46 protein-coding genes and 2 pseudogenes (1 of these 48 running past the window's edge) are annotated in these 57,671 nt (G+C 53.6%); 12 read left to right on the top strand and 36 right to left on the bottom strand.

Annotated features, from left to right (window positions below):
- The 5 genes from NTX59_04905 to NTX59_04885 all read right to left on the bottom strand — a co-directional run.
- Nucleotides 1-313: the 5' portion of a hypothetical protein gene (locus tag NTX59_04905; protein MCX5785005.1), read on the bottom strand. The gene continues 257 nt to the left of window position 1, outside the view; 313 of the gene's 570 nt are visible here — the first part of the coding sequence; its start codon is at nt 311-313; the stop codon falls past the left edge of the window.
- A 10-nt stretch (nt 314-323) separates the two neighbouring features.
- On the bottom strand, nt 324-2,210 hold the full coding sequence (locus NTX59_04900) for a hypothetical protein (protein ID MCX5785004.1): 1,887 nt from the start codon (nt 2,208-2,210) through the stop codon (nt 324-326).
- Nucleotides 2,211-2,218: 8 nt separating this feature from the next.
- On the bottom strand, nt 2,219-3,607 hold the full coding sequence (locus NTX59_04895; GenBank protein ID MCX5785003.1) for a clostripain-related cysteine peptidase: 1,389 nt from the start codon (nt 3,605-3,607) through the stop codon (nt 2,219-2,221).
- A gap of 280 nt (nt 3,608-3,887) precedes the next feature.
- Complete coding sequence (locus NTX59_04890; GenBank protein ID MCX5785002.1) at nt 3,888-4,646, bottom strand: tRNA threonylcarbamoyladenosine dehydratase; 759 nt, start codon at nt 4,644-4,646, stop codon at nt 3,888-3,890.
- Nucleotides 4,647-4,681: 35 nt separating this feature from the next.
- On the bottom strand, nt 4,682-5,533 hold the full coding sequence (locus tag NTX59_04885; GenBank protein MCX5785001.1) for a TatD family hydrolase: 852 nt from the start codon (nt 5,531-5,533) through the stop codon (nt 4,682-4,684).
- Nucleotides 5,534-5,750: 217 nt separating this feature from the next.
- Here NTX59_04885 and NTX59_04880 point away from each other — a divergent pair, with 217 nt between their 5' ends.
- Nucleotides 5,751-6,893: a hypothetical protein gene (locus NTX59_04880; protein MCX5785000.1), complete on the top strand. Its 1,143-nt coding sequence runs from the start codon at nt 5,751-5,753 to the stop codon at nt 6,891-6,893.
- Nucleotides 6,894-7,031: 138 nt separating this feature from the next.
- Nucleotides 7,032-7,691 carry a hypothetical protein gene (locus tag NTX59_04875; protein ID MCX5784999.1) on the top strand — a complete coding sequence of 220 codons (660 nt, stop codon included), beginning with the start codon at nt 7,032-7,034 and terminating at the stop codon, nt 7,689-7,691.
- Nucleotides 7,692-7,778: 87 nt separating this feature from the next.
- Here the strand turns inward: NTX59_04875 and NTX59_04870 are convergent, their stop codons facing one another.
- Nucleotides 7,779-8,513 (bottom strand): hypothetical protein, encoded by a 735-nt coding sequence (locus tag NTX59_04870; GenBank protein ID MCX5784998.1) that lies wholly within the window; start codon nt 8,511-8,513, stop codon nt 7,779-7,781.
- 525 nt (nt 8,514-9,038) lie between these two features.
- Here NTX59_04870 and NTX59_04865 point away from each other — a divergent pair.
- Together NTX59_04865 and NTX59_04860 are read left to right on the top strand one after the other, a co-directional pair.
- Complete coding sequence (locus NTX59_04865) at nt 9,039-10,391, top strand: hypothetical protein (protein MCX5784997.1); 1,353 nt, start codon at nt 9,039-9,041, stop codon at nt 10,389-10,391.
- Nucleotides 10,388-10,633, top strand: a complete 246-nt coding sequence (locus NTX59_04860) for a hypothetical protein (GenBank protein ID MCX5784996.1) — start codon at nt 10,388-10,390, stop codon at nt 10,631-10,633. Before NTX59_04865 ends, NTX59_04860 begins: the two co-directional genes overlap by 4 nt.
- A 239-nt stretch (nt 10,634-10,872) precedes the next feature.
- Here NTX59_04860 and NTX59_04855 read toward each other — a convergent pair whose 3' ends face one another.
- The 3 genes from NTX59_04855 to NTX59_04845 form a co-directional block, all read right to left on the bottom strand.
- Nucleotides 10,873-12,129 carry a DUF1015 domain-containing protein gene (locus tag NTX59_04855; GenBank protein ID MCX5784995.1) on the bottom strand — a complete coding sequence of 419 codons (1,257 nt, stop codon included), beginning with the start codon at nt 12,127-12,129 and terminating at the stop codon, nt 10,873-10,875.
- Between the two features lie 91 nt (nt 12,130-12,220).
- On the bottom strand, nt 12,221-13,171 hold the full coding sequence (locus NTX59_04850; protein MCX5784994.1) for a hydroxyacid dehydrogenase: 951 nt from the start codon (nt 13,169-13,171) through the stop codon (nt 12,221-12,223).
- A complete protein-coding gene (locus NTX59_04845; protein MCX5784993.1) occupies nt 13,168-14,346 on the bottom strand; it encodes a phosphoserine transaminase in 1,179 nt (392 codons plus the stop codon). The genes NTX59_04850 and NTX59_04845 overlap by 4 nt, the downstream gene beginning before the upstream one ends.
- A gap of 341 nt (nt 14,347-14,687) precedes the next feature.
- Between NTX59_04845 and NTX59_04840 the strand changes: the two genes are divergently transcribed.
- From NTX59_04840 to NTX59_04830, 3 genes are all read left to right on the top strand, one after another.
- On the top strand, nt 14,688-15,986 hold the full coding sequence (locus NTX59_04840) for an inosine/guanosine kinase (GenBank protein MCX5784992.1): 1,299 nt from the start codon (nt 14,688-14,690) through the stop codon (nt 15,984-15,986).
- A gap of 138 nt (nt 15,987-16,124) precedes the next feature.
- On the top strand, nt 16,125-16,802 hold the full coding sequence (locus NTX59_04835) for a hypothetical protein (GenBank protein ID MCX5784991.1): 678 nt from the start codon (nt 16,125-16,127) through the stop codon (nt 16,800-16,802).
- Nucleotides 16,803-17,634: 832 nt separating this feature from the next.
- A complete protein-coding gene (locus tag NTX59_04830) occupies nt 17,635-18,411 on the top strand; it encodes a hypothetical protein (GenBank protein MCX5784990.1) in 777 nt (258 codons plus the stop codon).
- Nucleotides 18,412-18,615: 204 nt separating this feature from the next.
- Here NTX59_04830 and NTX59_04825 read toward each other — a convergent pair whose 3' ends face one another.
- The 3 genes from NTX59_04825 to NTX59_04815 form a co-directional block, all read right to left on the bottom strand.
- Entirely contained in the window at nt 18,616-19,074 is a 459-nt protein-coding gene (locus NTX59_04825) for a hypothetical protein (GenBank protein ID MCX5784989.1), read from the bottom strand.
- A 166-nt stretch (nt 19,075-19,240) separates the two neighbouring features.
- Nucleotides 19,241-19,858: a hypothetical protein gene (locus NTX59_04820; protein MCX5784988.1), complete on the bottom strand. Its 618-nt coding sequence runs from the start codon at nt 19,856-19,858 to the stop codon at nt 19,241-19,243.
- Nucleotides 19,859-19,944: 86 nt separating this feature from the next.
- Nucleotides 19,945-20,730, bottom strand: a complete 786-nt coding sequence (locus NTX59_04815; GenBank protein MCX5784987.1) for a DUF481 domain-containing protein — start codon at nt 20,728-20,730, stop codon at nt 19,945-19,947.
- Between the two features lie 163 nt (nt 20,731-20,893).
- On the opposite strand from NTX59_04815, the gene NTX59_04810 reads away from it, so the two are divergent.
- Both NTX59_04810 and NTX59_04805 read left to right on the top strand, forming a co-directional pair.
- On the top strand, nt 20,894-22,084 hold the full coding sequence (locus tag NTX59_04810; protein ID MCX5784986.1) for a type 1 glutamine amidotransferase domain-containing protein: 1,191 nt from the start codon (nt 20,894-20,896) through the stop codon (nt 22,082-22,084).
- A 368-nt stretch (nt 22,085-22,452) separates the two neighbouring features.
- Nucleotides 22,453-23,070: a pyroglutamyl-peptidase I gene (locus tag NTX59_04805; GenBank protein ID MCX5784985.1), complete on the top strand. Its 618-nt coding sequence runs from the start codon at nt 22,453-22,455 to the stop codon at nt 23,068-23,070.
- 10 nt (nt 23,071-23,080) lie between these two features.
- Here the strand turns inward: NTX59_04805 and NTX59_04800 are convergent, their stop codons facing one another.
- The 20 genes from NTX59_04800 to NTX59_04705 all read right to left on the bottom strand — a co-directional run bounded on the left by NTX59_04800 (nt 23,081) and on the right by NTX59_04705 (nt 48,743).
- A complete protein-coding gene (locus NTX59_04800; protein MCX5784984.1) occupies nt 23,081-23,548 on the bottom strand; it encodes a hypothetical protein in 468 nt (155 codons plus the stop codon).
- Between the two features lie 102 nt (nt 23,549-23,650).
- A complete protein-coding gene (locus NTX59_04795; GenBank protein ID MCX5784983.1) occupies nt 23,651-26,515 on the bottom strand; it encodes a PD-(D/E)XK nuclease family protein in 2,865 nt (954 codons plus the stop codon).
- Nucleotides 26,516-26,705: 190 nt separating this feature from the next.
- Nucleotides 26,706-27,989: a hypothetical protein gene (locus NTX59_04790; GenBank protein ID MCX5784982.1), complete on the bottom strand. Its 1,284-nt coding sequence runs from the start codon at nt 27,987-27,989 to the stop codon at nt 26,706-26,708.
- Between the two features lie 66 nt (nt 27,990-28,055).
- Nucleotides 28,056-28,820: an outer membrane lipoprotein-sorting protein gene (locus tag NTX59_04785; protein MCX5784981.1), complete on the bottom strand. Its 765-nt coding sequence runs from the start codon at nt 28,818-28,820 to the stop codon at nt 28,056-28,058.
- Nucleotides 28,821-28,829: 9 nt separating this feature from the next.
- Complete coding sequence (locus NTX59_04780) at nt 28,830-30,677, bottom strand: FtsX-like permease family protein (GenBank protein ID MCX5784980.1); 1,848 nt, start codon at nt 30,675-30,677, stop codon at nt 28,830-28,832.
- A gap of 135 nt (nt 30,678-30,812) precedes the next feature.
- A complete protein-coding gene (locus NTX59_04775; protein ID MCX5784979.1) occupies nt 30,813-32,327 on the bottom strand; it encodes an FtsX-like permease family protein in 1,515 nt (504 codons plus the stop codon).
- Nucleotides 32,324-33,010, bottom strand: coding sequence for an ABC transporter ATP-binding protein (locus NTX59_04770; protein MCX5784978.1), 687 nt, complete (start codon nt 33,008-33,010; stop codon nt 32,324-32,326). The genes NTX59_04775 and NTX59_04770 overlap by 4 nt, the downstream gene beginning before the upstream one ends.
- Nucleotides 33,011-33,204: 194 nt before the next feature.
- Entirely contained in the window at nt 33,205-33,714 is a 510-nt protein-coding gene (locus NTX59_04765; protein ID MCX5784977.1) for an O-acetyl-ADP-ribose deacetylase, read from the bottom strand.
- Between the two features lie 52 nt (nt 33,715-33,766).
- Nucleotides 33,767-34,330: a uracil-DNA glycosylase family protein gene (locus tag NTX59_04760; protein ID MCX5784976.1), complete on the bottom strand. Its 564-nt coding sequence runs from the start codon at nt 34,328-34,330 to the stop codon at nt 33,767-33,769.
- Between the two features lie 144 nt (nt 34,331-34,474).
- Nucleotides 34,475-35,071 carry a DNA-3-methyladenine glycosylase I gene (locus NTX59_04755; protein MCX5784975.1) on the bottom strand — a complete coding sequence of 199 codons (597 nt, stop codon included), beginning with the start codon at nt 35,069-35,071 and terminating at the stop codon, nt 34,475-34,477.
- Between the two features lie 38 nt (nt 35,072-35,109).
- On the bottom strand, nt 35,110-35,832 hold the full coding sequence (gene rnhA / locus NTX59_04750; GenBank protein ID MCX5784974.1) for a ribonuclease HI: 723 nt from the start codon (nt 35,830-35,832) through the stop codon (nt 35,110-35,112).
- A gap of 19 nt (nt 35,833-35,851) precedes the next feature.
- Nucleotides 35,852-36,079, bottom strand: a complete 228-nt coding sequence (locus tag NTX59_04745; GenBank protein MCX5784973.1) for a hypothetical protein — start codon at nt 36,077-36,079, stop codon at nt 35,852-35,854.
- A gap of 224 nt (nt 36,080-36,303) precedes the next feature.
- Nucleotides 36,304-36,618 carry a hypothetical protein gene (locus NTX59_04740; GenBank protein MCX5784972.1) on the bottom strand — a complete coding sequence of 105 codons (315 nt, stop codon included), beginning with the start codon at nt 36,616-36,618 and terminating at the stop codon, nt 36,304-36,306.
- Between the two features lie 86 nt (nt 36,619-36,704).
- A complete protein-coding gene (locus NTX59_04735; GenBank protein MCX5784971.1) occupies nt 36,705-38,033 on the bottom strand; it encodes an MFS transporter in 1,329 nt (442 codons plus the stop codon).
- 268 nt (nt 38,034-38,301) lie between these two features.
- Complete coding sequence (locus NTX59_04730; GenBank protein MCX5784970.1) at nt 38,302-39,219, bottom strand: pseudouridine-5'-phosphate glycosidase; 918 nt, start codon at nt 39,217-39,219, stop codon at nt 38,302-38,304.
- Nucleotides 39,220-39,273: 54 nt separating this feature from the next.
- Complete coding sequence (locus NTX59_04725; GenBank protein ID MCX5784969.1) at nt 39,274-40,167, bottom strand: PfkB family carbohydrate kinase; 894 nt, start codon at nt 40,165-40,167, stop codon at nt 39,274-39,276.
- Between the two features lies 1 nt (nt 40,168).
- On the bottom strand, nt 40,169-40,969 hold the full coding sequence (locus NTX59_04720) for a BtpA/SgcQ family protein (protein MCX5784968.1): 801 nt from the start codon (nt 40,967-40,969) through the stop codon (nt 40,169-40,171).
- A 1,083-nt stretch (nt 40,970-42,052) separates the two neighbouring features.
- Nucleotides 42,053-43,168, bottom strand: coding sequence for an endonuclease/exonuclease/phosphatase family protein (locus tag NTX59_04715; GenBank protein ID MCX5784967.1), 1,116 nt, complete (start codon nt 43,166-43,168; stop codon nt 42,053-42,055).
- Nucleotides 43,169-43,364: 196 nt separating this feature from the next.
- On the bottom strand, nt 43,365-45,353 hold the full coding sequence (locus tag NTX59_04710) for a RecQ family ATP-dependent DNA helicase (GenBank protein MCX5784966.1): 1,989 nt from the start codon (nt 45,351-45,353) through the stop codon (nt 43,365-43,367).
- Between the two features lie 108 nt (nt 45,354-45,461).
- On the bottom strand, nt 45,462-48,743 hold the full coding sequence (locus NTX59_04705; protein ID MCX5784965.1) for a UvrD-helicase domain-containing protein: 3,282 nt from the start codon (nt 48,741-48,743) through the stop codon (nt 45,462-45,464).
- Nucleotides 48,744-48,819: 76 nt separating this feature from the next.
- On the opposite strand from NTX59_04705, the gene NTX59_04700 reads away from it, so the two are divergent.
- Nucleotides 48,820-49,047, top strand: coding sequence for a hypothetical protein (locus NTX59_04700; GenBank protein MCX5784964.1), 228 nt, complete (start codon nt 48,820-48,822; stop codon nt 49,045-49,047).
- 204 nt (nt 49,048-49,251) lie between these two features.
- Here NTX59_04700 and NTX59_04695 read toward each other — a convergent pair whose 3' ends face one another.
- The 4 genes from NTX59_04695 to NTX59_04680 all read right to left on the bottom strand — a co-directional run bounded on the left by NTX59_04695 (nt 49,252) and on the right by NTX59_04680 (nt 56,251).
- On the bottom strand, nt 49,252-49,701 hold the full coding sequence (locus tag NTX59_04695; protein ID MCX5784963.1) for a hypothetical protein: 450 nt from the start codon (nt 49,699-49,701) through the stop codon (nt 49,252-49,254).
- A gap of 21 nt (nt 49,702-49,722) precedes the next feature.
- Nucleotides 49,723-51,147, bottom strand: coding sequence for a redoxin domain-containing protein (locus tag NTX59_04690; protein ID MCX5784962.1), 1,425 nt, complete (start codon nt 51,145-51,147; stop codon nt 49,723-49,725).
- Nucleotides 51,111-52,703, bottom strand: coding sequence for a PorV/PorQ family protein (locus NTX59_04685; protein ID MCX5784961.1), 1,593 nt, complete (start codon nt 52,701-52,703; stop codon nt 51,111-51,113). The genes NTX59_04690 and NTX59_04685 overlap by 37 nt, the downstream gene beginning before the upstream one ends.
- Nucleotides 52,704-52,834: 131 nt before the next feature.
- The gene (locus NTX59_04680) at nt 52,835-56,251 is read right to left on the bottom strand and encodes an IPT/TIG domain-containing protein (protein ID MCX5784960.1); all 3,417 of its coding nucleotides are present in this window, start codon (nt 56,249-56,251) and stop codon (nt 52,835-52,837) included.
- 814 nt (nt 56,252-57,065) lie between these two features.
- On the opposite strand from NTX59_04680, the pseudogene NTX59_04675 reads away from it, so the two are divergent.
- Nucleotides 57,066-57,266 (top strand): annotated as a pseudogene (locus NTX59_04675) (succinate dehydrogenase/fumarate reductase iron-sulfur subunit).
- 145 nt (nt 57,267-57,411) lie between these two features.
- A pseudogene (locus NTX59_04670) lies at nt 57,412-57,671 on the top strand (acetylgalactosaminidase).

Here is a 57,671-nt window from a genome sequence, read left to right as displayed (position 1 = left end):
CGGCCATCTCATCCTGTGAATTGCTGTCCACATAGTCCTTGTAATCCTTGAAGTATTTATTGCCTTTGGAAAAGTACGAAACATATAAGGTCACAGGGACCTTTTGCGCGTCGGGGGCGATAAGCTCTATCTTAAAAACCCCCATCTTCTCCTGATCGGCTTTTTTCTCCAGCTGCCATTTCTGAGGAACCTCGCATGAAAAATAGCCGTCCATGGAGAAAGCCTTAAACTCTTTCCCCTGGACGCCGGCGGCCGGTTTTGCGGCCCAAAGCGGGGCTCCGGTCATAAGCAGAATAAGGATAATTCTTAACATATAGCGATCCTCACAGAGCGGGCACTTTGCTCTTAGGCGCGGCCGCGGTGGTTTTAACCACCTGCCGCATGGAACCGGTCCACTCACTGCCGTTTTGATAATGGTCCTCGTATAAACTCTTATGCAGAAGATCGTCCTGGATCTTTTTAAGAACGGCGGTCTTTATCCCGCCCACCGAACCGGCCAGCTCCTGGGTGGTCATAGCCTTGGCTTCATCAAGGCTTTTGCCGGAGTTCTCTATTCCAGCCAGCTCCGCCGGCGCCAGAGCATTCCTTCGTTCCAGTTCGCCCGATATTGCTGAGAGTATTTGCGAGGAAGCCGCGCTGAACGAGGGCAGACCGGGATAATAGTCCTGATTCACCTTGTCGCCGAACTCATCGGTGTTCTTTCTGAAGGTCCTTTCAAGCTCCAGCCGTTTGTCCGCGTAGCTGCTGGAAGAAGCGCGCATTTTCAGCATCATGCTTTTGAATTTGGGGTCGTTCTTAAGTTTCCCCATGGTGTAAAGCGCTTCCATGGAACCAGCCTCCTCCTCATCTTCCGCCACATAGGGCTTGTAAACGCGGGCCTTTTCGGCCCAGGCGTGCTGCATCTGGTGCGTGCCCTCATGCACCAGCATGGGTGAAAGGTATTTGCTCAGGCCCGCAAGCTGTTCCTTGCTGCTTACCATGGAATCGGCGGTAATATTATTGACCCGCATATACTGTTGTATGAGCTCGGAGTCAAATATCATCTTGCGCGAGGACGGGTCATACTTGGCGTAGCAGCCCTGGCAGGACTCTATCGAAATATCGAGCCTTGCGCCCGAAGCGTAGAACTTGGCCACCTTGTCTCCGGCGACGTTTCCTTTTATCTCCGCAAGCATTGAGGGCCCGAGCATTTTGGCCAGCAGCTCGTTATTTTGAGGGGATATGGTTTCGCCGGGCTTTGACTGCCTTAAGCTGTCGATTTTTCTTTCCGCCGCAACGGGGCCCTTTATCTCGCTCTTGTCAAAAGCGTTGCCCAGCAGATAGATCTGCTGCTCTATGGGCTGGTCCTGAAGTTTCGCCAACTGGGCCGGTTTCAGCCTGGATTTAGTAAGTTCAACCGCGTTCATCTGGGCGATATACTTTTGCAGGCGGCCATTGCCCGGGCCGTCCAGGTAACCCAGGATCTCGCTGTTGCCTATGGAGGAAACAAAGGCGGGGTCGCTGCGGGTGGAACTGCCGACAAAACGGTCAAGCGCCTGGCCCGCTTTGAGAGTCATATAGTTATTCCTCTCTTTCAGCGTCATCGTCTCCCAGAGCGCCTTCATATCGGCTTCGCTTCCCTTAAAAATGGCGTCGCTCTTCACGATGTTCATTAAAAAGTTGCCGGTGGAATTTTTTACCTCCCAGGCCGCCAAAGAACCATGGCGATATAGAGGGGAAAAAGTATATCCATTGAACAGCGCATCCCAGTTTCTGAGCGATTTTTTCAGCAGAGCGGTCTTGCCGGCGTCATATTTCTCGTATTTGGCCGCCCAGTCCAGCGTTTTCTCGGGCTCCGGGGCAAGGCCGACTTTGGCAAGCGGCGACTGGTCCAGCAGGCGGGAGGCTATGGCTTCGCTCAGGTTCCGCTCCTGGGCAGCCGTCCAGTTCTTACCCAGCAGTTTTTCATACTCCGTAACCGCCCCGGCTTTTGATTGTAAGTCGGCGGCTTTGCGGGGGTCTGAAATAATGAGTTTATCCAGCAGCTCGGAGTCCGCGAGAAATTTGGCCGCGCCCTCCGGGTTGGCGGAGCTTATCTGCGCCTCATAGATCTTAAGCCGGGAAGATTCTTCTTTGGTCAGTTCCTGGGCGCTCAGGCCGCAAATACCCGTTCCCGCGGCCAAAGCGGCCAGCGCGAGGAACCGGGTTATTTTCAGCGTTTTCCGTCTCATAAAAAACCTTACTTTTGCTGCCTCGTGAGCATTAACTTTATAAAGTCGTCCCAAAGGCTGTCGGCGGCAAATCTGGTTTCATCATAACTGGAGTCGTATATCATCTGCGGGAAATAAACGGCCAGCCCCATCGCGCGGGTGTAATCACCATTCGGCCCTGTGTTAGCGTTGGCGATAAGCAGGCTGCCCGAGATGAACCTCTGCACGGCCTGGCCTTTGGCTTTGAGCGCCGGGGAAACTTTGGGGTTAGCGTTTATCTGTTTGATAAAATCGTAAAGATCTTTTGAGCGGGCGCTGTAGCCGTCATCAGGGCCCTTGTTGTTATACTCAAAAGAGAGAGTACCTGAAATAGCCGGCTTAAAGACGGCGGCGTTCTCCGGTTTTTTAGCCTCGTTCACCCAGGCGTTTAAAAGCTGCACAAAACCGTCCAACTGCGAGGTTCTTATGGCGGAAATGGTGGTGCCTTCGTTTGCGTTCAGGGTGCTGGCCTGATTGGCGTCGTAAAAATCGTGGAACTTCTCGACGATAATGCGGCCGAGGCCTTCCGCGTCCGCGCCGGGATTTGAGTTAAGCGCCTGAAGGATGGTGTCGTAGGGGAAGCCGTTGCCGGGCACTATTTCTTCGGCGCCCACCACCACATCGGTTTTATCCTTAAGCTCATAGGCCACGCTCGCCATCTGCATCAGGCAGGCGTCGGAAGCGTAGAGGTCCACTTTCTTGCCGGTGGAACGCGCTATTTCGGCCAGCGCCATGGCTATCTGCTTGTTGCGGATAAAATTTCTGGTGGTATCGTCATAGGCTATGCCCAGCTCCGCGCCGCTGTTGTCGGCGCCGCCGATGTCTTTGCGGCCCGAACCGTGGTTCCAAAGCACGGCCATCACCCTTTTGGCCGGGTATTTTTTTATGGACCACTTTGCGAAATCGGCAAAATGCTTCCAGCTGCCCATGTCGGCGTTCGGCACTTTGATCCCGTTCGAGATGATATGGGTAAGGTCGTCGTCGCCATCCACCATATTGGCGATAGGGAACCTTGTGTCTTTCTCAATAAGGAACCTGGCGGAAGTTCCCCTGTCGTTAACCACTCCGAGTTCGGCGGTCACGGCCACTTTATCCGTGGAACCCACCGTTTCCATTTCGTTCACATCCATTATGGCCGCCGGCGCCAGATTGTTGCGGCCGTTTATGAAAACCAGCACCAGCCATTCGCGCTCGGCGGGGGCTGTTGCCGGCGCCGGAGCCTCAGCCGCGGCCGCCGCAACAGGAACCGGCATGGATACAGGAGCCGCGCTTAAACCGGTCCCGCCGCTGTAAAGCTTATCAAAAGAAATATCCTGCGCCCCAAGGCCCAGAGCCAGAGCCGCCACGACCGCCAATGCTAAAAGGATATTCTTTTTCATAACTTCCTCTAGGATATTCTTGCACATAGCTTGACTTTTATCAAAGGTCTTAAGCCCCATGGGACAATAGGCCTTTAGACCTATACCCGCAAAAATTGTTTCTTGTTCATCGACGGCGTCCAATAAATAGTATAGCAGTATATCTTGACTTGTCAAGGGGGAAGAGCGGCAAAGCCGCCCGTCACAAGTCACAAGAGCACAGGTTACAAGCAGCTTAAGGTAAGATCCTTAAACGATGTGTTTCACCGTAACCTGTTGCCTGCGACCAGCAATTGAAGGTTTATCTCGGTTTTGTTCCGGAAAGCAGCGTTTGTATGACGGTATTGGCTATAGTAAGGCCGAAAATACCCGTAACGGTGGGCAGACTGCCCAAAGCGGCCCGCTGGCGGCCGCGGTCGTAGTAATCTTTTTCAGCCCCGGCGGCCTGACGGGCGTCCAGACGCAGCCGGCCCAAAGGCTCAGTGGAGTAAACACAGGTGAACTGCGCGGGAGAGTTCTTTTTCCTGAGCCAGTACCGGAGCCGGGTCGCAAGCGGGCAGCCGCGAGCTTCGGAGAAAGGACCTACGCGGATGGCGGAAGGGTCGGTGCGCAGGGCCGCGCCCATACAGGAGATAAGCCGCAGCCCTCTTTTTTGTGTTTCCGCTATAAGCTCGGTTTTAGGGCCCATGGCGTCTATGGCGTCTATCACCATGTCAGGGGCGTCCGCAAGTATGGCGCCAAAACTCTCGGCTGCGGCGAAAATTTTGAGCGGCTCCACGCGGCAATCAGGATTAATGTCAAGCACCCGGGCGGCGGCTATATCGGCCTTATGCTTGCCGATGGTCGAGCCCAGAGCGTAAAGCTGGCGGTTAATATTGCTGGCTTTTATGATATCAAAGTCCACCAGCCGCAGGCGGCCAACGCCCACCCTGGCCAGACCCTCCACGGCATAACTGCCCACCGCGCCAAGCCCGGCCACCACGACAAAAGAGGCTTTCAGGCGTTCAACGCCTGCTCCTCCCACCATTAATCGTATGCGCGCCAGCCTGTCTTCGGGCATAGTAAAAGAAGCGAATAGCGAATGGCAAATAGCGATCAGGGGCGGCGGAATTTTTTTATTTTCGTACCGGGGCGATATTCCCTGAAAATTTCCGGGGTGATATTCCCTAAAAATTTAATTCCGTTGGCCCAGGAAAGTTCTGCGAGACTTTCCCCGGACCGGTCCAATATCACCGCGGCGGCGGAAACGACCTGGGGCAGGCCCCAGAGGTCTAAGCGCAGGCCCGTAATGTCTGACTTTGGCGCGTCGGTCTCAAACAACAGGCGTTCGGGAGGCACGGCCCGAAGCGCCTCCCGCAACTTTTCCCTTCTCGGATTCATTATGGAGGCACTGAAGGAAAAATAAGCGCCCAATGCGGCGAACTCTTCCACCATTTCGGCCGGACCGCCGTAGGAATGGAACATGAAAGCGCCGGGCCGCTCCGTTCTTATTATTTTCATCATCCTGCCCCAGGCCTTCACACAATGCACACAGGCCGGCCGCTGCAGCATTTTGGCCAATCTCAGTTGGGCCGCAAAAACCCCCTCCTGCAAGGTGATATTGGGCTCTTCGGCCTCTTCGACCTCTTCATCCTCTTCGACCCTTTTCGCGGCGTCCAAACCTATTTCCCCCACGCAGGAAGACGCGTGGTGCAGCAAAAAACTCTCAAGGTTATGGAGCCAGCCAGGCTCGTCTTCCCTGATAAACCAGGGGTGCAGGCCGAAACAGGGCACAATGCTTTTATACGCGACGGCAAGCCCCATAACTTTTTGCCAGTCCAAAGGTGAAGTGCTGTTGCAGAGCATAAGTTCCACGCCCGCGGCGTCGGCTTTGAGCAGGGCTGCCGCATCTTCTACCGGACCGGCATAGTTCTGTATGTGATTATGCGCGTCAAAGAATCTGGCCATTGGTAAAGTTTACATGATAATCCCCGCGGCTGGCAAACTCAGACCCGCTGATTCCGGGCGACTGAAGTGCCCAAACGCATATAGGTCCATAAACTTTGAAAGATTAGGCCTATCGCCTCTATCTCAAAACCGAAAATTTGACTAAACTTGAAGTGTAGCGGGACAGAAAGTTTTTCGAACGCACGACAGGACGGTATATTCAGGAGGAAACGGCAAAATGACAAAATACGTAACTCTGGTTTTAGCGGCGGCCGTCTCATTTTCCGCCAAAGCCTACGCAACTGATGCGACCTTTGATACAGGCAGCGGCAGTGATACTACGCTTGAAGCATTGAAAGCCTTCGCCGGCCCCGGCGGCCAGCACCATGACGGTATCCCCCAGCCCGGCCAGCCAGGGCATGTTGACCCTGGGCACAATGGCCAGCTACCCGATAATCACGGGCATGACAACCTCCCGGGCAACCATGGCCAGCCCCAGCCCGGACATATTGACCCGGGGCACAACGGCCAGTTCCCAGATAACCATGGGCACGACAACGGCCCCGGCGGTCCCGGTCATCATAATGGCCCCGGCCCTCAGCCCGGCCCATGGCATCCGCAACCCGGCTATCCTGATAATAATCATCACGACCAGCCCTATTCCCCGGTCTACCCGGACATGAACTGCGTCACCTGGGAATTCACCGCGCAAACTCCCAACACGCGCACCGATACCGTCGGCGGCGAGGAGATGAGCTTTGACTGCTACACGGACAACACCGGCACACAGTACTGCAGGCCCACCGGCAATTATTTCAGCCGCAAGGTAACCGTGAACATCGGCACCCGCCAGCTGGAATCCTGGGAAAAAGAATCCCTCAAGGTTTGCGCAGATTCAGGCTCTTCCGCCCGCGTGGACACGGACGGCATGCTCTACCAGTACACCGTATCGTCGCAGGACCATAACGGCTTCCTGGGCTTCGGTTCGTATACGGAATTCACGCTGACCCCGGGCGCGAAGAAGCCGGCCCAGCCGGATTCAAAGGAACTTTCCGTGGCATCCGTTGTAAGCGCCCAGGACGGCGTGCGTCTTACGCTTAATGACGCGCGCGCCCAGTATTTCCAGGGCGAGCAGATAACCATTACAGCGGACGGCATGCGCATACCGGAAATAACCCCCGACATGCCAGTTCAGGATGTGCTGGACTCGTTTACTCAGTTTAAGGTCACGGGAACTTTCTCAGTGGCCGGATCCTACCAGCTCAAACTGATGGATAAGCCCAAGCCGGGCAAATACATGGTTACAATAACATTCTCGCGCCAGGGCCCGCTTTCCTCAGGCGCGTCCGCGGATGTGATAGAGACATTTGAAATTAAGTAACCGGGCGTAATACAAAAAACACCCCGCGTCCTTTAAAAGGCGCGGGGTGTTTTCTTTGAATTCAGTTTTGTGAAGGCTTAGGCGATCCGTATTATGAATATGGTTCTAAAACGGCCAAAATAGTATTATTATTATGCAATGGAAACACCTAAATTTGAGCTTTACGCGCCTGTGCGCAATACCATAAACAACGCTCTCGGCGTGGTTGTAAAAACCGCCGGAGAGAACATCACCATACAGCCCTTGTCAGGCGAGCGCATAACATTCCGCGCCCAGTATCTGGCCCCCGCATCGGAAACTGAAACTGCCGAGTTGGCCCCGCTTACAGCCCTCATTAAACAGGAAGGAGAAGACCGAGGCAAACTAAAAGCCCCGCCCGACCCCGCCTTTATCCGCGCCGAATTTGACAAATTTCTGCATCACATCGCCGTGCGCTATCCGGCTTCGGGCGAAGCTTTTAAAGCTTTTTGGCAGGATGTGCTGGCCGCTGCCGGCGACCTGCCCGGCCAAACCTGGGAAATGAAATCCAACACGGCGAAAAATCCCGGCCCCGTGCTTAAGGTTTACAATGCCGCCACCGGAAAATGGGTGTACTGCCTTACTTTCCTGGCCGGCTGGGGCCTGCGCATGGAGATCAAAAAAGAATTCCTGCCGCCCGAAAGCGTTCATCTGTTCCCCATAGACCACGCAATGTTCGGCGCCGGCCGCGCGGTAGAACTGACTTACGCCAAATTCACTCCTGAAAAGCAAAAATCATATCTGGACTGCATAAAAACCATATACAGGAAAACCGAATAGACGGAGGCTGTAGGCTTACTGCGAAATTCGTCCAAAAAACAAGCGCCCCGCGAATTGCGGGGCGCTTGTTTTTACATAAACTGCCGTTTAATGCTGGACCACCGAGAAGAAACAGTGATCAGCCTGGGACGGAATATTGTAGAAGTCGAACACGGGGGTTCCGTCACCGCCGCGATAGACGCCGTTCACCGGGTTGCTGACGGCGACCATATTCTCAAAGGCGTCATAATAATAGAAGCTCGCCGTGCCGTTGAACGGCATGGTTTGATCTATTATAAAGCCTTTGGCCGAAGAGCCGGGGATTACTGTGCAGACGGTATGGAACTGTGAGTAAGGATGATTGTAATTCGCCCACCACGCGTTGTAATTGTTCCACCAGTCATTGTAGGCGGGATCCGGGTGCTGCCAGCCATTGTGGTTCCAGTCATTATGGTCCCAGTCGGGATGACCATTGTGATGCGGATGCCATTGGCCGGGCTGGGGGCCGGGATGCCACGGACCAGGCTGGGGACCGGGTTGCGGATGCCATGGACCGGGCTGAGGGCCGGGATGCCATGGGTCGGGCTGAGGACCGGGATGCCATGGGCCGGGCTGAGGACCAGGATGCCACGGGCCGGGCTGGGGACCGGGATGCCACGGATCAGGATGCGGGCCGGGCTGCGGATTCCATGGGCCAGGCTGAGGACCGGGCTGCGGATGCCACGGACCGGGCTGCGGGCCAGGGCCATTGTGATCGCCATGACCGCCAGGGCCGGGCTGGGGACCGGGGCCATTGTGATCGCCGGGGCCGCCGTGACCGCCGGGGCCACCGCCAAATTTCATGTTATCCACTAATGCTTTGAGATCACCGGCATTGCCGCCGGCGGTATCAAAGGAAACTACTTGCGCTGAAACGAAACCCGCATAAGACACCAGCGTTACCGCCAGCACAAATGCGCTTTTGCCAAACTTTTTCATTCATACCCTCCGTTATTATTTCTCACTACTACCTTAAATCGTACCATTGATTAAGTGTCCGCCTGAAGAGACTAAAGGCCAATATTTTTCAGGCAAAAGACCTATGCTAAATACCCTAAAGGCCCAGGTGAAGACTGAGAGCTGAAGGATAAAAGAAGAGGTGCCCGTGACAATAGTGTGAAACTGCGCGGCGCAATAAAACAAAATGCGGGAATCCCCCGCTTGAGACTTGTGTCGTGTGCACTTGTGATTGGCGGCTTTGCCGGCCCGCCCTTGACAAGCCGGTATAATGGCATATACTATACTGGCGGGGTCGTTGCGGAAAGTTTTACGGGTGGACACTATAGTTTTATGAACTTGTATAAAGTATTCAGCGCTTTGCTCTTACTTATGCTAACGGCTCTCCCTGCCGCCGCGCAGGAAAACGTGCCCTGGGGAGCCCCTGACTACACGCTTGAATTCAAATACTTTCAGGAAACAAGCCGCCAGACCGAAGAGAACTGGGCCGCCCTCCCGCAGAAAGACCGGGAGTACGAACTGCTGGCCGTAAAGGAAGACTCCCGCATCCGGAACGGGCAGATACGAAGCTTTTACGCCAAGGCCATGGAAAAATGGGACATGGAGCGGCTACGCCTCCATATTTACGGCGTTAAGGAAGACAAAATAAGATTAGTGACCATCTGGCTTGGCGAAGAAAAAGCCGCCGCCCTTAAGCGCAAACTGACCGTCACGCGCGCGCTTACTGATAAAGCCTCACGCGCCGGCCTTGACGAGAACGACACCCGCGCTTTGACGCCTTACCTGCTGGACGAAACAATAGCCGCCCTTAAAGCCTTCAAAATTTCATCCGGCGCGGACAGCGCCGCACAAAACCAACCGGGCGCGGGCGGCCACGGCGAAACGCTTAATAATTTGACTTCGGCCGGCGCTTCGGCGCTTAGCAATGAGAATCTGACCAAATTATACGACGGGGGCAGCATAACCGGAGGCGAGCCCGTGGTTTCCGGAGCCGCCCGCGCCAGCGCGTCGGAAAGGCCGGCTGCGCCGACGGTTAAAGCGGGCAAGGCCGCTTTCGCCATGCCGAAAATAGCGGCCCCGGACGGAACAAAGTCAGCCGCTAAAGAAAACAAGTCTTCCGGCCTTACCTCCGACGCCTATGGCGTTACGGTATATATTAACGGAAACTCAACGCCCCAAACCTTCCGCCAGGGCGGCGAAGCCTCCGCCGCCATACGCAAGTTGCCGGACGGTTCAATAAACAAGGTTATCTTCTACGGCCATGGCGCGCCGGGCTTGCAGACAGTGGGCAGTTTTGAACTGGACTCCGACAACACTCCGGAAATTCTCAAAGGTAAAATGTCCGCCGGGGGCCTAGTGCAGTTTGAAGGCTGCAATACCGCTTCCATAGGAGAGAAGCCAAGCATAAATCCTCTTTTCGGCCTCTCTATCGGCATGCGGCGCCTGCTATATTTCAGCTTGCCTTACTTTCAGGAGCGCCTGCACGGCCAAAGCGCCGATGAGGCGCGCAAAACGTGGGAAAAGGTGTGGAACCAGGACCTGGCCCGCGACACCAGCGTGAAACTGCGCGGCTCCGTGGTATGCGGCAACCGCACTTTCGGCCTGGTGCCTGGCCGCCTGCCGGTAATTACCACCATCCTGGGCAACCAGGAAGCAACAACTCCGGGCTATGTGCTTTCCAAAAAAGCCTGCTATCTTAACGGCGCAGAGGTGAAAGTACCATGACCGACGCTTATTATCTTATAGAGACGGCCCTGTTGTGCGCCAGCCCTTTCGCGTTAATCGTGATCGGCATTCTGCTGCGCCGCAAGTTTAAACCCGTCATCCCGCCTGAAGGAGCCGAAGCGCCGCAGCGCTCCTCCGGACATAAAGCCGCGCGGCTTCTCGGCAACTTCCTTTTGGCGGCCGGCGTCTGTGCCGTGATCCTATGCGGCGTCTTCCTGCTGAACTACCTCGGCAAAATCTGAACAAGACGGCCGGGTTTGTATTAATGGAAGAATTCAATACATGCGTAGGAGGGGAAACCGCCATGCGGTGTCCCTTAAGCAGTTGGGAAGGGGTCGTCTACCAAGGGGCCTATGGCCTTCAGACGGCCAACTGAGTTTTTCAGGCTAATGGCAGGATCCGGATCAAAAAACAGGCGCCCCGCGGATTGCGGAGCGCTTGTTTTTTAATTTCCGAAGCACCAGCGACTGCGGCTTTCGGATCAGAGCAGCGGATTTGATATCAGGCCGTCGGCGAGTTTGGGTTCGAACCAGGTGGATTTGGGCGGCATGACCTGATTGTCGTCGGCCACGGCTATCAGTTCTTCCAGCGAGGTGGGGAAAAGCGCGAAAGCCGCTTTCATTTCGCCTGAATCTACCCTTTTTTCAAGTTCTTTCAGGCCCCGGATACCACCCACAAAATCCACGCGGTTGGATTTGCGCAGGTCTTTAATGCCGAGCACCCTGTCCAGCACAAGGTCCGAGAGCACGCTTACATCCAGCGCCAGCACAGGGTCGGCCGTTTTTGAAGGAGTGGGCGCCGTGGGCTTGAGCAGATACCATTTGCCTTCCAGATACATACCGAACTCACGGCGGGCGGCGGGCTTGGCCTGGCCTCTTACTTCCTTAACCTCAAAACTTTCCTTAAGTTTCGCAAGGAAATCCTCCGGCGTCAGGCCGTTCAAATCCTTAACGACACGGTTATAATCCCATATCTTCATTTCGTTAACGGGGTAGGCCACGGCCAGATAGCAGTTATAAGGCTCGTTGCCGGCATGAGCCGCGCCGCGCTGCTCCATCATGTATTTTTTTATCCGGGAGGCGGCGGCCGAGCGGTGATGCCCATCGGCAATATAAACGGCCTTTTGTTTTTCAAAAGCGCCCTCAATTACGCGGATGTCGGCCTCCGCATCCAGGATCCAGATGGTATGAATAACCCCGCCGATGCCTTCCACGGAGAATTCCGGCTTTTCCGCCGATTTTCTTTTTATAATGTCGTCCACTTCGGGTATCTGCTTGTAGGCTATAAGCCCGGGGCCCGTCTGGGCTTTAACAAATTTTATCTGGTTTACCCTGTCGTCCTCTTTTACCGGGCGGGTGAACTCATGCTTCTTAATACGGTTGGCATCGTAGTCTTCAATACACGCGCCAACCACCAGGCCGGTTTGTATGTGCGCGCCCATCTGCAGGCGGTAAACGTAAAAGCAGGGTTTCTTTTCCCGCACCAATACGCCTTCTTCCAGCATTTTCTTGAAATTATCCGCCGCTTTCCGGTAAACCGCTTCGGAATAAACATCCGTCCCTTCCGGCAGATCTATCTCCGCCTTGGAAACGTGCAGAAAACTCAAAGGCTTGCCCTTGGCGAGTTCCCGCGCCTCTTTGGAGTTCAGCACATCGTATGGCGGAGCCACCACATCCTGCGCTTTGCCTTTTGCCGGCCTGATGCCGTAAATGGGATTGAATAAAGGAAGTTTGGACATATAATTGTCAGCGAATAGCGATTAGCAAATAGCGAATAGGGTGTAAGGAACTTCCTTATTTACTATTCGCTATTCGCTTCTTTGCTATTCGCTATACTTTATCTCCGTTTATCGCGTGGGTCTTAGTGCCGTTAAGCAGGTAGTCCGCTATCTGCTCGGCCGCCTGGCGCGCCACCGTAACCTGCGCGTCCTTCGTGGAAGCGGCTATGTGCGGCGTGGCTATCACATTTTCCATGCCGAAAAAGATATGCTCGGTCGCCGGCTCTTTGACGTAAACATCGCAGGCAAGCCCGGCTATTTGTTTGCTCTCAAGGGCCGCTTTTATGTCGGCTTCGACCATAATGCCGCCGCGGGCGCAGTTTATCAGTCGCACGCCTTTCTTCATCTTGGCTATGGCATCCTTGTTTATCATCCCCTTGGTGGCGGGATTTATCACGACATGATAGGTGATGAAGTCCGACTTCTGGTAAAGTTCGTCAAGGCTGACCATGTGAACGCCCAGTTCCCTGGCCCTTTCCGCCGTCATTACGGGATCGTAAACCAGCACTTTCATCTTCAGGCCCATGGCCCTGTCAGCCACCACGGCGCCCACGTTGCCGCAGCCGACCACTCCCAGAGTTTTGCCGGTGAGCTCCACTCCCTCAAATTTCTTTTTCTCCCACTTGCCGGCGTGGGTGGAAGCGTTGGCCTGGGGTATATGGCGGGCCAGCGCCATCATCATGGCTATGGCGTGTTCGGCGGTGGAAACGGTGTTGCCGAAAGGCGTGTTCATTACCAGCACCTTTTTGGAAACACAGGACGGAACATCTATATTGTCCACGCCGGAACCCGCGCGGGCCACGGCTTTAAGTTTTGTGGCGGCCTCTATAAGGTCACAGGTAAGGGTGGTGGCGGAACGCACTATTATAGCGTCAAACTCGGCTATGCAGGCTTTAAGTTCTTCAGGCTTCATGCCGGGTTTTACCACCGGCTCCAGCCCTCTTTCCCTAAGCGTTTTTTCACAGATAGCATCCGCCTTGTCGGCAATTAAAACTTTTTTCATTTTACGGTCTCCTTTGAATATTCTTTGGCCACTTCTTCGTAAGCCCAGTCCAGCCAATGGGTAAGGGCTTCCACATCGGAAGACTCCACGGTGGCGCCGCACCATATGCGGATGCCGGCCGGGGCCTTGCCGTAAGAATTGATGTCGTAAGCCACGCCTTCTTTATCAAGCATTGAGGTTATCTTCTTGGCGGCCTTGGTCCTGTCTTCGTCGCCCAGCTTCTGGAACCAGTCCGCTATAATTTTGAAACAGACGGAAGTGTTGGAGCGGGTCTCCCTGGTTTCGGCCAGGAAATCTATCCAGTCGGATTGTTCCACCCATTTTTCAAGAGCTTTCAGGTTGGCGTTTGAGCGTGCGATCAGGGCTTTCATTCCCCCTATTGATTCCGCCCATTTAAGCGCGTCTATGGCGTCTTCCACGCAAAGCATTGAAGGGGTGTTTACCGTGTTATACTCAAGTTCTCCCGGTTTCAGCTTGCCCTCGGCGGCCAGCCTGAACAGTTTGGGTAAAGGCCATGAGACTTTCGGCTCGTTCTCTTCCATCCGTTTGACGGCTCTCGGCGAAAGGATGACAACTCCGTGCGCGGCTTCGCCGCCTATCACTTTCTGCCAGGAGAAAGTTATCACATCCAGCTTCGAGTAATCCATTTCCATGGCGAATATGCCGGAAGTGGCGTCACAGATGGTGAGGCCTTCCCTGTCTGAGGATATCCAGTTGAGGTTCGGCACTTTAACTCCTGAAGTGGTACCGTTCCAGGTGAATATTATGTCGTTGGCGGGATTAGCTTTGGAAAGGTCCGGCAGTTTGCCGTAATCGGCCTTGTACTCGTTAATTTTCGGCAGTTTAAGCTGCTTTACCGCGTCGGTTATCCAGCCTTTTCCGAAAGACTCCCAGCCGAATATGTCCACGGGGCGGGGCCCGAGCAGGGTCCACATCGCAAGTTCAACGGCGCCGGTATCGGACCCGGCCACCACGCCTATGCGGTAATCCGCCGGCAGGCCGAGCACTCTTTTCATGCGCTCTGAAACTTCGTTCAGCCGGGCCTTACCCTCTTTAGAGCGGTGAGAACGGCCGACAAGCGCGTTCTTTAAGGCATCCACGGTCCAGCCCGGCCTTTTGGCGCAGGGGCCCGAAGAAAAATTAGGGCACTTGGTTTTTACTGTAGGTTTTTCCATTTTTATTCTTCCTTTGTCGCCCTTTATGAAGTTCTGTGCAGAGCTTCACAAGAACGAAAGTAATCGTGCAGACTTTTAGAGTGCTATAGCTACATTTAAATATATTAATCGAATGTTTGCAACCGCGTCTCCCGGCCCGCTATCCAAAAGAGCGGGGCAAGCCCAGCCCTTTTGGCCGCAGCAAGAGGCTTATAAACGACACTCTGGTCATAGAATCTGGAGTTGCGCACCAAAAGAGCTGGGCAAGTATTGTATCATTACCTATATAGTGCCCGGATTCCTAAACCGGGATATTGACCCGTTAATGGTTCTTTCGCCGTATAACTACATTTAAGGCTGTCATGAAATTCCCTGGAAAGAGAAAAAACAAGCATTACTTCCCGGTCACGGAGAAGGGTCGGGAAAGCGCCGACCCGCATTTTTTGCAGACAGAGCCGTTTTACCTGGTAGGCATAGACCAGCTGCTGGTGGACATTGAGTGCTGCGTTGAGCCGGAATTCCTGCTTCGGCACCGGCTCAAAAAAGGCGAGTCGCAAATCCTGAACGACCAGGTTGCCGAAGCTATATACAGAAAATTAAAGGCAGAAGGAAAGATCCTCGGCGAATACGCGGGCGGCTCGGTAGGCAACACCCTGCATAATTACTCTGTTCTATCCGACGAGCGCTCGGTCGCGCTTGGCGCCATTACCCGCAATATTACAGTGGGCGATTACGCCTTTAAATACATCCGCAATACCAGCGCGAAAGTCGATCTTTCTTATCTTCAGCCGTCCGACAATCCGATGGGAAGGGCGATGTGTTTCGTTACCCCCGACGGTGAACGGACCTTCGGCATAAGCAAAGGCTGCATGAACGACCTGACCCCGGAATTTATTCCCGGGGAAATCATTGAAAAAGCCTCAGCCCTCCTTATTTCCTCCTATATTTTACGCGATGAAAAAGACCCCATTTTCAGTTCTACGGTCAAGGCTTGTGAAATCGCTTTAAAGGCAAGGGTTCCTGTGGTGATGACGCTTGGAACAAGTTTTCTTATCGAATCCAAAAAAGATTTTTTTCGCGATTTCATAAAAAAATACGTCACCTGCGTCGCGATGAACGATCTTGAGGCGTTGGCTCTTACCGGTTTGAACGACCCGCTTCTGGCCGCTGAAAATGCTTTGGAACTCGCGGATTTTGTCCTTTTAACCGTGGGGGCGCACGGGCTTTACCTGGCGGGATATGTAGATGAGCAATTTGCCAGAAGGACCTCTTACAAACTTCGCGCCAAGTCTATTGTTGATTACAATATGTATGAATTCAGCCGCCCGATGAGAAAAAGCGGCTGCGTTAAACCGATAAAGATCTACAGCCATATAAATCCGTTCATGGGCGGCCCGAAGATCATCAAGAACACTAACGGCGCCGGCGACGGCGCTCTTGCGGCGCTCCTGCACGATCTAAGCGCCAGGAAATATCATCAGGCTAAAGTGCCGAATTCGCCCAAGAACCTGATAAATTCTTTAACCTATTCGTCCCTGTCCCAGATCTCAAAGTACGCCAACCGCGTTAGTTTTGAGGTTTTAGCCCAGAATTCACCGCGCCTGATGCGCGCCCTGCCTGAAAAAGAAGATAACCTGCAGCAGGCGTATTGGGACACCTGACCGGGAACGAGCAAGGCAGAAAGATATGCCCGGCCGGCGGTTATTACAGCCGCCGGCAGCGCCGATTTTGCCGCGTTATTATGTTAAAATATCCGGAGAGCGGGTCGCGCGGAGAGTAATTTTGATAGCGGGGGAGCAATGTTTTACAAATATATCATCAAATTTGACGGGGCGGAAGAGAAAGTTATTGATATACAGCTTGATCCCGTCACGCTGAACCTCCTGCCGAAAAAAGACGGGGATTTCCCGCAATGGACGCTCCTGGACTACGGGAAATGCAGCGTCTGCCCTTACGACGGCGCTTCGCAAAAATACTGCCCCCTCGCCCTGAACCTGGCCCACGTGACGAAGATGTTCTCCGACAAATCCTCCACCATGACCGTGGATGTGCGCGTAGTCAGCCGGGAGCGGGAATATTTCAAAAGAACAAGCCTGCAGACCGCGCTCAGCTCGGCCATAGGCATATATATGGTGACCAGCGGCTGCCCGGTGATGGATATTCTAAAACCCATGGTCAGGTATCACCTGCCTTTTGCGTCGCTGAACGAAACGGTAAACAAGTCGGTTTCCTCTTACCTGCTGCAGCAGTATCTCCGGAAAAAGGAAGGCCTTGAGCCGGACTGGGAACTGAAAAAACTGAGCAAGGCCTATGAAAACATAGAGATTTTGAACCGGGCCATAGTGGGCAGGATCAGGAAAGTTTCCGAAAAAGACGCCAACTGTAATGCAGTCATTATCCTGGACGTTTTCGCCAAAATGGTCCCCCGGCGCATAGGCCAAAGCATCCCCGTAAAAGAATTTCTTCTTCACGAGTGAACAGGCACGGCTTAGCCCGGCTTTTTTGATCCTCCCTGCTACCGCACAATAACTTCCATTATCCTGAAAGTTTCAGTTGAAACTTTCCCTTCGCGGTGCTCAGGTGCGCTTCGCGCGGTATACACCCTCGCAAATTCTGCGCGCAATGCGCTTGATTTGCGACCCGCAAAGCGGGGAATCCTGGCCGTCTGATGGCCATAGGCCTTTGTTACGGCACCTGCGAAGGCATTGCATATTTTTGTTCCTTATATTTTCAAATGAGAATAACCTTGAACTGCAGGATTCAGGTTATGTCAGCTGGACAGGACAAAGTTCCTAAGGCTATAATAGCGAAAGGGAGCAATGCCTGAAATTCACAAGAGTTCCCTAGTGTAGTGCGTCAGACATCTCTTTATATTTGACTGGCCGAATTTGGAGCGAAACAAGGAACGAGGAGCGCGCATAGTGGGTCTATGTAAGCGACGAGTGACGCAGTTGTAGCCCAAAAGCGGCCAGCCCCCTGGGGGAGGCGCATTTTTGGCCGGCTACTTCGTTGCTCCAATACTTGCGTAGGTGCCGTAACAAGCACGGTGTGCATCAGACGGCCTCACTTACAGACCCCCGGTATGCTCACCCTTTCCCAACGGCTGAGGGGACACCGCATGGCGGTTTCCCCTCGTCGCGCCTTGTATCTGGCTCAAACCTGCGCCTCCAAATGTCAAGAAGTGTTTGACGTACTACACTAGCGGGTGTCTGACCGGGCGGATGCTTTCGGAGTGTGCGGGCTGCCTTCGGCAGGCGCTCCGTGAAGAAAAAACAAAAAACTTCGGTTTTGTGAGGAGGAGTTATTCCCGTGAAAGATAATCTTATTTTACCGCTTTTAGGTTTTGCCGCAGGCCTGGTTATGCTGGTATTGGGGATTATCAAACGCGGCCGGGCGCGGTCGTACAAGGATATTCCCTGCGGCGGCATTGGTTCGCAGGCCGGCGGGGCCAGGCAATTCATAACCGGAAAGGCTCATTCGCCGGCTCTCGTAAGCTCCCCTGTCACTAAGACCGCCTGTTTGTTTTACCTTGAGACGACAGACCGGAAGGAAAGAGAGCGGATAGGAACTGCTTCCTCTTCACAGGGAGAATGGCGGTCGCGCTGGGTGAGGGAATCCACGAACGCCAACGGGGGATTTTTCGTCCGCGACGGTTCAGGAACCGCTCTGGTCGTCCCTGTTCCGGAAAGCGTTGATTTCCGCAAGCCCGCGGCGACTGAGTCCAACGATTCGCTGCTGCCCGACAACACCTCCGGCGCCATCAGGAAATCGGAGCTTATTATAGCGGAAGATGAAGATGTGGCGGTCCTTGGAAGGCCGCAATCCCTGGGCGAATTCATGCAATACCTGCGCCAGAACACGGATATATGCGTTCCCTCCGGCCTTTTAACGGAACTGGCCAGGCTGGAGAACGATCCCGGCTCCAGCGGGATGCCGTGCTTTTTCGGTCCCGGCGTGGAAAAGGTGGCCGACCAGTCCTACGGCGACTATATCACCGGTATCGCATCATCGGCCTCTTTACTGCTGCAGATAGGGATTGTTATAGCCGCCATTGGCGCCGGCGCCCTTATTTACGCGCTGAAGTAGTTTTAGAAACAGGAACAGCGGCCATTTATTTTGCTTTTGGGCGGCCCCTGGACAAAGGCATGGAGTCTGCGTCTGTCCATCCTCTCCAATACCTCTTTGGAAAAAGTGCGGGGCCCGCAAGATCAGGTTGCTGCGGAGGCGCAGGGCGGAGCGAAGCTGCACAAGCCCAAGGCAGGTTTAATATCTTCAGCCGGAGAGCGCAGGTTAGAACTCCGTCCAGATGGTAGTACCCTTTACATCCTTATGGGTACAATTTACCAGAAAATTGCCCCAGTTGGCTGTATCGGACGAGTCAGAGTAATACGCCCAGCCGCCGTAATCGGAGGGTGTGTTGTAATCTTCCCCTTTTTTAGTAGGCGGGGAGGTGACCGGGAGACTGGCGTTGGTGTAGAGGGATGGAACGTCCGGGATACCATCATGCCCGGTGAGGGGCAGTTTCGCGACAGGTATTTCCTTTATGTATTTGGCGTTTACGGTGAGGCTGGTCAAAGCGTCGGCGCCGGTAGGGAACCAGCCTTCGTTGTCGCTGTAGTAGATCTGCAAAGCGCTTCTGACGGCGGAGAGGCCGCCCTTCGTAGCGCCTTCCTTCGCTTTGTTTATCATATCGGCGAACTTCGGAATAGCTATAGCGGCCAGGATACCGATGATAGCCACCACTATCATAAGCTCTATCTAGGTGAAGCCTTTCTTTGTTAACTTCATAATCCGCCTCCTGTGACCGCTATCCGGGAAACACCGCCTTGAAGAAATCTGTCTGTAAACCAAAAAGCCCGGGAATGCCGGTCCGGGCCTTTGTCCTGCTGAGATTTTCACTTCGGAACAAACTTTTTTAGCGATACTTTTTTACGATCTCCGCCATCCGCACGTGAATGGCCTTTCTCTCTTCAGGTGTTTTGGCGGCGCGCATCTGCGCGTTAAGCGGCTTCAGTTCGGCCTGCAGCAGGGTGTTCTTTTCTTTACGGGCCTGCGCCGCAGACCTCTGCTCGGGTGTCAGCTTAGCCTCTTGTTCCGCCGCGTGCCTGGCCATAAGGTCCTTTATCTTAACCTGATAGCTCTCGCGTTCCTGCGGGGTTTTAGCCTTCGCCATGGATTGCTTCAGTTGATACAGCTCCCAGCGATATGTGTCCTTTTTGAGCATTTCCTCCATCTTCTGCTGGCGAGCCGCTTTTTCCGCGGAAGTCAACTCTTTCACCGGGTGGGCGGCCCGGTACGCCTGCCTGGCCTGATTCATCTTTCCTTGTATTTCCTTGCGCTGCTCAGGCGTTTTGGCGTTCTTTAGCTCGTTCATAAAGCCTGCCATCTGCTGATGATACGGGTCCTGCGGGTGATTGAGCGCGGGCGGCTGGCCGTGATTCGTCCCAGCCGGCGCATCCGCCGCGGCCGCGGACAGCGCCAGCGCGCCTGCCAGCGCGGACAACAAGAGCAATGCCGTGACAATTTTTTTCATAATATCCTCCAAGACTGTTTTATTCCAAAAACGATACTTTGTGACGATAAATAGTGGCTGACCCAATTTCCATGTGCACTGCGCGGTTATTTTCCGAGTTTCAGGGATACTGAATAATTGAGGCTTACATCGTTGCGGGTGACTCCCGGCAGCGGCCTGGATGAATACTCATTGTTCAGTGTTATCCGGAAAAACCATTTTTCCGGCACTATCGTAAATTGAAGAAATGCTTCGGCGTATGTGCGGTAATCGCCAAAATCGGCGATTAGCGGGAAATACATAAAGTCAGTGCCCAACTGCGCGTAGTCGGACAACCGTACCGGGACTATGAACCTTGCCGCGCCGCGGAATTCACGCTGTACGAGCCCGGTTTCGTAGGAGGAATATTCAGGCATGGGCCCCACGCTTATAACCACGCGGTCTCTGGCTTTTTCCTGCAATAAAAAGTGGTAACAGATTCCGGCGGAGTTGGCTGTGCGGTACTTTAGAAGCAAAAACTTGTTTTTGCCGTGCGTGCTGCTGACATACAGATTCAAATGAGGCGCTGCGGCGTAGGTGTACAGGAATGCGGCGCGGGTTTTATCCATAACAACGCTATCGCCGAATTTGACATGATTTTCTTCGGCCTGGATAAAGAAGGTGTTTTTTTCGTCCATGAGCCTGCTGAAATCCATTCTGCCGTAGTATCCCACGCTGTCCACATTGCCGTGCATGTAGCTGCCGCCGGCGGAAAGGTCAAGGCTGTATACTTTAACCGGCTGCCATTTTTCCGGCGCGCGGATACGCAGATCGTCGTAGCGTGAAAACTGCTGCGCATGCAGCGTAACCGGCGCAAAACAAATCATTGCTAACATCGTTAATTTTGATTTCATATTGAAAATAATAGCAAAAACCGCGCCCAAAGCCGAAAACTGAATTTTTCTTGATGAAAATGTTTTTAAATAATGCATTCCCGCTCTCTTTTTGCGCTTTGCGAAATTTAAATTTACTAATCATGCCTCTTTATGGGAGAATAATAGAATGGATGGAGGAATTATGAAAACAATTATGGTAGCGCTATCCCTGATTATTGCCGCGTTCTCCGGAACGATTGCGCAGGCCGCGGACAATAAAGGAAAAGTATTGGTGGTCATGTCCGGCGTTGACTATCTGACGCTTAAAAGCGGCAAGCGGCATCCCACCGGCTATTTCCTGTCCGAACTGACAGGGCCCGCTCAGGCAATAGCTGCCGCCGGCTACGACCTGGTTTTCGTCAACCCTACCGGCAAAGAGCCTGCGATGGATAAAACAAGCGACAGCGCGCAGTGGTATAAAACGGAGCAGGATTATCAGCGGGCCAAAGCTTTTATAAACAGAGCGGCCGGCTTAAAAAAACCGCGCAGGCTGGATTCATTCACGGACAAGGAGCTCTCAGCATTCAGCGCCGTATTCGTGCCGGGCGGCCACGCGCCCATGGAGGACCTTGCCAAAAACAGCCGCCTGGGGCGGATACTGGCTTTTTTTCATAACAAGGGAAAACCCGCAGCGTTTATTTGTCACGGACCGGCGGCGCTTCTATCTTCGGTCGGCCGGGGAAAGTGGATATATAACGGCTACAAAATGACGGTGTTCTCCACCCCCGAAGAAAAGCTGCAGGAGAATGATGCCGCGCTGGGAGGTTTTGTCCGTTTTTACGCGGCGGAAGAATTGTCCAAAGCGGGAGGATCGGTCGATGCCGGCGCGCCCTGGAGCAGCCACGCGGTGCGGGACAGGGAACTTATCACCGCGCAAAATCCGATGTCGGAAGGGGACTTTACCCCCCTGTTACTGGAAGCTCTGGCGGAGCAGCGGACCCGGAAGCTGAATGCGGCGGAGTTCATGGATGGGCAGCCGCTGCCTGAAAGCAAAATGGTCAAAATCTTTTCTATCCAGGCATCCAGCGCGGCTTATAAAACTTTTTACTGGGGAGTTAAAAAGGACGGACAGCCGGAAAAAGACTTTCACGAATGGCTAGCATCGCATGTAAAAGCGACAACCGCGGCTTTTAAGGAAACCGCGCTGACAGAGTATACAGCTGTATACATGGACGGCATGGAACTAGCCTATCAGACCTGGGTAAGCCAGGATGCGCTTAATAAGGCCTTTGAGACGGAAGCGGGCCGTCAGCTGGCAAAAGACGTTTCCGAACATATGGACGCCCTGGCTTTCAAAAAAATCTACATACCCGAAGAGCGTCCGGTGCACTGAAAAACCTCTGATTTAACTTGGCGCCGTTTGCCGAGCGAAAGCCGCAGGCCAAAATAAAAACCTGGCTTATAAAGTAGGGAAGAGATTACAACGATTAAAGAGAGATTACAGCAATAGCAGACAGATAGGCATAGATTATCATCGTCATCTTTTTCTCATCGCTGAAATCTATTTTTCATCACTGTTATCTCCCCAAAAGAAAGGGTCCGCGAGACACCCGTTTGATAAGGGCCGCGGACCCAACAATAGTCTAGCAGACAGATTTCATTTGTCAAGGCCCAGAAAAAGTGAAATTAAAGATCCACCCCGGCCTGCATAAGCCACCTTGAAAAAATACCGGAAAAAGGTTCTAATATTACCGAGGCTCCATGAAAAAGAAAATTTTGATAACCGCTTTTATGCCGTTTGCCGGTCGCAGACAAAATTCCGCGCTTGAAGTAATGGCGCGGCTTCGGCCTTCCGCTTTTAAGAACTGTCGGCTTTACAGGGAAAAACTGCCCGTGAGCGGCCAAGTTATAGGCCGGAAAATTTCCGGCCTTATTTCAAAGCTAAAACCCGACTACCTTGTTTCGCTGGGGCTTGCCGCAGGAGAAACGGCCATACGAGTTGAAAGATTCGCACTCAATATCCAGGATTACGGTATTAAAGACAATTCCGACTATCAGCCCAAGGGCCGGCTGATAAAGAAAGACGGCCCCGCCGCGTACTTTGTGACCTCAAACCCCGCGCGCCTGGCGGCTGCGGTAAAAAAAGTTTCGGTCCCGGCCTACGTAAGTAACCATGCTGGCGCCTATGTCTGCAACCACCTGATGTATGAGGCCCTGCACGTTATAACTTCCACCAAATTGAAGACAAAATTCGCTTTTATACACCTGCCGCTGACCACGGAAATGACCGCGCCGGAAACAGGCCGTACCATCCCACCGTCGCTACCGCTGGCCACCCTGTTAAAAGCCGTAGAAGCTATTATAAAAACCCTGGCCTGATCCGGCGCGCTCAAAATCTTGCGTTGACTATTACCATTACCGGCAGCGTGGAATTTTTTATTATGTTCACCAGGCCTATTTGCAGGCCTTTACTCATGTTCTCCGCATAATTTACAAAACCTAGCTGAAAGCCGGTGAATTTCTCGGCGTAGTTGACCCAGCCTATCTGCGCGCCTTTCATATCTTTAGCCATGTTAACGCCGCCCCACTGCATGCCGGTGGCCGTGTCGGCAGAAGTCACCAGGCCTAACTGCAACCCGTTAAGATTGCCGGTTTTGCCGTAAATGAACGTCCCCTGCAATCCGGTATTAGACGGCGTATTGGAATATAGAAGCCCGATCTCAATGCCGCTGACAGAATGGACCAGCGGATAAGCCGCCGTATCGCACAGGGACAGCTTAAAGAAACTGGGGTCAGCCGCAAAAGACGCCGAAACTCCCGTAAAAAGTAAAGCTGCCGTAATAATAAGTTTTTTCATGGTTTTCCCCTTAAAGTCTGCGGAAAACAATATACCATTTTGGAACGCGAAAATCCGTCTCCTCGCCCTATTCCCTATCCGCTAGCCCCTAGCCCCTGCCGTTCACGCCCATTGGCGGCCGCACATTATTTTGAAGGGGCAAAGCTCGCAGGTTTTTATATCGGAGGCGGGTTCAAAATTCAGCTCCGGGGACTTGATTTCATAAACCAGGTAAGAAACGGCCTTTTGCAGTTTGGCCAGGTCCGCGGCCTTATCTTCGCTCTTGGCGAACAGAAATTCTTCGGTTATCTTATGAGAGCCCAGCATCATAAGGCAGGCGTCCACGGCTTCAAGCGCGACATACGGGTTTTCGGCCAGGTAGAACATTACATAAAGCGGCAATTGCACGGATTTCAGGGTTTTAGGCCAAGATTGGCGGTCTTCAATATCAAATTTTTTTAGGTTGGGCGTTTTGGCCGTGGAACCGGTTTTATAATCCACTATGATATGGGCATTGCGGCCCTTTTCATCCGGGCGCAGGTCTATGCGGTCGGCCCGGCCGGTGAACTTAACTCCGTCCAGGGTAATATCGAAAATCTTTTCGCAGCTTTTTATCTGCGCTTTGCCCGCATTTTCCTTATGATAAAGCAGGATATCGCGCAGGCGGCGCAATATCTGTTTTTTTATAAGGTATTCGTAACCGGAGTCATGATTTTTAAGCCCGGCGTCAAATATCTCTTCGGCTATTTCGGTCGCACGGGTGAGCTTTAACTCTTCACCTTGTTTGTGTTCCCTGAATAAGCGCTCCAGTATCCCATGCACTATGCCGCCAATTTCAGCCTGCCCGATTTCGTCTTCCACTTCGTCTTTTTCTTTTACGCGAAGCACATACTGGTAATAGAATTTTAAGCCGCAGGCAAGATACGCGTCCAGGCTTGACGGCGAAAAGGTGAAATTTTTGAGGTACGCCAGGACATCTTCGGCTTTGGCCACTGGCGGCGGCTCCTGCTGTGTGAAGTTAAGTCGGAAATGCACCTCTTCTTCTTTGGGTTTTTGCCCCGCCACTTCAAGGTCCCAGATAAGTTTCTGAACGAACGGGCTTTTTTCGATATCGGGCGCGTCTTTGTAGAAAATGTGGGCTTCTTCGGCCTGGGAGATAAGCACATTAAAGTAATATTTTGCCACCGACTCGCGCGTTTTGTAGGTGGGCAGGCCGAGGCCCCGGCGGATAAAGTGCGAAAGGATGGTGTCTTCTTTTTTTGAGCCGGGCAGTATGTCGGCGTTCGCGTCCAGGAAATAGACGCGGTCAAATTTAAGGCCGCGGGTTTCAAGCGCCCCCAGCACCTGCAGGCCGGAGAGCGGAGTGCCGGGGAACGGATAGGCGGAACCTTTAATATAGGACTTGAGCAATTTGAAGTAGGAGGAAATATTTTCAAGGCCGCGGCCGGAAAGCGCGGAGTTTGAGAAGGCGTGCAGGTCTTCGTAGAGTTTTTCTATGAACGGCGCGGAATAGGGGTGAAGGTTCGCGGTGCTGTGCTCCGAGATGAAGGAGACCACAGCTATAAGTTTATCCGCGAAGTCTTTGATGCTCTCAAGTTTTTCAAAGGGGCGGATTAGGTTTTTGTGGATGTTTTTAATATGCGCCTGTATCTCTTTAACGGTCAGTTGGGCGTCGGCGTAGTTTTTAAGCAGGTCGGCGCATTGTGCAAGCAGGGCGGTGTCGGTTTCAATATCTTCAAGGGTCAGGTATTTGTTTATTTTGGAGGCCAGTTCCGTCTCTATGGTCTGAAAAATAATACGCGTCGGTTCGCTTGATCTGTTACCTGTTACCTGTGACCTGTCACCTGTGTCCTGTTCCCTCTCACTTGTGACCTGTGACTTGTGACCTGTGACTTGGAAGTATATGTTCTTAACGTACGGATGAAAAACGAATTTAAGGTAATTAGGGGCGAAGTATTGGTCCCCTGAGCGTTTTTCAAGCAAATCGCCCAAAGAGTCTATAAGCGAATAGACCGGCGTGGCGGTTACGGGATACCCCATAGAGATGTTATAGTCCCTAACTTCCCCCAACACATTGAAAAGCACGGGAAACAGCGCGTCCGAAGATGGCAGAACCACCACATCTTTTGAAGTGAGGGTTTGGCCTTTTAAAATATTCGCAAGTTTAAACACTTCCCCGTGCAAATCCGGCGCTTTATAGAAGTGTAAAGCAGGCTGGCAGGCTGGTGAGCTTGTAGGCTGGTAGGCTTGAAGAGAACTCTCAAGAAAAGTGAACTGTTCTTTTAGGCCCGGTCCTTCCTGCAGCAGGAGAATGGAATCGGGGAGCCTGGCGAGGGCCTTGAAGATTTTCTTTTCCGACGCGGTCAGGGCGAAAAAGCCGGCCAGGATTATTTTTTTATTTCCCAGGCCGGTCTCCTGTATTTTTTCGGCGGTTTTGGCGTATTTAAGCGACCGTGTAAGCAGTTTTTCTTTTTCAAGCCGGGTGTAAAACTGTTCATACACTCCGGAGAAGCTTTTCAATTTTTTAATAAATGAATCCGACCCTTTTATTTCACCTGGCAGAATGGAATCGAAGTCTTTAAGCTCCTTGGGAGTTTTGAGCTCGATCTTAAGCTCTTCAAAATCCGAAAATATCTTAAATCCCCAGGGCAGGAAGGTATCCAGAGAAAGGTTGCCGGTTTTCCCTATAATGCCGGCCAGGTCGCCCAGCATATTGTCGTAAAGGATGCCCACGGCGTCAAGATTGGATAGTTCCGTGCCTTTTATTTGCGCCAGTTCCGCCAGGTGGTCTATAAACCCGTCCATGGAAAATATAACAGGCGGCTCAAAAGCGGCCCCGAGCTTATCCGCCAGGTATTTGCGAAGGAAGTGGGCGGGACGTTTGCCCGGAAAGACCACTATATTATCAGCCAATGACTTATCTGCCAGTAAAATTCCCCCGGCTTTTTCAACCAGATTTTCCCGCGGACCGATAATATTTATCTTCATTAGCCTAAAAGTTGCAGTTGCAACTTTTCCTTTCGCAGAGCTCAAGGTGCGCTTCGCCCCGCACTTTGGCCCATTTCGGAAAAAGTGCGGGGCATTGCGCTTGGTTTTCGACCCGTTGCTGCGGGGAATCCTGCATTTTATTGTTCACCTGATTTTCCTATAGAAACCAACATTAACTGCAGGATTCAGGTTAGAATGAAACGCCGGCGGTAACCTGCACCATCAGTTTCGCTCCGGAGAAAGTATATTCACTGTCGGCCGGGCCAAGATAGGCGTTCACAAGGCAGCCGGCCGAGAAGTCGTTGATATTCTTGTAGGTCACCCCGGTGGAAAGCACGCCGGAATTATCGTTAAGGTTGCGCACATAATTCATATTCAGCGTCATGTCCGTTATTATGAACCGGCTTATGCCGGTGAACACCGCCCCGTAGTATTTAGACAGGTAGTTGGGGGTATACAAGCCGTTGCCAAGCATGAAATCCCTTTTTGTTCCGGGGCTCAGTACCGAGAGCGGCCCGGAGAAAGTGTAAGGCGTCATGTCCCTGAACGGGGTTTTAGTATAGCCGGTCTGATTATAAAAGAATTCGGTAGCCACGGTAAGCCTGTCGGTGAAATTGCCAAGCCGAAACCCTTTGCTGAAATTAACGGCTGCTTTGGAAACCCAATCGTCTTTCTTCCGATATGTATCCAGCACACCGCCGCTGTCCCGGATGAACCGGGTATTGTCGCGGCGCGCCACGCTTACTTCGCCGGCTATATCCACATGCCCCAGGCGGCTTGAAAGGTCGTAGCCGAAAACCGGGTAACGGCCGCGCTTGGCCCAACCCGAAAAAGCCATTTCGGTCCTGCCGGTGAGGAATTCAAATTTCAGCGCGCCGCCCAGATCCCGGTCTTCGGCCGCGTTGCCGGTATCCAGAAAACCGTAAATATTATAATCGGTGCCGAAAGGAACATGGAATTTCACGCCGTAGGCCCCATCGCGATAGCCTATTTTTGGGATAAAGGTCTTTTTCTCCACATTCACAAGGTCAGTGGGATTCCATAAATAACACCTGCCCCACTGCAGCACCTGCTTGCCGGTGCGGAAATAGGCGCGGCGGTTTATATTGAAATCCAGAAAAGCCTCCCGCAGTATGGAAGTTGTTTCCCGGGTTTTTGCGTAATACTCCGTTTCCATGTTGGCGAAAGCTTTGACCCCGTTCTTCAGGCGCGCGTCCAGCATTATGTTGCCCAATATGTAGGAGTTGAGCGGGTTTCCGGTAGAAGTGCTGTAAACAACATCCTCCAGCACGCTTACCGCCTCGCCGGAAAAAGCCACGGTTTTCTTTTCCTCGGCCGCGGGCGCCGCCGACGCCTCCTGTGTGGCCACCCCGGAGCTTGAGAACATTTCAAGCTCCGAAGCGGCATCCTCCGCAAAAACCGCGGCAGGCCAAAGAATAAGCCACAACGCCGCTGTCATGAAAATCTTTTTCATAAATTATCAAATAAAATATTGAGATCCGTATTCAAAACTTGTGACTTGCAACTTGTGACCTGTGACTTACTTACTGAGATTCTCCAGGTACGCCTTAGTGAATATTTTATCGTCCAGCTTGCCGGGGACGATATTAGCTATCTCCACTATGGTCTTGTTGCCTTTTTCGAACTCGTCAATGAATAACTGCTTCACCGGCACATAGCGCCCCTCTATCTCGGTGAACTTGATGGAATACGCCGTCTGCATCAGCGTGCCGGAAAGGGAATAGGCCTCCTGCTTGAGCAGCAGGTTGTTGTCGCGGCGCGTCCAGAAGATCTGGCGTGGATAATCAACATCGTTGACCCTGGCTTTCAGCTCGAATTTATATACCGGCACTTTGCCGAGAATATCCTCCGAGATCTTTTCGGTGCCGGAAGAATCGAACACGGGGCCGTAAAGCTCGTCAAGCTTGCGGGTTTCGAAATCCGAGCTATGGGCGTCGGAACCGCCTATGCTTTCGTCGCGGTTCACGTGCTGAAAAGTGCGGGTGTTCTTGCGGTACATCCAGAAGTTGTCGCCCACGCGGATATAGCCGTTGCCTTTTTCGTTCTCGGGGGCGTTCATTACTATAAGAAAAGCGTCGTCGGAATCGCGGCGGAAGTAGGCCATGTCGATTATTTTGGTGCCCTGTCCGGCGCGCTGCTGGGTCAGGGTGACGTCGGCGCGGACATCCTTTTTCATTTTGTAATTCGCGTCTATGGCCTTGAGGATGGGCGTCACGCGGCTTTCGGCGCAAAGCCGCGCCGCGGGAAGCAGGATAAAGAGGCCTGTTAAAATAAGTTTTACCATGTTATATCCCTATGTATAATGCCTTAAAGCCTGCGCGGGCGGCAAGTTGGCGCCGCGGTGAGCGGGGAACCAGGCTGTAACCACCGCTATGGCCATTATCAAAGTCACGCTGCCGGCAATGCCCGAGAAAGTGGGCAGGAAGTACAGATGACTGTTCACAAGCAGCATGCCCAGCGGGTTGTCCTGTACGGTAAAAGTTATAAGCGTCAAAAGCTTCATTGCCGCGAAGCCCATTATTATCCCCGAAATGGACGAGAACAGCGTGAGAAAAAAAGTCTCCAGTATGAACATGTTCCGCACGTCGGCGCGCTGCATGCCTATGGAACGCACGGTGCCTATTTCGCGGGTGCGCTCGCGTATGGTCATGCGCAGCGTGTTCACCACGCCCAGCAGTATTATGAAGAACAAAACCACCACCGCGGAAATAGTTATGATGTTCAGCACGGATTCGAGCTTAAGTATGTCGCTGGCCGTTTCGTACATGGTGGACACGTCTATGGTGGTGCCTTTCCATTTGTTCCTGCCTATTTCCTGGTATTTTTTCCTGTACTCGTCGGTGTTGTAAGTGCGCTTAAGCAGTATCCACTCCGGAGCCACAAGCCCGCTCCAGGCGCTGTCCAGGGGAAAAGAGTACGGCTTAACTTCCGGTCCGGGCGCCGCGGGCATACCCCGCTCTTTTGGTCCACTGCCTCCAGCATTAAGTTTATGTCCAGCTCCCTGATTATCCGTTTCGCGGCCAAAAGGGCGGGGCATATCTTCATAATAAAGATCGTAAAAGCCGGAGTCGTTCATCAGTATCACGTTCTCCCCGGGATATCCGCCGGCGGAGCAGACCGCGCTTATGTTGTAAGACGCCTCTTTTGGGGTTTTTTCGAACTTCCTGTCGTAGCGGATGTTTATGGCGTCCCCGGCGGATACGCCAAGCGTTCTGGCAAGCCCGGCCGGAACGATAACCCCGTCTTTTTTGAAAGCTTTTTCAAAACTGCCGGCGGAAAGCTTCAGCATCCCCGATATTTTCTTTTTAGCCTCATCGTCGCTTTTATAGCCGAACACCGCTACGGGCTTACGGCCTGAACGGCCCGAGACTGAAGCGTAAATTACAGCGGCGCCGGGTTTAAGCCGTTCATGTATGCGGCCGGCCAGCGCGAACGCGTTCTTCTGCGGGTCTTTTATTTTAAGGCTAAGGCTGCCCGTTTCATATGGCCGGTAGCCCAGCAGTTCTTTTGCGCGGGGCAGTTCCAGAAAAACCACCGGCTGCATGAAGATATTGTCGTTCCTCATTATCCCCACTACGGTCAGCCTGGCCGCCTGGTCCTGCCCGAACATGTTCCGGAAGCGCACCCGCACCACGTCGCGCCTCTTTACGTTCAGATAACGGGCTTTCTCGGCCGAAATTATAACCGGATTTTCTATGGACAGATCCTCAACGTCCTTCCAGTTCCCCTCCACCAGACGGAATGACTCCTCAACTTCCTTCAGGGCCGTCTTGCTGATGGTCTTCTTAGTGTCCACGCCCACCAGTATTATATTATCGGACCGTCCGTTGCCTATGGCGCGCGCGAACATTCCTATGGATTCATTCGCCTCTTCTATAAGAGGCTCGTTCTTTATTGCCGCCAGAACGCGTTCTTTGTCGCGGAATATCTCGCGCATCACGCCGCCGCGCTCGTTAAACCGCACGGCCACGTGCCCGGTTACGTAGCGCATTATCTTGTTGAACATTATGTCCGATATGCCGTGCGAAAAAGAATTGGCCGTCACGAGTATGGCCACGCCTATGGCCATGGCGGAGCCAAGCAGAATATTGCGGCGCCTCTGGCGCAGCAGGTTTCTAAGGCTAAGTCTTATAAGTAACATAATATAAAAGGGGTTAGCGGCTAGCGTATAGGGGTTAGGGACGGAGTTTCTGATTTGCTTTAAGGTCTTTCTTTTTTAAACCCTAATTCGCCACCCGCTATTCTCTATTCGCTACTCGCTATTCGCTGCCTCCTGTTAGTCCCTCGATATCGCGTCCAGCGGAGTTATTTTCACGGCCACCCGCATGGGATACAGCGCTGCTATTACCGTAACCACCACCAATTGGAAAACGGTCAGCCCGATATCCGGGAAACTCAGCAGCGGGTTGAAGAAGTTTCCGCCGTAAAGCAGCTGCAGCATATCGTTGGCGGTGGTTATCCGCAAAAGCGGGATGACGCGCACAGCCGCTATGCCGGCAATTATCCCGCCGCCCCCGAAAACCGCGGAAAGTATGGCGGTCTCGCCCAGGAACATGCCCGCTATGAACGTTTTGTGCGCGCCTATGGCGCGCATCATCCCTATTTCAGAGGCCCGCTCCAGGGCCGACATCGTAAGAGTGTTCACTATTATGATCACCGCCACGCAGAAAAGCAGCGTAACGAACAGGAACAGCGCGCCTTTTATTATCAAAGCCATGCCGCCCATGGGGCCCGAAGCCTTGTTCCAGGGAATGGCCCGCACTTCCGTTTTGCCGTCGGAAAGGGCGCGGTTAAGGTTCGCCAGCGCGTCCTTGTAATCCACTCCGTCATTGAGCTTTATGAAAACGGCGTTGTAAACTCCGTCTTCCGCGGCCTTCGCGGCGGCGGCGGGAGCGGCTTTAAGCCTGGGCTTGGATTTATAATCGGACACCATCATGTCCGAGCCGCCGAACAGCGAATCCAGGTCGGAACCTTCCATACCCAGAAGCTTTTTTTCCTCTTTGGGCACCTGCGCGGCCATGTCGGCGGCGGTGAAATAGCCCAGGCATTCGCGGTAGGACTCTATGTCCACCAGGCAGAAATGGCCGAAGATCTTATTGAGCGCGCCGTAGCGCACTATTCCCTTTATGGGGAAGCGGATGTCATTGGTGGAGTTTATGCCGCTCGACATGCCCAACATCACCGCGCTGCTGCTTACGGGCAGGGTATTTATGGAGGAGAGGGCTTCTTTAGTCAGGTTCTCCTTCACCACTTTCCCGCCCTCCGGCAGGAACCAGACGTTATAGAAATTGTAGAACTCCTCGCGCGCGAAATCCGGGAACAGCAGCGCCCGCTCGCCCGGCTGCGGGTAGCGCCCCTCTATTATCTTGAAGTTGTCCGAGAACATCTTGCGGTATTCGGCGAAATCCACGCCTATCAGGTAGGCGAAGCCCGGGGTGGAGGAATTCTCGTCGAGGAACATGGCCAGGTTCTTTCCGACCGGCAGGAAATGCCGCACGTAAGGCTGGGCCGCCAGTATCTCTTTTATTTTTTTATAAGAGGTTACGGGCTCTATGGTTCCCCCCATCATGGGCAGCAGGATATTGTCGCCCTTCTGCGCGTCGCTTATTATAACCACATCGCCCATGAAGCCGTTGATGATGTTCTTTTCTATGCCCGCCGCCATGCCGGAAATAACGCCGTTGCCCACCGTCATCAGGAAAGCTCCCGTGAACAATATAACCCCTATCACAAGGCTTTTTCCTTTGTGGCGCAGTATATTGCGCCAGGCGATGGTCAATATCAGCTTCATGCGGCCACGGGCTCCTTCTCCAGCAGTCCGTCTTTTATCTTCACTATGCGCCGGGCGTATTTCAGCACGTTCGCGTCATGCGTGGAGAAGATGAACGTGGTTTTTTCTATTTCGTTCATCTGCCGCATAAGTTCAAGTATGGAAGCTCCGGTCATGGAGTCCAGGTTCGCGGTGGGTTCGTCGGCAAGGATGATGTCCGGGTTGGTGACCAGCGCGCGCGCTATGGCCACGCGCTGGCGCTGCCCGCCGGAAAGCTCGGCCGGGCGGTGAGCGGTGAATTCCCTGAGCCCCACCTCTTCCACCAGCTTTTCAGCCCGCTTGCGCGCCTCTGCCGCGGACTTTTTCATCAGCAACAGCGGGAATTCAATGTTCTCCATTACGTCCAGCACTGGGATAAGGTTGAACGTCTGGAAGATAAAACCTATCTTGTTGAGCCGGATGTCCGTTATCTGCTTGTCGTTAAGCGCGGTGATTTCCCGGCCGCCCACTTTAACGCTGCCGGAAGTGGCCGGATCTATGCAGCCTATGACATTCAGCAGCGTGGTCTTGCCGCTGCCGGACGGGCCTATTATGCTCATAAAATCGCCCTCGGCCACGGCCAGGTCCACCCCGCGCAGCGCGGGCACTATGGTATTGCCCAGAGGATAATCTTTTTTCAGTTCGTTAATTTCGATGATATTCATATTCTCTTCCTTCTCATGCCGGACTCTTGCCTTGAAAAACCACAATATTGACAGCCGATGACCGGGAGGAAAGCGGGATATTCTGACTTTATTAATGTTCCCCTGTGTATTTTTATGCAGCCGCTATTTTGCGAAGTTCTTATTCTATAAAATAACCTGTCAGGAGGGTTTCCTTATTGTGGACGACATTTTAATCATATTCCGGTTAGGCCACGCAGGAGCTTCGCATAAATGTCCAGGTCCCGGCGGGAGAAGCAGCAGAAAGTAACTTCGATACCGGATTTTGTCTTATCTAAGAACTCGCGGACGGTTTGTACCGCTATGGCGGCGGCCTCTTCTCCGGGGTAGCCGTAAACCCCGGTGCTGATGCAGGGGAAAGCGATGGTTTTAAAACCGTTCTTCCCGGCTAGCTCAAGCGAATTCCAGTAGCAGCGCCTTAAAAGTTCCGGCTCGTTACTTTTACCGCCGCACCAGACAGGGCCGACGGTATGTATAACATGCCCGGCCGGCAGTTCATAGCCGTCTGTAAGCCTGGCCTCGCCGGTCTTGCAGCCGCCCAGGCTGCGGCACTCTTCCAAAAGGCCGGGCCCGGCGGCCCGGTGAATAGCCCCGTCCACGCCGCCCCCGCCGAGCAGGCTGGTATTGGCGGCGTTAACGATGGCGTCCGTTTCAAGCGCGGTTATATCTTCGATTATTGCCTTCATGCAAAGTCCCTGCCTTTATTTAACTGGCACTGAATTTTTTCAGTGCCCCCGTTTAAATTCCACGGCGGGATATACTCTTAATTTTTCTTATTGCGGGGTGGCCTGCTATAAGCGACAAAGCTTTGGCAAGCAGGGGTCTGCCTATAGCTGAATATCGCCAGGGAGATGCCCCGGAGGAGTGCGGCAAGGGGATCAGGTCAAAAGAAACCCCGCCGCGGTTGACATGAAAAACCCGGCCTACAGCGTCATCAAGCTTTGAAACTTCCATAAACTGCGCTATGGCCAGCTTGCCGACAGGGATAACCAAGGCAGGCTGAAGGATTTTCAGCTCGCGGTCCATCCAGACGGAGCAGCTTTCCACCTCTTCCGGTGAAGGCACGCGGTCGCCGCCGGAGGCTTTCTTGCCGGGAAAGCAGCGGCATACCGCCGCCATGTAAATAGCGGCGCGGAATTCAGCCTCATCTATGCCGGCGGCCTCATTAAACCAGCGGAACAGGGTCTTCCCGGCCGTCCAGGCGAAAGGGCGGCCCATTTTAGGCTCTTTATCTCCGGGGGCCTGGCCCACAAGTATAACCCGGCTCATTACCGGGCCGCCGCTTACGACCGGCGGATTCATCTCAGAGCAGCGGCGGCATTCCAATAACCCGGCCACATGCTTTATAAGTTCCGCCCTGGTACCACCCTCCTGCGGCTTGCGCTTCGGTTTTAAACGCATAAATCCTTTCTGCGCGGCTACCCGGTTAGAGGGAAGTCCCCTGTCTTATCTACGGACGAGTTGCCGGGTTTTAGAACAGGCCCTGTGGCGGAAACAGGTGACCAGATGGTCGTTAACCAGACCGGTGGCCTGCATGTGGGCGTAGACGATGGTGCTGCCGACGAACTTGAAACCCCGTTTTTTAAGGTCCGCGCTCAGGGCGTCGGATTCTTTAGAGGTGGCCGGGAGCCGGGAAAGCTTTTTCCAGCGGTTCAATTTCTGTTTTCCGCCTACGAAAGACCAGATATATTTTGAAAAACTGCCGAATTCCTTTTGCACTTCCAGAAATTTTTTAGCGTTATTTACCGCGGCGTTGACTTTCAGGCGGTTGCGGACGATACCGGGGTCTTTGAGCAGCGCGGCGATCTTTTTAGTGTTGAACCTTGCGACTTTCTCCGGGTCAAAACCGGCGAACGCTTTACGGTAACCTTCCCTCTTGTTCAGTATCGTGGACCAGGCGAGCCCCGCCTGCGCGCTCTCCAGCGTCAAGAACTCGAACTGCCTTTTGTCATCGCGCACCTGCACACCCCACTCCCTGTCGTGATAAGGGATATATAACGGGCTGGACCCATAAGCCCAGGGGCATCTTTCCTGTTTTTTCATAAAACCTTTATTTCTTCAAAAACACTCACGGCCGGCCCTCAGGCCGCTCCCCATAATTTCAGGACGGCCTGTTCCTCTTCGGCGCACCTCACTTTCTTGAACCGCGCGCCTGAAACTCCGTGCACACGCCCCTGGCATTGCGGCCAGGTGGTATGGCGCTCCACGCGGCCTTCCACCAGGCTTAGGTAGAACCCGCCGGTTTTTGGTTTGGGAAAGTGCGAGGTAGAGCGCGGCGCGGGCTTGCGCAGGTGCTCAGCCGCCGGTTCCAGCAGCGAATAGCCGCAGCCGACCGCGGGGCCTTCGTAGAGTTTGGGCCTCAGCCCCTTGGAGAAGGCCGCCGCAATAGCATCGCAGCGCTCGTTTATCTCGTGGCCGGCGTGGCCTTTTACGTGCCCCCAAGCCAGCCGCCCTTTCCGGGCCTGGGAGAGAAAATCGAGGCGCTCCCAGAGGTCGCGGTTGATCACGGGCTTGCCCCCCGCCGTCATCCAGCCTTTGCGCTTCCAGCTATTTATCCAGCCCGTAATCCCGTTGATGAGCAGGCCGGAATCGGTGTAGAGCTTGACCGGCTCGGGCCGGTCCTGCACGGCGTTGAGCGCCGCTATCGCTCCCCGCATCTCCATCCTATTGTTCGTCGTCGGGCGCTCCCCGCCGCCGAACTCACGGATGCGGTTCTCCGGGAAGATGATGACGGCCGCCCAGCCGCCCGGCCCGGGATTGCCCGAGCAGGCGCCGTCGCAATAGATGAATATCGTATTCTTCATCGCCGGAACGCCGCCGCTGTTATCTTGTTTTTCTGGCAAATCCCTCTTTCACATTGGCGTCTATAAAAGTGCCCAATCCCTTCCCGGCAAGCGCGAGGGTCTTCATCTGGCTTATATTGCCGGGGCCCGCGCTCTGGTTGGAATATATATAAACAGAGTTCGTTGTGAACCCGATTTTTACAGAGTCTTTTCCGATTTCATACGACGCAACCGTGGAATTCCCGCTAAGGTTCTTATACCGTTTCATTTTTGTCCTCTTTTTTTCCGTATTTTTTAAAATCCATGCGCGTCTGAGGCGCTTTCGCCCTACTATTTTAACAAATCCCGCCCATCTCAAAAAATAAAAAAGGACAGCACCGTCGTGCCGCCCGCGCATATAAAATCCGGCCCGCTGCGGACTGCAAAAATAAACCGCCCGCTTTCACTGTTTTTCTTCCCCGCCGGGCGGCGCCTTTTTAGTGTGTCTGCCGGTTATTTTGGCGAGCCCTCTTTCGGGGGCTGTGGTTTTTGTATCAGCTGCACACCCAGGCGGCCTATTTTGGCGCCTATGCCGGCAAGTATGAACACGGCCATAAAAAACACTGAGAAATTAGCGACCTGGTTTATATGCGGCGGCAGCGGCACGCTTACCTCGCCCTGGGCGAGCGCCAGCGTAACGGAGGCCTCGGCCTTAAACAGCTGCGGCGCCTGCAGCCGCCCGTAAAGCGTCATAACCAGCAGCACCGCACTGCCGATAAGAATAGCGACTCCCGCCGACAGCAGAAAATAACCTGTTTTTTTATCCATATATTCCTTAACTATCATCTCCTCGGTTTCCTATCCGAATACCGCCGGAACAGCGAAAACAGGGAGTCAGGGGCGGGCTGACTAAGCTAAGCGGCCGCCGCTGATTGCCCTTCAACTTCTTTGTGATCCACTAATAAAGCCGGAAGGAACGGGATAGCGGCCAGCACCAGTATCGTAGTGCCGGCATTTACCCAAACCAGGTTTTTAAATGTCATATGATATTTTTCGAACAGCGCGGAGCCGATCAGGTCGGAAAAGAAAAGCCCCCAGTTCCATACGCTCATGATCACCGAATAGCCGACGGCCTCGCTGCCCTTGGGCGTAGCCCTGGCGGCCAGGTCAAAGAGAGGAAGCTGCGCCAGGCTTAAAGCGAAACAATAAATGGCTTCTATCATCATGGCCGAATTCTTGTCGTTGTAACCCAGGTACAGCAGCGACAGCGCGGCCGTAAAGAAAACACTCCCGTACAGGAGCTGCCTCAAAGAAAGCCGCCGGCAAAAGTAGACATAGAAAAACGCCCCGGCAGCCCCGGCGATGGCGTCGATTAAAGTAAGGAGGCCGATGAATTTCTCGCTGAAATGCAGCGTGTCGGTCTGGTAGAACATCAGCGGCGTTAAAAACCCGGGGGCGAACTGGACCAGGAAAAGCAGCCCGGAGGCGGCCCAAAGGGTTTTTGCTTTCAGCGCTATTTTAAGCTGGGACACTATCCCTTTCCATATCTTCGGATCGCGTTTCGCGGTGGGTTTTTCCTTGTACAGGAAAAGGGCTATAAAGAACAGCAGGAACAGCGGGATTGCGGCGGTCATGGCCGAAACGCCAAGTGCCCGGGTGGCAAGCAGCGCCCCCAGGGGCACGCCTAAACCCGCTATATTCATGGCCAGCACGCGCACGGAGCTTAATTTTCCCGTAACGCCGAAGGTCTGCCCGCCTTCCACGAGTATCCCGCCGGATATCGTACTGACAAAGACCAGCGCGATATTCATAATTACCGCCATGATCACCATGGGCGTATATCTGGGTGGCACTACCGCCACCGCGAGCCAGAGGAGCCCGGCGGCCAGACTGCTGAATATCAGATAGTGCCGGCGTCTGGTCCCGAAGATCGGGATAGAGTCGGAGATGATGCCGGAGATGATCTTCAGGTTCCAGGGCATGGCGGCCAGCTGCATGAAAAGGGCGACCCGGAGCGGCCCCTCGTGCAACTTATCTTTAAGCAAAAAGCGGAATGGATAAAGCCCGATGACTCCGGTTTGCGCGTAAGTGCTGGCAAAGATCCCGCAGCCGACCAGGAGCGCGACATTGAAATACGGAACTTTCGTGAACTTCAAAAAACGGCGGGGTTTCTTGCCGCCGAAGGGCGGAACGACATGCTCTCCGGCGGCTAAAATGGAAATAGCATTTGCAGATTCGGTCATCCGGTAAATTCCTCTGTGGGCCCTTCTTAGCCTGTATCAGCCGGAGGGTGTTTGCCGCCCGACAGCATACAGATTCGGTCATAATTATAGCGTTTTTTTTCACTTCGCAAGTTTTCTTGTAAGTCGCTTAACAAATCACGCCCATCCCCAAAAATAAAAAAGGACAGCACCATCGTGTTGTCCTCCCGCCTAAAAACCGGCCCGGATTTTCACCCAAATCCGGGTAAAGTATATTTTTCAAGGAAAGAACTTCTGCCGTCTTTTGCCTTTACGACAGCAGGCCGCAGGCTATCTCCGCCGCCAGCGAGGCGTTGTTCTTTATAAGAGCGATATTTGCCGCCAGCGATTTTCCGCCGGTAACCTGCGCTATCTTTTCAAGGAGATACGGCGTTATCCGTTTCCCGGTTATACCGAGCCTGCCGGCCTCGTCGAGCGCAAGCGAGATAGCGTTCTCTGTCATAGCCGCATCGGCTTCAAATTCGGCCGGTACCGGGTTCGCTATCACGGCGCCTCCCGAAAGCCCAAGCTCCCATTTGCACCTGAGCGCACGGGCGATCTCGGCGGGGTCGTCGAAACGGCATTCGGTTTTGAATCCCGACGACCTTGTATAAAAAGCCGGAAAATAGTCGGTGCGGTAAGAAATAACCGGCACGCCCAGCGTTTCCAGTATCTCGAGCGTCAATCCGATATCCAGTATAGCCTTCGCGCCGGCGCAGACCACGGCCACATTGGTGCGGGCAAGTTCCGAAAGATCGGCCGAAATGTCGAAGGTGCTCTGCACGCCGCGGTGCGCCCCGCCTATTCCGCCGGTGGCAAAAACCTCTATCCCCGCGAGCCGCGCGGCTATCATCGTCCCCGCCACCGTGGTTGCGCCGGGTATCTTTTTGGCAAGCACGGCGGGAATATCCCGGCGGGAGACCTTCACGACTTTCTGCCCCATTTTTCCCAGCTCGTCTATTTCCGCCCGGGAAAGCCCCGCCACTATTTTCCCGTTCAGGAGGGCGATAGTTGCCGGAATCGCGCCGCGCGCGCGGACTATGCTTTCAACTTCCAGCGCCGTCTTTACATTCTCAGGGTACGTCATACCGTGAGTTATTATAGTGGACTCAAGCGCGACGAGCGGCCGGCCGTTTTGCCTGGCGGAACGGACTTCCTCGCCAAGGGATAAATATTTTTCAAGGTCCATATATTCTCCGTTTAAAAAAGGACCGCGCCGCGCGCCGTTCCGGGGGCAGAGCGGTCACGCGTTAAAAATAGCCGCCGAAACGGCCCCGCTCACCGACGCTTCGCTCCGGCAGGTGAGGGCCGCGGCAACAAGGCCCGCTCGGGCGCAACGCTGCGGGGAAAACCCTTTGAGCAGGCCGAGATAAAAAGCAGCAAAAAGCGCGTCCCCCGCACCGGTCACGTTCGCCGACCTGACCTTCGGCGCCGCGAAATGTTTTTCAAAGCCGGGCGACAGCACATAAATGCCGCCGGAGCCGAGCGACACCGCCACATTCTTCGCCCCGCGCTCCGCTATTCGCAGCGCGCATTTTTTTGCCTGCGCGGCTGTGCCGCAGCTTTGCCCTGCGAGCAGCCCCGCCTCCGACATGTTGGGCTTGACGAATTCGCACCCGGCCAAAGCCCCCGCAAGCCTCAGCGATTTTTCGTCCGAAACGGGCTCCAAAGCGTACCTGAGCCCGGTCCGCCCGCACAGCCGGGCGAGATGATTTATTGTCGCGGCGCTGAAATTCGCGTCTATCACCGCCGCGTCGAAAGACGCGAGGTCAAGACGCAAAGCGTCTATATCTTTTGGAGCGACCTTTTCGGCCGCCATGTCGCTGAAACCGGCCGCCAAAGCGCCTTCCGGGTTCAGGACGGCCACGTATATCCCGGTCTTTGCGGACGGAATTATTTTGGCGGCAACGCCCAGCCGGCGCAGATCGGCTTTAAGATAATCTCCCCACTGGTCTTTGCCCAGCGGCGTGACCAGCGTTGTCCGGCACCCGAGCTTTGCGAGATTGGCGGCGATGTTCGCCCCCACGCCGCCGGCGCTGAAACGCACTTCGGCCGCGATGGAAGTGCGGGCCCTCTCCGCGCCGCGCGGGCGGACGGTGATATCGAAATTGCAGCCTCCAAAAACCGCTATTTTCATTTTATTTTCTGAGCGCGGCCGTTTTTTTCATGAAAGCCGCCACCCGCTTCGGGTCAAGGGCGTTGCGCCACTTCCCGTCTTTTTTGAAATGCGAACCCACTATAAGCGCGTCGGCGGCCTTGAGATATTTTTCCACATTGTCTATGGTCACTCCGGAGCCTACCAGAACCGGTATAGCCACCGAGGCTTTCACGGCGCGCACCTCCGCAAGCGATGCCTCCGCCCCTGTGCGCTCTCCGGTCACTATCACGGCGTCGCTCATGAAAAATTCCGCCGCCCTCGCGGTTTCGGCGATGGAGACGTCGGCGGTTATGGCGTGGGAGGAGTGCTTCTTTTTGATGTCCGTAAAAATATTTATTTTTTCCGCGCCTATCCTCTTGCGGTAGCGCAGCAGCTCGCCCGCGTCCGAGTTAATCGTCCCCTCATCCGCCACGTGGGCGAAAATAAAACCCTCGGCCCTGATAAAATCAAGTCCCGCGGCTGACGCCGCCGCGAGCGCCTGAATGTTGCCGCCGGCAAGTATCTGAATGCCGCAGGGCAGGCCTGCCGCTCTTTTGACCTCGCTGCCGATAACGGCCATGGCGGCGGTTATTTCGTGCCCGGCGGCGCGGTTAAGGTACGGAACGTCGTGCATGTTTTCTATCGCTATCATATCCACGCCGGCGTCCCTGTATATCCGCGCTTCAAGCAGGGCTTTTTGTCTGACCGCGGCGAAGTTCCCTTCGTAGCGGGGAGTGCCAGGCAGGGCCTGCACGTGTATCATTCCTATGATGGTTTTTTTGCCTGTTAAAATATTTTGCACCGCGCGCTCCTTTGGTACCAGCCGGCTGCTCCTGAAAAATCAGCACAAGCCTCAAACTCTGCGGGTAAATTCTATATTTTTAGAAGCTTCAACCGCCATGTTTTGTTTTTGCTAGATGGAGCGGGTGGCAGGGGAACCGGATAAGGCCGTCTGTTGCGCATAGCGCTTGATACGGCACGGCCATAGGCCAGAGCGAAGCATAATGATGCTTCGCCTCCGGGCCGCAAGGGCGGAGACGGTTCCCTGCGAAGCGGAACCGCCGAGCCGGGGTCGCGCAAAACCGCCATGCGGTTTATGCGTGAATGGAGGCGCGCGCACGGTGTGCGCGACGCCGGTTCCGCGTTTCGGGCCCCTGACAGGACCCGCGAACCCTGCACTGGGAAATCACATAGAAGTCTTGACGTTACCTTTTTGCTTTAAAATTCCGGCAAGGAGCGGGTTTTAATAATTACTGCTTTTTTTAGGATATAAATTGAGAGCCCCCGAGGTCGGGGGCTCTTCAATTGGCACACGGGCCAGACCACTTATGCCGACACTGTTAAGGAGCGGACCGGAAACTGATGGCGCTAAACGCGCCGACCGGAACACCCACCCGGGAGCAGGACCGCCGATGGCGGGCCGCCGAACCAGGACCCCGGCAAACCGCGCCCCACCAAGGTGGGGGAGACGGACCAGGGAAACATCCCGCGGAACGCGCCGCCGACACCGAAAACACACCGCTCAAACACTGGCAGCGAACCGGGGGAAACCGCGCCGAGGGAGCGGGCCGAAGCCCCGCAACCGGAAACGGACTACCAAGAACATCTCAACTTCACCGACGGCGCTTTTAAAAGAACAAGACTGCATAACGAGTATAGCAGGCCGATGTTGACTTGTCAAGGGGGGTATGCTAAAAAAGTTTTTAAAACTTTTTTACGCCATAGGCCATATGCTTCGGGCCATAAGCAAAAAAGACACATATCGGGGGGCAGCATGGCGATCGCACACTGACCACAAAGATTTGATTTAAAAATATTAAAATCAAAATTTTGGAAGAACAGGCGCGCCGCGGCGCCGGATGAACGCCCACCCGTTTCCGTTTATTTATTTGATCTGGAAGTCCGCAATAATAGGTGAATGATCGCTCGCCCCCTCTTTGTTTATCACGTGGTAAGATTTGGAGACCAGCGCGTTTTCCGCGCCGGGCTGCAATATCACCCAGTCCAGGCGCATGTTTAACATATGGGTGCCCTGGTTGTTGCCGCTGGAGCAGTCTATCAGCGAAACCTTTTTAAGGTAATTGCGGAAAGAACCGCCTTCGCCTATTGAAATAGTATTGAGGTCGCCGGCAAGTATTGTAGGCTCCCCCGGAATCGTGAGCGCTTTGACCGCGGTCTCGAACTGGGCTAGCCTGACCTTGGCATTCGCCTTGTTTTCGGTATGCATGGATACCAGGTTTATGCGCACGCTCTTGCCGCCCTTACCGGGCGCCTCAATGTAGGCCGAAATAGAGTTCCGCTGGCCGGTGCGGGGCTGCCCGCCGTCATCCGCCCAGTCATAGCCGCCCTCGCCCTTCATGATGGGCAGGGCCGTGAATTTTCCGCCGCTGAGGGGATAGCGGGAGACTATAGCGTTGCCGCTTGAGCCGCGGCGATCATCGCGCAGTTCTCCGAATTCCGAGGCTGTATAGTAGCTGTAGCCCAGCGCCGAGGCTATCTCACGGGCCGTAACCTTTCCCTTGGCGATCTTGCCGTAGAGGTCGGTCTCGGACAATATAAGGACGTCAGGATTGGCTTTTTTTATAACTTCCAGCAGCTTGTCCAGTTGTTCGCCGCGGCTGGCGTTCCACTGCATGACGCGCAGTTCGCCGGGCGCTCCGGCGGGGCCGGCCTGCGCGGATGAAAAAGAACCGCCCTCTGTGTATCCGACAGCCGGGCGGAATGCGCCATCGGAGTCGGGACCAAGGCTCGGCAGCGGGAGGTCGCCGGACTGGGAGAGGCCGGGAACGGGCCCGATGGGAACCGCCGCTTCCTGTTTGGAAACTTTGCCGCCGTTCTGCGGGGCTTCAACAGCCACAGGGCGCTGCAACCGGGACAAATCGTTCTTTACTTCAACTCCGCCCGCCGCCGACTTTAAAAGGTCCAGCGCGCTGGGCGTTTCAACAGCCATAACGGCGCCTTCCGACAACATTGTTGCAAGAATAAGTGTTAATATCTTCATGTTTTTTGTCTCCGCTGTTTCCGGTACCATCTCTTTAGCTAGTGTATAGTATAATGGCTGTCCCAAAATTTCTAAAGGGTCAATAGCCCATAAAGGTATTGTTTTTAGGTAAGCCTCTGGCTGGGTCTAAAGTCCCAGGGATATTTTCAGGTGGATTTTGCGGCGGGTGGGGAGTGATAATATGGAAAAATTAAAGTTACGGCGATTCCTTGCGGCCGGAGATGGCATCAAGGAAGAGCTGGCCGTATTTTTCAAGTTTTTTCTCGCCTATGCCTTTTATGCCGCGCAGATCGTCCAGGGTTTGCGGCTTTGCGGCGGACATTTCTATAAGCACGCTGTCGTGAAATATTACGTAGGGAGGGATACCGGCTTTATCGGCAAGACTGCGGCGTAACGCGCGCAGACGCTCGAAAAGCTCTTCGTCGGCGGGCAATCCGCAGGCAGCTTTACCTTTCAGGGCCTTGGCCTTCTTTTTGCCTTTAACTTTAAGCGGGACGGGTATTCCCATGCGCACCGTGCCGCGCCCGTTGCAAAGCCCCCGGCCGGCTTCGGTGATGCGCAGCAGCGGATATTCCCCCTCTTCCGTTACCTCAAGAAAATCCTGCACTATAAGCTGGTCTATCCACGAGCGGACGGCGGCTTCGCCGGAATCTTTGAGCAGGCCGAAAACCTGCAATTTGTCGTGGCCGTTTTCGGTCATGCGCTCGTTTACGCGGCCAAGCAGCAAATTGACCACGTAGCCCGTGCCATAGCGGCCTTCGGCGCGCCAGGCGGCGCTTAAAACTTTCTTCGCGGTAAGCAGGGCCTCGTCGTCCGGCAGGCTTTTTGTCTCGCCAAGGCACACGTCGCACGCCCCGCACCCCTCCGCCCTGTCGGGCTCCGGGTATTTTGTCGCAGTCCCATCTTCGATGGGAACCACTGCTCGGGCACACCCCTCCGCCTTGCCCGGCTCCGGGTAAATATCCGCATCCCCGTCTTTACAAAAAGCCTCCTCAAAAATACACTCTTCCGCGGCGGTTTCAGCCGGAGGATACGGCGCGCCGAAGTGTTCGGTGAGCAAGCGGTGGCGGCATACGGGAGATACAGCGTAGCGGCCTATTTCGCGCAGCTGGCGTTCAAGGGCGCGTTCCCTTTCGGGAGGCAGGTTGGCGTCCTTTTTGGCCAGGTAGCGGTGAAGGGCCAGATCCGAAGCGGAAAACAAAAGCAGGCATTCGGCGGGAAGGCCGTCGCGGCCCGCGCGGCCCGATTCCTGCTGATAGTGCTCCACCGAGCGGGGAGTGTTAGCGTGAGCCACATAGCGCACATTGGAGCGGTCTATACCCATGCCGAAGGCGATAGTGGCCACAATAACATCCAGCCGCTCGTTCACAAAATCGTCCTGGGCGCGCCGCCTGTCTTCGGCGTTAAGCCCCGCGTGGTATGGCGCGCAGGAGATACCCTCTTTTTTTAGCCCCGCCGCGATGCGCTCCACGTCTTTGCGGGTTTGGGCGTACACAATACCGCCCGAACCCGCGTATCGGCGCGCTATTTCAAGCACCTGCGCAAGCTGGTCGCGGCGCGGCAGGGCCCGATAAACAAGGTTCGGCCGGTCCGGGTGCCCCACTAACCGCAACGGGGAACGCAGGCCCAGTTGGGCGCAGATGTCTTTTTGTACTTCGGGCGTGGCGGTGGCGGTTAAAGCCATGCGGGCGGCTTTGGGGAACTGGTCTAAAACTTCGGTAAGGCGGCGGTACTCGGGCCTGAATTCGTGGCCCCAGTGCGAAACGCAGTGCGCCTCGTCCACGGCGGCAAGAATAACGCGCCCGGAAATATATTTAAGCAGGTCGCCCGCGAGCAGGCGCTCAGGGCTTACATATAAAAGTTCTGTGATACCCTCGGACAACCGCCAGTATGTGTCGCCGCGCTTGCTGGCTTCAAGATTTGAGTGCATCGCGTCAGCCATCAGGCCCGCCTCGCGCGCGGCGGCCACCTGGTCGTCCATGAGGGCTATAAGCGGGGAGACAACGAGCACCAGCCCCTTATTGCCCATGGCGGCCGGAAGCTGATAACACAGGCTTTTGCCGCCGCCGGTGGGCAGAACCACAAGGCTGTCCCGCCCGGCTAAAGCGGCTTCAATGGCCTCTTTCTGCAGCGGCTTGAAAGAATCGTAGCCCCACTGCTTTTTTAAAATTTCTTTAAGTTTCATTTAACTAGTATAGCAAGACAAAGCGACAGCGCAGTGTCGTATTGAAAACGCCGGAATTATAGGTCTGCCTATTTTTTCGCACACAATATTATGATCGCTTGTAAGTGATCAGTGAATCTCTACTGCTTTCCCCAAATCCACATAGGCTATCAGGCCTTTGACGGGCAGCTTATAGATTTCAGCGGCAAGTGCCAGGTAACGCTTTAACTGCGCGGCGTATTTTTCCGCGTCTTCCGCGCCGGTTTTGAAGTCTATTATGGTTATGAGATCTTTGTCTATTATAAGCCGGTCCACGCGGGAGAGATTGCCGTTTTTGTCGGCAAATTCGGTCTCGGTTTTAATGATGCGGCCCTCTTTGGGCTCAAACCAGGGCTTAACTTCCGGCAGAGCCAGGAAAGCGGCCAGAGTTTTTACTATCTTAGTCTCATTAAACTTTACCGGATAGCGCGGCGCGCATTCTTGATAGATGACTTCAAGGATAGAGGCCAGAATCGGGAGTTGAGCGCCAGAAGAAGAATCTGACTTGTGACTTGTGCCTTGTGACCTGTGACTTAACGGAAAAGACGGCAGAGTAATGATATGGGATAGGATGTCGTGGACCAATTCGCCTTCTTTTGAGCCGGCATAGGCGTTTAGAGTGGGTATGGCGGAGACGACCTCATAATTAGCGCTGTAAACCGGCTCCGGCTCCAGCGGCTTCAAAAAGGTAGCGTCTACCTTTTTAACCTGCAATCTGTCACCTGCCGCCTGTAACATGTCCTCAGACAGATAATTGTCAAAAAGATCGGTGGGTTTGACGGTTTCGGACGGATTTTTGCGCTTTTTCCTGATCACCAGGTTATAAAGCTCTTCCTTGGCGCGGGTTTCAATAACATACAGCAGATTCAGGTCCTGAACATTGCCGTCCGTTTTCTTACTTTCATAAACCCGGCCCAGTTCGGGCAGCTGGGCGGCCGCGCTCTTTATTATTTTATATACCTTTATCCCTTCCGGCGTTTCGTCAAAATACATGACATCAGCTAGGTCCCGGTCTTCGTATATTAAATTTATCACCACCGAGAAACCCAGGCCCTTGGCCTTGTGGAAGGTCATTACGCGCGCGGCTTCAAGGTAATCGGGCAGGATTATGGAAAAAGCCGTGCCGCGGCTTTCGTCATCCCCCCGGGCAAAATCAAGGAAGCCGCGCACGCCTGTTATGCCGGCCGATTGGGCCTTGGAAACTATATTAAGGAATTTGGACAGGAACGCGGATTCATCGGGGAAGTGCCTGAACAGTTCGAACTTTAAATAAATAAGCGCGCACAGTTCGTAAAGCGGCAGATAGCCGGTTTTACGGAACAATTCATCGAAAAATCGCGCCCAGTATTTGGAATATTTTGGGTGATCTTTGAAATGTGGATACAAGATATTGTGGTAAGTGGCGGAGATTCCCTGTGACTTGAGACCTGTGACCTGCGACCTGTGACTTGCGCGCGTTTGAAAGATGAATTCCAACAGTTCCGAGCGCGCAACGCTCGCGGCTTTGCGGAATATCTCACCGGTCACAAAAGCGGCGAAGGCGGAATCGTCTGCCGGGGTTTCAAGGAATTTTAACAGCGCAAGCAGTTCCGCTATCACCCGGCGTTCCCGTATATCCAGGGAACTCAGCGAGGCCACGGGGATATGGGCGGCGGTAAGCCATTCCACCACGGGCTTTATGCGCTTGTTCTTGGCTGCCAGAATGGCTATTTCGTTCAAGGGATAGCGCTTGCGGGCGCTTTCTATTATTTTCAGCAGTTCCCCACGCTCCACCTGGTCGTCGGTTATGTTTTCGGCCTCAAGGGAAATGGTCTGGACAAAACCGGCGGCGGCGCGCTCTTTTTGCGGGGCCTGCTCGTAGGAAGTAAGCTCGGTTACATCTTCGCCTGCAAGTTCTTTGCGGTTTTTGAGGTCGTGCTTGAAAACGGCGTTCACATAATCCAGTATTTTGCCGCCGCTGCGGTAGTTAACGGGCAAATTCACAAGTTCAAGCCTGCCGCCCACCGAGGCAAGCTCTAAATTATCGCAATGGTCCTTTTTGCCCTCGGCGTAAGTAAGCAAATCGCGCATTATTTTATAGTCGGCGTTGCGGAACATGAAAATGGCCTGCTTGATGTCGCCCACCATAAAAAGCGAGCCCTGGCCGGACAATGATTCTTCTATCAGCGGCTTGAAATTATCCCATTGCAGCTTGTTGGTGTCCTGGAACTCGTCTATAAGATAATGATTTATGCGCTCGCCCAGTTTAAGGTAAATATCCGGCGCGACATTGGCGTTTATATAGGTGGAAAGCTTTTTGTTCACATCGTTTATGTGGATGATATCGGTTTTACCGCGCTTAACGCGTTCGAGTTCGGCCTTGAAACGGGAATAAATGGAGGTATACGGGTGAAAGTAGCTTAAAGCGTCGGCCATAAGCAGTTGGCGCACCAGTTCGCTTAAATATTCCAGGTCCTTTTTTGTGTCCGGCGTGACGGGAAATTCGCCGGTAGTGCGGTTTTTCCTGCCACCGTTCAAAAGCCAGTTTTCAAAGCTGTAATTTGAAATGAAGGCGTTAATGTCCTTGTTTTCAATGGCGGCGGCCAGGCTGCCCTTCATAAGTTCGGGCTTTATTTTTTTCTTAAGCTCCCCACAGGCTCTGAGGATATCCCCCCAAAGCTGCTCGCGAGCCTTGCCGGGGGCGCCGGAGTCGTCGGAAATTATCTCGCCCTTGGTTTTGCCTTCTTCATTAAGGAACGCGGCGAAATAGTCGCGTATGCGCAGGACCGGATTCCAGGGATAAGCGCCCTTTTCAGGCAGGATGTTAAGGAAAGTGTCTATGTTGGCTTTAAGATCCTTGTCAGTGCCAAGGCGCGAGAACATGGAATACAGGGCCAGCTCGATAAGGTCGTCGTAGGACATGGTGATCTCGGGGTTCAGCGGCAGGTCCAGTTCGTTTACCGAGGCGGTCATCACGCGCGTCATGAAACTGTCTATGGTCTGTATGTGAAAGTCGGAATAATTGTCTATTACGCGCTCAACCAGCGCCGCGGCTTTTTTTTGAGCATCGGCGCGGCTTATGTCCACCAGGCGCAGAGTCTCGTCCATCTTTTGGGAATCGGGCTTCAGGGCGATTTCCTTAAGCCAGTCCAAAATGCGCGTTTTCATTTCCTTGGCCGCGTTATTCGTGAAGGTGACGGCCAGAATATTTTCCAGGTCGTGGTCCGGGATCTTTTCGGAAAGCAGGAACTGGACATAGCGCTGCGCGAGCGTGTATGTTTTGCCCGAGCCGGCCGAGGCGCTTATTAAAAGGGCGTGCGGGAACTTAAGTTCCGTGTCGCTTTTAAGCACCGGGGCGGCGGTTTTATTATTGCGGGAGACCGGCATATCCATAATATAGATAAATAAAGGCGGAAAATAAACCGAAAACAAAACAGCCCCGCTTTTTGAGGGCAAGGCCGCTTTATCTTTGAAAAAGATATTGTCGCTTAATTACGAGCAGCAGCAGTCCTTTTTCGGAGTGGCGTTCATGTTCGTTTTTGTGTTCGTGTTGGGCGTGGTCGTCCTGTTCGTGGTGTTGCAGCAGGTCGTATTGGTGTTAACGGTCGTCATCGGCGTGTTGCAGCAGGTCGGCACGGTCACAGGCGTGGTGTTTAACGTCTTTGTGGGACACTTCGTGTTCTTCGCGCAGCGGTAAGTTGTCATTGTTTTTAGTCTCCCCGGCTCAAGTCCGGCTCAGTTTAAAGCCGCTTTAGCGGCCACATTTCTATTTTACCAATTTATACCGGCTTTGCGGGTTATTTACCCCTTAAGGCGAAGTACCCCCTCCAGCCCTGCCTGAAAAGAATAAAAACCGGCATCCGCTCCCTGTTTTTCCATAGTTTTCACGAGGGAGGACGGACTACTGTGCGATTTGCAATCCGGCGGTTTTCAGGGCGTCTTTGGAAAGCTTCAGGCTGACCACACAGCCATCGTCGTTTGACCAGCCGGACCTGACAATTTGCGCGCCTTTGATCACGTCATTTATCTTTGTGGCAAGCACGGAATCCGTTTCAATAGCCTTTGCCACAGTGATACCGCCTTCAAGCTTCACGCCTTTGACCAGAGACAGCATGTTATACTGCGCGTTAACCACCGCCGCGTTTCTGGAAGTGGCCATCCGCTGGGTCTTATTTTCAAGCTTTTGATCCGCCGCGCCCATTCCCCTGGCGAAAACATACTTTGCGGTGACGCCCTCTTCAATCCATTCCCTGTTTATTTCACCTTCTTTTATAACGGCTTTATCCGGCGCGGTTCTGCACGCGCACGCAAAAAGCACGATAAGCATAATACCAATATGTGTTTTTTTCATTTGTTTGGTTTTCCTTTATTTTTATTTTGCCGCGGTTTTGTATTCTCCAATTAATGCTTTCAGCTGGGGATCGTCGGGAATTTTATTTATTAAAGGAACGATCTCGTAAGTATAGCCCGACAGTTTCCTGTTACCATTAAATCTTAAAACAATCTTACCGGCCTGCTGAAGATTGCCGCCGGCCTGCGCTATTAAAGCGCCGCCGGCCTTTATAGGTTTGTTCAAAAGTGTTTGGGAATGGCCGCCTATTATTAAATCAAATTCCCTGAATTCCGCGGCTATTTTACTATTCTCATCTGCGCCGGCGTGGGAAAGAAGGATCAGAAAATCCGCGTTTTCCCCGTCTTCCAGAACTTCTTTCAAATCCTTGAACTCAAGCTTGTCTGTGAACGCATCCGGATAAAGTGAAAATATTTCCGGGCTTATAAAAGACACGATCCTGATTTTAATGCCGCTGACGACAACAGTCTTATCCGCCAAGCCTATGGCCGCGCCGCCCCAAAGGCCTGTGGTTCTCAAAGCGGCCTGATCCGCCGGCGGCGCGGCGGCGTCCGATGCCGGCCCGCTTTTATCCGCCTTCCAGCCGACATTTGAAGCGATAAACGGAAGTTTTCCGCCTTTGAGCGCCTCCATAAATCCGCCGAAATAAAGGTCCTGGTCGCCCACAGCTATGGCGTCATAGCCCGCCATTTCCATGGCTTTAAGCGCTAAATCGGCTTGGGCGGCGGAAACGGCATAAGGCAGAAAATCACCGGAATCCAGCAGAATATGGCTGGGATATTTTTGAATTTGTTGTTTAAGGAAAGAAACAAGTTTGACAAAACCGCCGTAGGCTTGTTTGTTAGAATAAGACGGTTCCAGGCAGCCGTTAGCCGAACCAGTGAAAAAAACGGCAATTTCGGAGGGCTTGGTCCATTTTTTCGCGCTCACTTCAGCCAGTTTGTTCTTCAAGGCGGCTTTTCTTTCCTCATCATAAGCCTCTGAAACATATTCAATGGTACCGGCGGGCGATATAATGAACGCTTTGGGAACTACAACAAAAGCTCCCCTGAACAAATCGTATTTCCGGCCTATTACCTGCGCTTTGGGATCCCACAACACGGGAAACGTTATTTTGTGCTTTTCCGCGAACCGGACCAACTTGTCCTTGTCCGCGTCAACGCCCACAAGATAGACGGCGGCATTATATTGTTTGGCTATTTCGGTCAGGTCGATTATTTCTTTAAGGCAACTGTCGCACCAAGTGCCGAAAAAAGAAAGAACTACAGGCTTATTGTCGCGGAGAATATCAGCGAGCGAAACGGTTTTGCCGTTTAGGTCCACCGCCTCAAACTCAGGCGCTCTGTCCCCCGGACTAAAACCGCCCGCCCGGCAGGGCAAGCAGGATAAGACTAATAATCCAATAAGAATCAATTCCGGGACATTTTTTCCACTATTTTTTGGCATGCGTCCTTTAATTCGCCGGCTGAGGCGGCTTTCTGGTCATAAGACGCAAGTATTTTGCCGGTTTCCACGTCAATTAAATTCACCGTAATGTAATAAATATCCAGCAATTTAGACAGAGAACCGACCGCCATCCGCTGAACATTAAGAAGTTTCCCCATCTGCGCTACGCATTCCTGATCGGTGCAGCCGCTATTCTGGAACTTCTGCTCGGCAAGCACGGCGTCCATGTTGTTCCTGTCCATCACATTGAACAAGCCTGTGCCTACCATCTCCGTGCGCAGAAAATCCGCCACTATGGACGCATCGGACTGCGACACGTTCTTGGCGGTGAAATCCGCGACCGCGATCAGGTTCAACCCGGTCATTTTTGCCAGGACCAGTTTGTTTTCAGGGTCAAGTTTCAGGGCTTTTCCGCATATATTCAAAGCTTCCCGCCTGTCCGGCTTTTCCCCGGCGACAAGGCTGTCAGCCCAGGCCAGATAGGTCTGGATAAGGTCTTCCTTAGCGGCAGTGTTGTTCTTGTCCAGTTCAAGCGCTTTCTGGAAAGTCCCTTCCGCATTCTGCCATTGCTTGTCCTGTAAATACGCCCCGCCATTCAACAGAAGTTGGCTGACCCGCGCATCCAGATCAGTATTTCTACCAAATTTGAATCCCACCGAGAATCTGTGGCTCAGGCCCAGTTCCTTCTCCGGGTTGCTTAACAAGGCGTAGTCCAGGTTGCAGTCACCGAATTTCATGCCGAAACCGAAGGTCGGATTGGGCTTGTCGTAACCGGCCCTGAACGCCACTGAATGGGAAAGGCTGTATTCCACCCCGGCGTGCGGCTGGTATATGCCTCCGGTCTTTTTTTCCACATCGCCAGCAAGCGTCAGAGAATGGTCAAAAAAAACGAAGGCGACGCCGGCCTTCGCGTTCAGCGGAAATTCGTCGGTTAACACCTCCCGTTGTATTTTGGGCGCGACCAGATTCTGCACATTAATGCCGGCGCTGAACCCGAACGGATATTCGTCTTCGGGCAGTTTAGCCAGCAGTCCCGCGTCCAGCCCGTAGCCGGTCCCGTTGAAGCCGTCCATAGCCCTGCTTACGCGCTTAGCGGCAAAGCCGAAATACACCGTGTCCGGTAACAGTTCCATTCCGGCCCCGGCGTAAACGGTATTATACTGGTCGGCGAACGTGCCGACGGGGTTGTTCAACTGGTCGGTTTTAGCGATCCCCCCGGAATACAATTGTCCGGCGGCAAGGCCGAGAACCAGCTTTGAAAACGGATGCGCATAACTGGCAAAGTCGTATCTGGTCGAGTCAAATAACTGGATATGCGTAAGCTGGAACTCTTTGCGCTTTAACCGGCCAAGCCCGGCGGCATTCCAGTATATCGCCGAGGCGTCGTCCGCCACGGCCGTAAACGCCCCGCCCATGGCAAGCGGCCGCGCCCCCCCGCCTTCGTCCAGATAATACCCAGGCAATCCGCCGCTGCCGGTATCGGCGCACAGGCGGCCCATTAGCGCAAACAGAATAACCGCAAAAACCAGGTATTTCCTAAAACAATTTATATTCATAATCACTCGTAACTGCACAGGTTGTTTAGGCTGTAGGCTAAAGGTTTTTAGGAACAATTTTTTTGTCTTGTTTTACCTTACAGCCTGCTCTTCCTTCAGTCTAATAGCCTTTCTATCCGCCCAAGCAGCCCCTACTTAACCGCTACCTTGATCGTTTTCTTTTCCGACCCGGCTTTGACAATACAGATATAGGCTCCGGCGCCCACATAAGCGCCCTTGTCGTTTTTTCCGTCCCAGGCGACGTCATTTACTCCGATGCTCCCGCCCACAGCGCCGCTTGGCAAAGTTTTATGCCACACCGGCTTACCCAGCAGGTCATATATCCGTATGTCCACACTGGAATCCGCTTTCAGGCTGTAATGGATTTTTGTCGTGCCGCCCCGGCCGGCCGTAAACGGATTCGGGTAATTGCCGACGCTCGCCAACTCCCCGTTTTGAGGCGTGTACGCAACTATTTTAAACAAAGACAGATGATTCACCACCGCCGTCACCGTCTTTTTTATCTTATCAACCACTGAGTCATAAATTATTTCCCACCGTACTTTTGCGGTGTTGTAATATGACAGTTTCAGCGAATCTTCGTCTGCCGTAGATACCTGTGAATAGGTGTATGGAAGCGAGATAGTGATGTTTTTTTGCAGTGTAAGCGCGGCATTAGAGAGTTTTATCTCTTCGGATATACCGGTATCCTTAGAAGTAGCGTCCCGTGGCGCGGGTGGAACGGAGGAAGGCACGGATATTAAGATATCAGCCGCCGCGCTCAATGTCCCTGCCGGAATAGCCACCGTAGCGCCGTCTCCGGCCTGAAAGACATTGTCCTGCGAAGGATTTATAGCGCTGCCGATATGTATGTTGAAATGGCCCTCATTTACGCCGATATTTCCCGCCATATCCACAGCCACAAAATGCGCGTACCATGCGCCGGCGCTCAATACCGTGCTTGTTGCGGCCCCCGTGAAATACGCGCAGGAAACATTATCGGGCATAGTGCCGGTTAACTGGTCAATTTTGTAATAGTAGCCGGCTATTCCCGATGTGTCCTGGGCTGACAAATTAAAGGTTACAGCCGCCGAAATATAAGTGACGGCGCTTGACGGGTTCGTCGGCGATTCAACAACGGGGGCTGACGGCGGAGTGGTATCTATAAAAGCGCCTGCGCTCCACGGTGAATAATTGCCGTAGAGATCATATGGGTTTTTGGCCCGCACCCTGGCGTAATACGCGCCCTCGCCTGTGAATGTTTTGGAAAACACATTTCCGACATAACCATCAAAAATATTTGCGGGCAGGGCGGAATTATGCCCCACCTGAAGATAATAGCCCGCAATCCCGGATTCGGGATCCGTCGCGGTTCCCTGGTCCCAGTTGAATGTTATTATCGTTGAGGAGGTATAAACCACTCCGGCGGACGGGGTGGACGGAACGCCAGCAGGCGGAGTTGCGTCAACCGTTGCGTTAAAACCGTTGCCAAGTGTGCCGGATTGAGCGTCCGTATTGGTTACCACAACATTCCACTGCCCCGGAACCATGCTGATGGTTAGCGGCAATGTGCAGGTAAGCTGTGTGGAATTCACAAAAACAACATCCGTGGCCGCAATATCGCTCTGCCCGGCTTTGGCCAGTTTCACCGTTGCCCCGGACAGGAAATATGATCCGTTCACAATCACGCCTGAAAGCGGGGTGTAATTCAAGCCTGACGCTGGATTTACGGATGAAACCGCTGGCGCTGGCAGCCGCACGGTGAAACTGCCGGCAAGCGTTGCGGAATTATTATCCAAATTTGTCACCGTAACATTCCACGTTCCGGTGGCCGCATTGGTCAAATCGAATATGCACGTTATTTTCGCCGCAGTTACCACATTTACGCTTGTGGCCGTAATATCCGTCTGTCCGGTTTTACTCAATTTCACAACCGCGCCGGAAAGGAAACCCGTCCCCGCCAGGTTGGTTATGCTGACCGTTCCGGTGCTTACCCCTTGCGCGGGCGCAATTGAAGTCATAGTAGGCGGCACAGCTTTAACGGTAAACCCGTTGGATAGCGTGCCGCTTCGGGTGTCGGCATTTGTTACAACCACATTCCATAGTCCTATCGCCGCTCCGTTCAACAGCAGCGTGCAGGTGATTTTGGTGTCGCTTACAACCGTCACATTCGTGGCAATTATATCGGTCTGTCCGGATTTAGTCAGCTTCACCGAGGCACCAGTGTAGAAATTAGTCCCCGCCAGATTGGATATATTGAGGGAACCGGTGTTGGTACCGGAACTCGGGTCAATGGACGCGACAGTCGGATAGGGTGCATTGACCATGAAACTGTTGCTCAATGTGTTGGTCTGCCCGTCGGAATTGGTAACGACCACATTCCATAAGCCGGGGACCGCGCCGGTGATGGGGAATGTGCAGGTAAGCTGGGCGGGGCCGACAAAAACCACGCCCGTGACCGCGATATCGCTCTGTCCCGTTTTGGTCAGCTTTACTATCGCCCCTGAAATAAAATATGAACCGCCCAACTGCGCGCCGGTAACCGAACCGGTGTTCAGACCTGATGTTGGATTAACCGACGACAACACCGGCGCTGGCAACGACACAGTAAACCCGTTATTAAGCGTTACAAAATTATTATCCGGATTAGTAACTGTTACATTCCACTGTCCGGTGGCAGCGCCTGTCAGATCAAATGTGCATGTTATGGTCGCCGAAGTTATCGCATTTACGTTCACGCTTGTGCCCGGTATATCGCTTTGCCCGGTTTTAGTCAGCTTCACCGCCGCGCCGGTAAGGAAACTCGTTCCCGCCAGATTGGTTATGCTCACCACTCCGGTGTTCGGCCCTTGTGCGGGCGCAATTGAGGTTATAGTAGGCGGCACGGCTTTAACAAAGAACCCATTATTTAACGCGCCGCTTCTGGTGTCCGCGTTTGCTACAATCACATTCCACTGGCCTATTGCCGCCCCGTTCAGCGGCAGGTCACAGGTTATTTTCGTGTCGTTTACGACAACAATATTCGCGGCGGTTATATCAGCCTGGCCGGTTTGAGTCAGCTTAACCGATGCGCCGATGTAAAACCCTGTACCCGCCAGGTTGGTTATACTTAGAGAAGCGTTGTTTGTGCCTAAGCCGGGATCAATGGACGTGACAGTCGGATAGGGCGCATTGACCATAAAACCGTTGGTTAATGTGCCGCTTTGTCCGTCGGGATTAGTAACGACTACATTCCATTGCCCCGGCACCGCGCCGGTTATCGGGAGTGTACAGGTAAGCTGGGTGGAACTCATAAAACCCACGGCCGTGGCCGCAATATCGTTCTGCCCCGCTTTGGTCAGCTTTACTGTTGCGCCGCTGACAAATTTTGTGCCCGTAAGGTTCGTTATGCTTACAGTTGCGTTGTTGAGGCCTGAAATGGGCGTTATTGATGTTATGGTCGGGGGCGGAGGCATATTAAAAAACGTCATCGTATGGTTGGCATTCATTGTTATAGAAGCACTTCCATCAGCTGAATAATCCACGCCGTCGCGCTGCCATTTATAGCTGTACCCTTGTAATTCCGCCATTGCTGCATTTAATGTAACTAAAGTCCCACTGTTATAAGTTCTTGTAAACTGCGTGTTGCCGTCTGATGCGGCATTATTGTCATTTGGGCTAACTATAATTAGGGCGCCACTCGCCGGATTAACTGAGGCGACTGTTAATACATACGCCGGCACATAAACAGCCGTCATTGTATGGGCCGCGTCCATGGTAAAAGTAATACTTTGTGTGGTTGAATAATCAACCCCGTCACGCTGCCATTTTTGGAAGTTGTTTCCGCCAGCCGTTGCCGGGGCCGTTAGCGTAACAGAAGTTCCGCTGTTGTAAGTTCTTGTAAACTGTGTGTTGCCATTTGATGCGGCATTGTTATCCGCTGGACTGACCGTAACACTGACGCCGCTCGCCGGATTAACTGAGGCCACTGTTAATACATACGTCGGTACATAAGTATAAACAGCCGTCATTGTATAGGCCGCGTCCATGGTAAAAGTAATACTTTGGTTGGTTGAATAATCAACCCCGCCGCGTTGCCATTTTTGGAAATTACTGCCGGGTATCGCCGGAGCAGTTAATGTAACCGAAGTCCCGCTGTTATAAGTTCTTGTAAACTGCGTGCTACCGTTGGATGCGGAATTATTATCTGCAGGGCTGACCGTAACGCTGACGCCGCTCGCAGGATTAATTGAGGCCACTGTTAATACATACGCCGGCACAGTAACGGTAAATCCGTTGGACAACGTGGCGCTCTGTGCGTCCGGATTTGTCACCACAACATTCCATGCGCCCGAGGCTGCGCCGCTGATGGGCAAGGTGCAGGTAAGTTGTGTTGAATAGATCTCGCAGCTGGCGCTGCTGCCCCAGGGGCAGGTCGAGCGTCAGCGCCGGGTCATGGCGATGGTGGAACAGGCCGACGCCGAAGGCTTCGGCAGTTGCTCGAACGAAGGCGAGTGCGAGGCGGTCTGCCCGAAGGAGATCCCGATCTCGAACATCGCACGGATGACGCGCGAATACGTCAAGGCCGTCCTGGCCGCGAAGTAGCACGCCGGTTGGTACAGGCGCGGCCCGGGTGGGCCGCGCAAGAGGAGACTCGATGACGAAGCGGATGATGGTGGGCGCCGGCGTGACGGCGGCCCTTGTGGTGGCAGCGCTCGGAACCCTGGCCGCGCAGGCCCCCGCGGTGAAGCGGACGATCCTGCAGCAGCACGACATCACCTCGGAGCAGCCGTATTCGCGGCTGCACAAGCTGAGCGGCACCAAGGCCGTGGCGATGAAGTACCCGGAACCGCCGCGGATCGCGGTCGAGCACAAGCGCTGGCTGAATGAGAAGGAGATGAAAGCGCTGGAGGAAAAGTACACGCCGGAAATCGTGCGCCGCATCGGGGAAATGGCGAAGAAGGTGGGCGGGCACGGGGGCATGGATTTCATGATGGACTGGCGGCTGAT

This window comes from Elusimicrobiota bacterium, from assembly GCA_026388155.1.
In the GTDB taxonomy this organism is placed as follows: Bacteria; Elusimicrobiota; Elusimicrobia; order Elusimicrobiales; family UBA9959; genus UBA9634.
This window is presented reverse-complemented; position numbering and strand designations above follow the sequence as displayed.

Coding starts and splice junctions, on each gene's coding strand:
- NTX59_04835 (MCX5784991.1), top strand. CDS start 16,125: ATGTTTTACAAATATATCATCAAATTTGACGGGGCGGAAGAGAAAGTT.
- NTX59_04790 (MCX5784982.1), bottom strand. CDS start 27,989: ATGAAAAAGATTTTCATGACAGCGGCGTTGTGGCTTATTCTTTGGCCT.
- NTX59_04825 (MCX5784989.1), bottom strand. CDS start 19,074: ATGATAGTGGTGGCTATCATCGGTATCCTGGCCGCTATAGCTATTCCG.
- NTX59_04865 (MCX5784997.1), top strand. CDS start 9,039: ATGCTAACGGCTCTCCCTGCCGCCGCGCAGGAAAACGTGCCCTGGGGA.
- NTX59_04800 (MCX5784984.1), bottom strand. CDS start 23,548: ATGAAAAAACTTATTATTACGGCAGCTTTACTTTTTACGGGAGTTTCG.
- NTX59_04875 (MCX5784999.1), top strand. CDS start 7,032: ATGGAAACACCTAAATTTGAGCTTTACGCGCCTGTGCGCAATACCATA.
- NTX59_04730 (MCX5784970.1), bottom strand. CDS start 39,219: ATGGACCTTGAAAAATATTTATCCCTTGGCGAGGAAGTCCGTTCCGCC.
- NTX59_04690 (MCX5784962.1), bottom strand. CDS start 51,147: ATGCCAAAAAATAGTGGAAAAAATGTCCCGGAATTGATTCTTATTGGA.
- NTX59_04780 (MCX5784980.1), bottom strand. CDS start 30,677: ATGTTACTTATAAGACTTAGCCTTAGAAACCTGCTGCGCCAGAGGCGC.
- NTX59_04695 (MCX5784963.1), bottom strand. CDS start 49,701: ATGAAAAAAACACATATTGGTATTATGCTTATCGTGCTTTTTGCGTGC.
- NTX59_04890 (MCX5785002.1), bottom strand. CDS start 4,646: ATGCCCGAAGACAGGCTGGCGCGCATACGATTAATGGTGGGAGGAGCA.
- NTX59_04840 (MCX5784992.1), top strand. CDS start 14,688: ATGAAATTCCCTGGAAAGAGAAAAAACAAGCATTACTTCCCGGTCACG.
- NTX59_04715 (MCX5784967.1), bottom strand. CDS start 43,168: ATGAAGATATTAACACTTATTCTTGCAACAATGTTGTCGGAAGGCGCC.
- rnhA (MCX5784974.1), bottom strand. CDS start 35,832: ATGAAGAATACGATATTCATCTATTGCGACGGCGCCTGCTCGGGCAAT.
- NTX59_04745 (MCX5784973.1), bottom strand. CDS start 36,079: ATGAAACGGTATAAGAACCTTAGCGGGAATTCCACGGTTGCGTCGTAT.
- NTX59_04880 (MCX5785000.1), top strand. CDS start 5,751: ATGACAAAATACGTAACTCTGGTTTTAGCGGCGGCCGTCTCATTTTCC.
- NTX59_04725 (MCX5784969.1), bottom strand. CDS start 40,167: ATGAAAATAGCGGTTTTTGGAGGCTGCAATTTCGATATCACCGTCCGC.
- NTX59_04860 (MCX5784996.1), top strand. CDS start 10,388: ATGACCGACGCTTATTATCTTATAGAGACGGCCCTGTTGTGCGCCAGC.
- NTX59_04710 (MCX5784966.1), bottom strand. CDS start 45,353: ATGAAACTTAAAGAAATTTTAAAAAAGCAGTGGGGCTACGATTCTTTC.
- NTX59_04805 (MCX5784985.1), top strand. CDS start 22,453: ATGAAAAAGAAAATTTTGATAACCGCTTTTATGCCGTTTGCCGGTCGC.
- NTX59_04855 (MCX5784995.1), bottom strand. CDS start 12,129: ATGTCCAAACTTCCTTTATTCAATCCCATTTACGGCATCAGGCCGGCA.
- NTX59_04815 (MCX5784987.1), bottom strand. CDS start 20,730: ATGAAATCAAAATTAACGATGTTAGCAATGATTTGTTTTGCGCCGGTT.
- NTX59_04755 (MCX5784975.1), bottom strand. CDS start 35,071: ATGAAAAAACAGGAAAGATGCCCCTGGGCTTATGGGTCCAGCCCGTTA.
- NTX59_04895 (MCX5785003.1), bottom strand. CDS start 3,607: ATGAAAAAGAATATCCTTTTAGCATTGGCGGTCGTGGCGGCTCTGGCT.
- NTX59_04705 (MCX5784965.1), bottom strand. CDS start 48,743: ATGGATATGCCGGTCTCCCGCAATAATAAAACCGCCGCCCCGGTGCTT.
- NTX59_04760 (MCX5784976.1), bottom strand. CDS start 34,330: ATGAATCCGCCGGTCGTAAGCGGCGGCCCGGTAATGAGCCGGGTTATA.
- NTX59_04900 (MCX5785004.1), bottom strand. CDS start 2,210: ATGAGACGGAAAACGCTGAAAATAACCCGGTTCCTCGCGCTGGCCGCT.
- NTX59_04795 (MCX5784983.1), bottom strand. CDS start 26,515: ATGAAGATAAATATTATCGGTCCGCGGGAAAATCTGGTTGAAAAAGCC.
- NTX59_04885 (MCX5785001.1), bottom strand. CDS start 5,533: ATGGCCAGATTCTTTGACGCGCATAATCACATACAGAACTATGCCGGT.
- NTX59_04870 (MCX5784998.1), bottom strand. CDS start 8,513: ATGAAATTTGGCGGTGGCCCCGGCGGTCACGGCGGCCCCGGCGATCAC.
- NTX59_04770 (MCX5784978.1), bottom strand. CDS start 33,010: ATGAATATCATCGAAATTAACGAACTGAAAAAAGATTATCCTCTGGGC.
- NTX59_04680 (MCX5784960.1), bottom strand. CDS start 56,251: ATGGCGGAATTACAAGGGTACAGCTATAAATGGCAGCGCGACGGCGTG.
- NTX59_04735 (MCX5784971.1), bottom strand. CDS start 38,033: ATGACCGAATCTGCAAATGCTATTTCCATTTTAGCCGCCGGAGAGCAT.
- NTX59_04685 (MCX5784961.1), bottom strand. CDS start 52,703: ATGAATATAAATTGTTTTAGGAAATACCTGGTTTTTGCGGTTATTCTG.
- NTX59_04845 (MCX5784993.1), bottom strand. CDS start 14,346: ATGGAAAAACCTACAGTAAAAACCAAGTGCCCTAATTTTTCTTCGGGC.
- NTX59_04810 (MCX5784986.1), top strand. CDS start 20,894: ATGAAAACAATTATGGTAGCGCTATCCCTGATTATTGCCGCGTTCTCC.
- NTX59_04850 (MCX5784994.1), bottom strand. CDS start 13,171: ATGAAAAAAGTTTTAATTGCCGACAAGGCGGATGCTATCTGTGAAAAA.
- NTX59_04785 (MCX5784981.1), bottom strand. CDS start 28,820: ATGGTAAAACTTATTTTAACAGGCCTCTTTATCCTGCTTCCCGCGGCG.
- NTX59_04740 (MCX5784972.1), bottom strand. CDS start 36,618: ATGGATAAAAAAACAGGTTATTTTCTGCTGTCGGCGGGAGTCGCTATT.
- NTX59_04775 (MCX5784979.1), bottom strand. CDS start 32,327: ATGAAGCTGATATTGACCATCGCCTGGCGCAATATACTGCGCCACAAA.
- NTX59_04820 (MCX5784988.1), bottom strand. CDS start 19,858: ATGAAAAAAATTGTCACGGCATTGCTCTTGTTGTCCGCGCTGGCAGGC.
- NTX59_04765 (MCX5784977.1), bottom strand. CDS start 33,714: ATGAAGGCAATAATCGAAGATATAACCGCGCTTGAAACGGACGCCATC.